Here is a 57,671-nt window from a genome sequence, read left to right on the forward strand (position 1 = left end):
GCGCTCGCCTACCTCACCGCCGCGGGCCTCGCATGGCTGTGCGTGCCGGCGAAGCCCGAAGAAGGCAAGGCCTCTTGAGACCGTCGTGCAGGCCGGTGCAGTCTCCGTCTCCGCCGCACGGGCGTTCCCCGAACAGCACCTGCACGTGAGCGACGGACTGCTCGGGTAGCCGGAAGAGCAATGCGCCGGCCGAAACTCCCCGGATTCTCCCCAGGGCTGATCGTGGCCGATTCCCCGGAACGCGGGGGTCTTGGGAAGGTCATGGATTGCAAGGCCAAGGGATCGCGTAGCCTGGGGAAATGCTGACTGAGGTCACCGCCACCCGTTACCTCACACCCTTGCGGTCCGGCGGTTCCGTTCCCGGCGTGTTCGAGGCCGACGACCTGGGCACCTACGTCGTGAAGTTCACGGGGTCCGCGCAGGGGCGCAAGGCGCTGGTCGCCGAGGTGATCGTCGGGGAGCTGGCGCGGGCCCTGGGGCTGCGGTTCCCGGAGCTGGTCCTGGTGGACTTCGATCCGGCGATCGCCGCCGGCGAGCCGCATCAGGAGGTGCGGGAGCTGCACGCCGCCAGTGCCGGGACCAACCTCGGCATGGACTTTCTCCCGGGTGCGCGGGACTTCACGCCCGAGGTCGCCGAGGTCTTTCCCGTCGATCCGGTGGAGGCCGGGCGGATCGTCTGGCTCGACGCGCTCACGGTGAACGTGGACCGGACCGTCCACAGCTCCAATCTGATGGTCTGGCCGACGCTCGGCGTCGCGCCGCCCCGGCTGTGGCTCATCGACCATGGGGCGGCGCTCGTCTTCCATCACCGCTGGGACACGTCCGACCCGGCCAAGGCGTACGACTTCCGCCACCACGCCCTCGGCGGCTACGGTCCCGACGTCCGCGCCGCCGATGCCGAACTCGCGCCCAAGGTGACCGAGGAGCTGCTGCGGACCATCACCGCCGAGGTGCCCGACGCCTGGCTCGCCGGGGAGCCGGACTTCGCGACGCCCGACGCGGCCCGCGAGGCGTACGTGACGTATCTGTACGCGCGTGCGCGGGCCTCGGCCCGGTGGCTGCCGACCGACTTTCCCGACGCGGAGGAACTGGCCGCGGAGAACGCCCGCCGTGCGGCCCGCTCCCGGCAGGGGCGCCCGGCCTGGCTCAAGAACGTTCCCGATCTGCACGGCAAGCCCGCGGCGGAGCAGGACTGGTCGGTCCACCTGGGATGACCCGGGGGCGCGGGCCCGCCCCGCCGCGGCGGGCCTCCCGGGTGGCAGATGTCACCCCTTGAGCTGTTCGTAGGCCGGCAGGGTGAGGAAGTCGGCGTAGTCCTCGTCGAGGGCGACCGTCAGCAGCAGGTCGTGGGCCTGCTGCCAGTGACCCGCCGCAAAATTCTCCTCGCCCAACTCGCCGCGGATGTTCGACAGTTCCTCGGCGGCGACCCTGCGGGCCAGCTCCGCGGTGACCAACTCGCCGGTGTCGAGAACGACGCCCGCGTTGATCCACTGCCAGATCTGGGAGCGGGAGATCTCGGCGGTGGCCGCATCCTCCATCAGGTTGAAGATGGCCACCGCGCCGAGGCCGCGCAGCCACGCCTCGATGTAACGGATACCCACCTGGACCGCGTTGACCAGGCCCGCGTACGTCGGAGTGGCCTCCAGGGAATCGATCGCGATCAGGTCGGCGGCACTGACGTCGACGTCCTCGCGCAGCCGGTCCTTCTGGTTCGGCCTGTCGCCGAGCACCCGGTCGAAGGACTCCAGGGCGATCGGGACCAGGTCCGGGTGGGCGACCCAGGAGCCGTCGAAGCCGTCGTTCGCCTCACGGTCCTTGTCGGCGCGCACCTTTTCGAACGCGATCTTGTTGACCTCCGGATCCCGGCGGGACGGGATGAAGGCCGCCATGCCGCCGATCGCGTGCGCGCCCCGCTTGTGGCAGGTGTGCACGAGGAGTTCGGTGTACGCACGCATGAACGGGGCCGTCATCGTGACCGCGTTGCGGTCCGGCAGGACGAACTTCTCGCCGCCGTCACGGAAGTTCTTGACGATGGAGAACAGGTAGTCCCAGCGTCCGGCGTTCAACCCCGAGGCATGGTCGCGCAGTTCGTAGAGGATCTCCTCCATCTCGTACGCGGCCGTGATCGTCTCGATGAGGACGGTGGCGCGCACGGTGCCCTGGGGGATGCCCGCATAGTCCTGAGCGAAGACGAACACGTCGTTCCACAGGCGGGCTTCGAGGTGGGACTCCGTCTTCGGGAGGTAGAAGTACGGGCCCTTGCCGAGGTCCAGGAGACGCTGGGCGTTGTGGAAGAAGTACAGCCCGAAGTCGACCAGGGCGCCGGGTACTTGGGTGCCGTCGGCGTCGGTGAGGTGGCGCTCGTTCAGGTGCCAGCCGCGGGGGCGCGTGACGACCGTCGCCAGTTCCCCGTCCGGGCGCAGGGCGTACGACTTGCCGGACACCGGGTCGGTGAAGTCGATGGTCCGGGTGTAGGCGTTGATCAGGTTGAGCTGGCCGAGGATCACGTTCTCCCAGGTGGGCGCGGAGGCGTCCTCGAAGTCCGCGAGCCACACCTTCGCGCCCGAGTTGAGGGCGTTGATGGTCATCTTGCGGTCGGTGGGGCCGGTGATCTCGACCCGGCGGTCGTTCAGGGCCTCGGGGGCCGGGGCCACCCTCCAGGAGTCGTCCGCGCGGACGGCGGACGTCTCGGGAAGGAAGTCGAGCGTGGAGGTGCGGGCGATCTCGGCACGGCGCTCCGCGCGGCGGGCGAGGAGTTCGTCGCGCCGGGGCGTGAACCGTCGGTGCAGCTCGGTCACGAAGGCGAGGGCCGCCTCGGTGAGGACCTCCTCCTGCCGGGGGAGGGGCTCGGCGTCGACGATGGCCAGCGGGTGCGGCGCTGGTGCGGACATCAGCTGTCACTTCCTTCGGCGGGCACGGCACCGGGTGCCGGTCGACCCGGGTACGGCGGAGAGCGCCCGGGGGAGGGATGGGTCCGAGGAGCGCTCCGGGCTGTGGATAGTAGTTTCCTTATCGTGGAAGTTCAATGGTTTGTTGATGTCGGGACACCTCGGGTCGGGCAGGTGGCCCCCGCTCACCCGAGGCGGCTCAGATCCTCCTTCGTGTCGATGTCGTAGGCCTCGGCCACGTCCCCGCACTCGACGAGGAGGATGTCGTCCGCGTGTTCCTTCAGGTAGGCGCGGGCCCCCTGATCGCCGGTCGCGGCCGCGGCGACACCGGCCCAATGCGTGGACCCGAACAGGACGGGGTGACCGCGTACGCCGGCGTAGGTGGCCGAGATGAGTGGGTCCTGCATCTCCTGCACCTCCCGCGCCTCCCGCGCCTCTCGCGAGTTCCGTGTGTCCTGCGGGTGCCCCGCCTCCCGTGCCGCGTACGCGGCGAGTACCCGCGCGACCGCCTGCGCGCCGATTCCGGGCTGGTCGACCAGCAGGACCAGGGCGGCCCGCGCTTTCGTACCGGCCAGCGAGGCGAGCCCGGCCCGCAGGGACGAGCCCATGCCCTGCTCCCAGTCCGGGTTGTCGACGAGCACGCAGTCCGGCAGCTCGGCGCGCGCGCGGACGTCGTCCGCCCGCGCGCCGAGCACCACGTGCACGCGCTCGCAGCCGCCCGCGCGCAACGCCCGCACCGCGTGCTCCACCAGCGGCCGCCCCTGGTGAGTCAGCAGCGCCTTGGGCCGGCCGCCCAGTCGCCGTCCACCGCCCGCCGCGAGCAGCAGTCCCGCCACCTGTCCAGTGGCCCGTCCTGAGTCCGGGCTCGTCCGACGTGTCGTCATGCGTTCTGCATACCTCACTGCCCCACGGATCGCCGGGTGTCGGAGGAACCTGGTGGGTGGCGCGGGGGTGGCGCGGTGGGTGATGTGGCGGAGGGCGCGGAAGGGGCGGAAACGGGGCGGAAGCAGGGAGCGTGAAGGGGCGCATCCGGCCTGCGATGTCACGCTGTGGAGCAAGCCGATGACGCAGCGGACTGGCGCGGAGGGGGTGGGGTGGCGTTTACTGGCGCGCACCGGCCGACGGGGCGGCGGGGCCGGTGGGGAGGCGCACCACCGCGTGCGAGGGGGAGGACTGTGTTGCGGAGCGTAGAGCAGCGGCATGCGACCGGCAGTCGAGAGGACGATCCACGGGTGACGGAGCTGCGCTCCGCCGTGGCCCGGCTGCGTCGCCAACTGGCAGCCCATCCCGCGGAGTTCCCTGACAGGATCATCGCGGAGGACGAACTCGCCGCACTGGACGCCCACGCGGCCGGCGGCAATCCCGAGATTCCCCGGTTACGCCGTTCCCTGCTGCTGATCGCCGGCGCGATCGGCTCGGTGAGCGCACTGAGCCGGGGGCTGGGCGAAGTGCGGGGCGCGGTGGATCTGTTCGGGCCGTCACCGCGGGGTTGACGCACACCTGTGCGCACGCTTCTCGAAAGGGGGGCGTGCGCGGGCGCTGTGATCGCGGTGAGTGACCGGGTCGATTCGGATCAGGTCGTCGAGTCGGCCGGTCGTTGAGCAGGGTCGGCCGCCGGGTTCGGTCGTACCGTCGGGCCGGGTCGGACCGTCGGGCCGGGTCGGACCGTCGGACCGCTGCCCGGGGTGGTGAGCACCTCGGAGAGTTCCGTCGCCGCCTGCTGGAGCACCGGCACGATCCGCTCCGTCGCCGCCTCCGTGACCCGTCCCGCGGGACCGGAGATCGAGAGGGCGGCCGGGGTGGGGGCGTCGGGCACGGGGACGGCGAGGCACCGTACGCCGATCTCCTGCTCGTTGTCGTCGATGGCGTAGCCCTGGCGGCGCACCTCGTCGAGCGCCGCCAGGAAACCCTCCGGCGTGGTGATGGTCCTGTCCGTCGCCGCGGGCATTCCGGTACGGGCGAGCAGGGCCCGTACGTCCTGTGGCGGGAAGCCGGCCAGCAGGGCCTTGCCCACGCCGGTGGAATGCGGCAGGACACGGCGGCCGACCTCGGTGAACATCCGCATGGAGTGCTTGGACGGCACCTGTGCGACGTACACGACCTCGTCCCCGTCGAGCAGTGCCATGTTGGCCGTCTCGCCGGTCTCCTCCACCAGGCGGGCCAGATACGGGCGCGCCCAGGTACCCAGCAGTCGGGAGGAGGACTCGCCGAGCCGGATCAGGCGCGGGCCGAGCGCGTACCGGCGGTTGGGCTGCTGGCGTACGTAACCGCACGCGACCAGGGTGCGCATCAGGCGGTGGATCGTCGGCAGGGGCAGTCCGCTGCTCGCCGACAGTTCGCTGAGGCCGACCTCGCCGCCCGCGTCCGCCATCCGCTCGAGCAGGTCGAAGGCGCGCTCGAGGGACTGCACTCCGCCGCCCGGGGTGGACCGGACGGAGTCGTTGGTGCTGGCGCTGGACGTCGGCACGGCGCGTTCCTTTCGGGCTGACGGGAAGGAGGAAGCCTACCTGCCAGTCGGTCGACTGCCTGTCTGCGCATTCACTCATTCTGCTTCCCGGAATCCTAATTCCGCTTTATGGAATCGTCCAGAGAGTGGCCACCGGTGTCCGCGCGGGCAGTGTGCCCCTTGACGGCATCGGAGCGGGAGTGAAGACTCCTTCAACAGAACGTTGAAATCGGGTGAGGAGGGTGCGGGTGCCCGACGTCGAACTGGTGCTGCGCTCGACGCGCGTCATCACTCCCGAGGGGACACGTGCCGCGTCGGTCGCCGTCGCCGACGGCACGATCACGGCCGTCCTGCCGCACGAGGCGCCCGTCCCCGGGACGGCCCGCCTGACGGACCTCGGCGACGATTTCCTGCTGCCCGGCCTGGTCGACACCCACGTGCATGTCAACGACCCGGGCCGCAGCGAGTGGGAGGGCTTCTGGACCGCAACCCGCGCGGCGGCGGCCGGCGGCATCACCACGCTCGTCGACATGCCGCTCAACTCCCTCCCGCCGACCACGGCAACCGCCCATCTGCGCACCAAGCAGCGGGCCGCCGTCGGCCGGACCCATGTCGACGTCGGCTTCTGGGGCGGCGCCCTGCCCGGCAACGTCGAGGACCTGCGCCCGCTGCACGAGGCCGGCGTCTTCGGCTTCAAGGCCTTCCTGTCGCCGTCCGGCGTCGACGAGTTCCCGCACCTCGGACAGGACCGACTCGCCCGTACCCTGGAGGAGATCGCCGCCTTCGACGGGCTGCTGATCGTGCACGCAGAGGACCCGGACCACCTCGACGCCGCCCCGCAGCGCGGCGGCCCCAAGTACGCCGACTTCCTCGCCTCCCGCCCGCGCGACGCCGAGGGCACCGCCATCGCCCGGCTCCTCACGCAGGCGAAACGCCTCGACGCGCGCGTGCACATCCTGCACCTGTCCTCCAGCGACGCGCTGCCGCTGATCGCCGGGGCCAAGTCCGACGGAGTGCGCGTCACCGTCGAGACCTGCCCCCACTACCTGACCCTCACCGCCGAGGAAGTCCCGGACGGAGCCAGCGAGTTCAAGTGCTGCCCGCCCATCCGCGAAGCCGCCAACCAGGGCCCGCTCTGGCAGGCGCTGGCGGACGGCGTCATCGACTGCGTGGTCACCGACCACTCCCCGTCCACCGCCGACCTCAAGACGGCCGACTTCGCCACCGCCTGGGGCGGCATCTCCGGCCTCCAGCTCAGCCTGCCCGCCGTCTGGACCGAGGCCCGCGAACGGGGACACGGCCTGGAGGACGTCGTGCGCTGGATGTCGGCGCGGACGGCGGAACTCGTCGGCCTCGACGCCCACAAGGGTGCCATCGCGCCCGGCCGGGACGCCGACTTCGCCGTCCTGGCCCCCGACGACACCTTCACCGTCGACCCGGCGGGGCTCCAGCACCGCAACCGCGTGACGGCGTACGCGGGCAGGACCCTGTACGGCGTCGTGAAGTCCACCTGGCTGCGCGGCCGGCGCATCATGGCCGACGGCGGGTTCACCGCACCACAGGGCCGGCTGCTGACCCGCGTCTCCTGACGGGGCGGGGAGGGAGCGCGGCAGGTGTCCGGCACCCGCCGACCGCCGGCCAGGACCTCGTCCACCGCCCATCGACCAGTACCCATCGACCAGCGCCCACCGTCCACCGACGAGCGCCCACCGACCACCGAAAGGCAGGACCGGACCACCGTGACCGCGCAGCACGCATACCCGGCGTCCCGCTTCACCGGCGACGCGCGTCCCTACGGCGGCGGCGACCCGTACGCGGACTACCGCACCGCCGACTTCCCCTTCACCCGGCTCACCGACCTCGCCGACCGCCGGCTCGGCGCCGGTGTCGTCGCCGCCAACGACGAGTTCTTCGCCGAGCGCGAGAACCTGCTGCTGCCCGGTCGTGCCGTGTTCGACTCCGAGCACTTCGGCCACAAGGGCAAGATCATGGACGGCTGGGAGACCCGGCGCCGCCGCGGCTCCTCCGCCGAACACCCCTGGCCGACGGCGGAGGACCACGACTGGGCACTGATCCGCCTCGGCGCGCCCGGAGTCGTCCACGGCATCGTCGTCGACACCGCCCACTTCCGCGGCAACCACCCCCAGGCCGTGTCGGTCGAGGGTGCCTCGGTGCCCGGCTCCCCGGGACCGGAGGAACTGCTGTCGGGCGAGGTGACGTGGACGACGCTGCTCCCGCGCACCCCGGTGGGCGGCCACGCAGCCAACGGCTTCGCCGTAACGGCCGACCGGCGCTTCACCCACCTGCGCCTGTCCCAGCACCCCGACGGGGGCATCGCGCGCCTGCGGGTGTACGGCGAGGTCGTACCGGACCCGGTGTGGCTGGAGGTCCTGGGCACCTTCGACGTCGTCGCCCTGGAGAACGGCGGCCGGGTCGAGGACGCGTCCGACCGTTTCTACTCACCGCCCGCGAACACCATCCGGCCCGGCCGCTCCCGCCGGATGGACGACGGCTGGGAGACCCGCCGCCGCCGTGACCAGGGGCACGACTGGATCCGCTACCGGCTCGCGGGCCAGGCGGAGATCCGCGCCCTCGAGATCGACACGGCATACCTGAAGGGCAACAGCGCCGGCTGGGCCTCGGTGTCGGTACGGGACAGCGAGGACGGCGAGGACGGCGCAGCCAACGGGCAAGGAGGGGGCGGCAGGGACGGCGGCGGGGGCGGCAGGGAAAGCGGCTGGCGGGAGATCCTGCCCCGGACCCGTCTCCAGCCCGACACCAACCACCGCTTCGTCCTCCCCGTCCCGGCGATCGGCACGCACGCGCGCGTGGACATCTTCCCGGACGGCGGCATCTCCCGGCTACGCCTGTTCGGTTCACTGACCGAGCAGGGCTCGGCCGCTCTGACCGCACGTCACCGGGAACTGGGCGGCTGACCCACCGGGGTCCCCGCGCGGCGCACCGGCCGCACAGCACCGGCGCGCCGCGCGGGTCCTCGGCGTCCTACGGCGCGATCACGCCGCGTGGCCCCTTCCGGCACACCGACGGCCAGGTCACGGCCGCGGGCGTCTCCAGCCAGACCTACGACCTCGCGGGGCGCCCCGAGTACGGCTCGTACGAGCTTCCGGAGAACGCCTGACAACGAACGGCACCGGGGCCGGAAGCCGGAGGTCCGGTCGATGATCAGCCGGACTTCGTGCTCTCCGCCGCGGCGAACAGGGCGACGGCCAGCGCCAGCAGGGCGAGGCCGGCGTAGATCTCGAAGCCCTCCAGGAACCCCATCCGCTGCACCAGGCCCCAGTTCCAGTCGGTGAACTGGTGCACCAGGCCCGCGAGGCCCTGGATCAGGGCGATGAATCCGAGAATCTCCAGCAGCTTCTTCATGCGGAAGACAATGGCCGCGCGCCCCCGGCGCGTACATCGGCCGCCGGGCGGTTCCCCGAAGACGAAAGTCCCGGTCTCCTCCGGGCAGGTACGCCGAAAGTCTGCGGCCCCACCACTTTGGCGGGCGATCCCGCCCGCCCCGCGGTGGGGCGGGCGGGCCCTGCGTACATTCGTCGACTGTGACGAGTGCTGACAAGGCGGCGTGGACCGCCCCGGTGTTCCTGGGCCGCAGATGGTTCTTCCCGTCCGCTCTCATCCACGAGCTCGACCCCGACGCCGCCCGGTCCGGGCGCCGGCCCCGGCGCACCGCGCGCGACTGGGTCGTCGACTTCACCTGTTTCCTGCTGGCCGTCGGCATAGGCATGCTGGGCGCCGACACGGTCACAGACAACCCCGCCGTCCCGCATTCGCTGGCCGCCCTCGACCAGGTGATCGGGGCGCTGTCCTGCGGCGCGATCTGGCTGCGCCGCCGCTGGCCGCTCGGACTGGCCGCGGTGATGCTCCCCGTCGGCTTCGTCTCGGAGACCTCCGGCGGCGTGGCCGTGATCGCCCTGTTCTCCCTCGCCGTGCACCGCCCCTTCCGGTACGTGGCCTGGGTGGGCGGCGCGCACGCGGTGCTCGTCCCGCTCTACTTCTGGTGGCGCCCCGACCCCGAACTGCCGTATCTCGCCTCGATCGTCCTCCTCACGGTGCTGCTGGCCGCGGTCGTCGGCTGGGGCATGTTCGTAAGGTCCAAGCGGCAGCTGATGCTGAGCCTGCGGGACCGGGCACGGCGGGCCGAGACGGAGGCGCGGCTGCGGGCCGAGCAGGCGCAGCGGGGCGCGCGGGAAGCCATCGCCCGGGAGATGCACGATGTGCTGGCGCACCGGCTGACGCTGCTCAGCGTGCACGCGGGCGCACTGGAGTTCCGGCCCGACGCGCCCCGCGAGGAGATCGTGCGGGCGGCCGGCGTCATCAGGGAGAGCGCGCACGAGGCGCTGCAGGACCTGCGGGAGATCATCGGCGTCCTGCGGACCGGCGAGTCCGAGGACGCGGGCCGGCCGCAGCCGACGCTCGCGGCGCTGGACACGCTGGTGACCGAGTCCCGGGCGGCCGGGATGAAGGTCACCCTCGACCACCGCGTCCCCGCCTCCGCCGCCGTCCCCGCCTCCGTCGGCCGCACCGCCTACCGGATCGTCCAGGAGGCCCTGACCAACGCCCGCAAGCACGCCCCCGGTACGGAGGTCACCGTCTCGGTCACCGGCGGCCCGGGAGAGGGCCTCACCGTGTCCGTCCACAACCCCCCACCCCAAGGAGACGTGCCCCCCGTCCCCGGCGCCGGGCAGGGTCTGATCGGCCTCACCGAACGGGCTACCCTGGCGGGCGGCACCCTGGAGCACGGCCGCACGCCCGACGGCGGGTTCGAGGTCCGGGCCCGGCTGCCGTGGGGGTGAGCGGAAGCCGACATCGCGACCGCGCAACGGAGTTGAGCCCCCGCTGGCCCCGCCCCGTCCCACCGTGATGACGTGAGGCCCATGACTGCGATCAGACTGCTTCTCGTCGACGACGATCCGCTGGTGCGGGCCGGCCTGTCCCTGATGCTGGGCGGTGCCGACGACATCGAGATCGTCGGGGAGGCCGCCGACGGCGGCGAGGTGGAGGCGCTCGTGGACCGCACCCGCCCGGACGTCGTCCTCATGGACATCCGGATGCCGTCGGTGGACGGTCTCACCGCGACCGAGTTGCTGCGCCGGCGCGCGGACGCCCCGCAGGTCGTGGTGCTCACCACCTTCCACGCCGACGAGCAGGTGCTGCGGGCGCTGCGCGCGGGAGCCGCGGGCTTCGTCCTCAAGGACACCGCGCCGGCCGAGATCGTCGACGCGGTGCGCCGGGTCGCGGCCGGCGATCCCGCGCTGTCGCCGACGGTCACCCGGCAGCTGATGGCACACGCGGCGGATACCACCGCCGACGCGCGGCGCGCGAGCGCACGCGCGCGCCTGGCCGCTCTCAACGACCGTGAACGCGAGGTCGCCGTGGCGGTCGGCCGGGGGCACGCCAACGCCGGGATCGCGGCCGAGCTCTACATGAGCGTGGCCACCGTCAAAACCCATGTCTCCCGCATCCTGGCCAAGCTGGACCTCAACAACCGCGTGCAGATCGCACTGCTCGCCCACGACGCCGGACTCCTGGACGGCACCGAGGAGCGTTAGCGTCGCCGGTGCCCCGTCCGATCCGCCGCCCGAAGGAGCCCCGTTCCCATGACCGCGTCCCCCGGACTCGACCTGGCCACGGCCCAGCAGGCGCTGGACAGCCAGCCCTTCAGCCGGCTGCTCGGCACGCGCGTGACCGCCTTCGGGGAGGGCGCGGCCACCCTCGAGATCGACGTCCGCGCGGAGCTCCACCAGCAGAACGGCTTCCTGCACGGCGGCGTCCTCTCCTACGCCGCCGACAACGCCCTCACCTTCGCGGGCGGCACCGCGCTCGGCCCGTACGTCCTCACCGGCGGCTTCTCCATCCAGTACCTCCGTCCGGCCACCGGGCGCACCCTGCGCGCCCGCGCCGAGGTCGTGCACGCCGGCCGCCGCCAGGCCGTCGTCCGCTGCGACCTGCACACCCTCGACGACGACGGCACCGCGACCCTGTGCGCGGTCGCCCAGGGCACGGTCCTGCCGGTCTCCGCACCCTGAGCACCCGTCACCCGTCGCCCGTCGCCCGAGCGCCCGGGGGCCGCCGCTCACCCGTAGGGCGCCACCGCCCCGCCCGCGATCTCCCTCAGCCGTACCGGTCTGCGCTCCCGCCGGGACAGCTCGCACGCCTCCGCGACGCGCAGCGCCTGGAGGGCCTCGCGCCCGTCGCAGGGATTGGCCCGCTCGCCCCGCACGACCTCGACGAAACCGATCAGTTCCGCCTCGTACGCGGGCCCGAAGCGCTCCAGGAAGCCCGTCCACGGCTTGTCCGCGGCCGGGGGCCCGGTCGGCTCGGTGGACGCGATCGGCGTACGGTCGTCCAGGCCGACCACGATCTGGTCCCGCTCCCCGGCGAGCTCCATCCGCACGTCGTAGCCCGCGCCGTTCATCCGGGTCGCGGTGAGGACGGCGAGCGTGCCGCCCTCGAGGGTGAGGAGCGCCGCGCCGGTGTCCACGTCGTCCGCCTCGCGGAACATCGCGGGACCCGCGTCGGACCCGGCGGCATAGACGTCCACGATCTCCCGGCCGGTCACCCAGCGCACGATGTCGAAGTCATGGATCAGCGCGTCCCGGTACAGCCCGCCGGACTGCGGCAGATACCCGGCCGGCGGCGGCTCGGGGTCACTGCTCATGGCCCGTACGGTGTGCAGCCGGCCGAGCCGGCCCGAACGCACCGCCTCACGCGCGCCGGTGTAGCCGGGGTCGAACCGGCGCTGGAAGCCCATCTGCAGGACCGTCCCGGCCGCCTCGACCTCCGAGACCGCCTGTAACGTGCCCGCGAGGTCGAGGGCGATGGGCTTCTCGCAGAACACCGGCAGCCCCGCGCGGGCTGCCCGGCCGATGAGTTCGGCGTGGGCGGACGTGGCCGTGGTGATCACCAGCGCGTCCACCCCCCAGGTGTAGATCTCGTCCACCCCGGGCGCCGCCGTCTCACCGAGCCGGTGTGCGAGGGCCTGTGCCCGAGCCGGGTCGGCGTCCGTGAGGATCAAGGATCCGACGTCGCGATGCCTGCTGAGTGTGTGGGCGTGAATGGTGCCGATACGGCCCGTACCGATGACCCCGATGCGCATGGGAACAACCTGCGGCCCGCGCCCCTCCCTGTCAATCCGTATGTCCGGACAACCGAACTACGCCACTTCCCGTCCACCACGCACGGGGCTACGCTCGGGCCGTGCCCAAACCAGGAGTGGACCCGACCGTGCAGCTGGAGCTGAGCGTGGACCGCGGCTCCCCCGTACCGCTGTACTTCCAGCTGTCCCAGCAGTTGGAGGCCGCCATCGAGCACGGCAGGCTGACCCCCGGGAGCCTGCTGGGCAACGAGATCGAGCTGGCCGGGCGCCTCGGCCTGTCCCGGCCGACCGTCCGCCAGGCCATCCAGTCCCTCGTCGACAAGGGCCTGCTCGTGCGGCGGCGCGGGGTCGGCACCCAGGTGGTGCACAGTCAGGTCAAACGGCCCCTGGAGCTCAGCAGCCTCTACGACGACCTGGAGTCCGCAGGTCATCGCCCCACCACGAAAGTCCTGGTCAACACGGTCGTCCCCGCGTCCCCCGAGGTCGCCGCCGCCCTCGGGGTGGCCGAGGCGGGCGAGGTGCACCGCATCGAGCGGCTGCGGCTCGCGCACGGGGAGCCGATGGCGTACATGATCAACTACCTGCCCCTCGGGCTGCTCGACCTGGACACCCGCCAACTGGAGGCCACCGGCCTGTACCGGCTGATGCGGACGGCCGGGATCACCCTGCACAGCGCCCGCCAGACCATCGGCGCCCGCGCCGCCGGGGCCGCCGAGGCCGAGCGGCTCGGCGAGGAGCGGGGCGCCCCGCTGCTCACCATGCAGCGCGTGACCTTCGACGACACCGGCCGCACCGTGGAGTTCGGCACCCACACCTACCGGCCCGACCGCTACTCGTTCGAGTTCCAGCTGCTCGTGCGGTCGTGACGCCCCTGGGCGGATACTGAAGTCGCGGTGAACTCCAGGTGACTCGGGGGAGTTGGGGTGATCTTCGTCGCATTGTCCGGACAATGTGACCAGATCATGGGGCGAGGTGGTGAAACGCGAGAGTTGTCCCGGCGGGCGGAGCTCTCGGAACGCACCGGGAAGGCGTTCGAGGGCCACGGGGAAGCGGCCGGAAGCGCCCCGGAGGCGGCGCGCGTCACGCGATCCCTTTGCTCCCGAGTACGCCACCCAGGGTCACCGTGAGGCAGAATCGGCGACGATGAGCACCTACCGCGACCTCACACTCCCCAGGGCACTGAGTTCCGCCCGGGCGGGCGCCGCCCCCATCGGCTCCCGCCGTGCTCCCGTGCTCCGCACGGTCGGCACCCGGGAACGCCGCTCGCACCTGACGGCACCGCGCGTGCCGACCGTCGGCATCGACATCGGCGGCACGAAGGTGATGGCGGGCGTTGTCGACGCCGACGGCAACATCCTGGAGCGGCTCCGCACGGAGACCCCGGACAAGTCCAAGAGCCCGAAAGTCGTCGAGGACACCATCGTCGAACTGGTGCTTGACCTGTCCGACCGGCACGACGTGCACGCGGTCGGCATCGGCGCGGCCGGCTGGGTCGACGCCGACCGCAGCCGCGTGCTGTTCGCCCCCCACCTTTCATGGCGCAACGAGCCGCTGCGCGACCGCCTCGCCGGCCGCCTCGCCGTTCCCGTCCTGGTCGACAACGACGCCAACTCCGCCGCCTGGGCCGAGTGGCGCTTCGGTGCGGGACGCGGCGAGGACCACCTCGTCATGATCACGCTGGGCACCGGCATCGGCGGCGCGATCCTCGAGGACGGCCAGGTCAAGCGCGGCAAGTACGGCGTCGCCGGCGAGTTCGGCCACATGCAGGTCGTCCCCGGCGGCCACCGCTGCCCCTGCGGCAACCGTGGCTGCTGGGAGCAGTACAGCTCCGGCAACGCACTGGTCCGCGAGGCGCGCGAACTGGCCGCCGCCGACTCGCCGGTCGCCTACGGGATCATCGAGCACGTCAAAGGGAACATCGCCGAGATCAGCGGCCCGATGATCACCGAGCTGGCCCGCGAGGGCGACGCCATGTGCATCGAGCTCCTCCAGGACATCGGCCAGTGGCTCGGCGTCGGCATCGCCAACCTCGCCGCCGCTCTCGACCCCTCCTGCTTCGTCATCGGCGGCGGGGTGTCGGCCGCCGACGACCTGCTGATCGGCCCCGCGCGGGACGCGTTCAAACGACACCTCACCGGCCGCGGCTACCGCCCCGAGGCCCACATCGTCCGCGCCCAGCTCGGCCCCGAGGCCGGCATGGTAGGCGCCGCCGACCTCGCCCGCCTGGTCGCCCGCCGCTTCCGCCGCGCCAAGCGCCGCCGGGTCGAGCGCTACGAGCGGTATGCGGAGGCCGGCCGAGCCACCCAGGAGACGCCGTGACGGGCGACGTTCCCCACCAGGCCGGCCGTCCCGGCGGGCCCCGGCCGCCCGAGGGCCGCGGGCACATGATCCGCCGCAGGGCTCTCACCCTGCTGATCATCGTGCTGCTCATCGGTGTCCCGGCCGGATATCTGATGATCTCCGCGAACCAGAGCCGGGCCAGCGGCAAGGACAAGGAGGCCAGGTACTCGGCGAACAGTCTGACCCAGGGCTGGCCGTCGAAGGTGCAGCGCCGCCTCTACCAGGTGCCGGTCCCGCACCCCGCCTGGTGGGTGGCCACCTACGAGACGAACAACTGGAAGACCAGCCGCCTGTACGTCGAGTTCGAGACCACCGATGTCGGCCTGAGCGCCTTTCTCACCAGCATGGGCGTGCAGCAGGACGACCTGAAGCGGGACAGCATCACCATCAGCGACCGCGACCGGGAAATCACCGGCTGGAAGTTCGACCGCCCCGGCATCTGGTCCGGTCTCGTCAACGAACGGAAGAACCCCGCGCCCACGCACGATGTCGTCGTCAACGAGGGCAAGCCGGGCTTCCCCAGGGTGTACGTCGTCTCCCGGACGGTTCCCTGATCCGCACCGCCGCTCCCGACCCGTGACCAAGTGTGACCGGATGTGCCCGGGTGTGCCCGGTCCGCCCGGGCCCGGCCGCGGGACCGATTGTCAGTGCCCGCCCGTAGAGTCGAAGGCGAAGGGGCCGACGACACGGGTGGGCATGGGCGGGGACGGGGACGGGGAGGGGCGGGAGGTGACAGGGCGCATGAGCGAGGGAACCGTGGCGGCCGAACGGCACACGGCCAAGGCGGGCACAGCGGAGGCCGGCCCGGCGCGTGCGGCGATCGCGGACGCCGCTGCCGCGGAGATCCCCGCCGGTCTCGCCGCCGTCTTCCTGCCGTCGGCCCTGCCGCGCGACGGACGCATCGCCTTCTACGACCCCGGGAGCGGCCCCGCCGAAGCCGCGCCGGAACCTGCCGGGCCCGGCGGCCCTGGGGTTCTGGAAATCGGACCGGTCGTGGGCGGCTCCGGTGGTCCGCGGACCGCCGACTCGGTACCCGCACCGGAGCACGCCCCGTGTACGCGGCTCACCGTCACCCGCCCGCACGGCGACGGGGTCCGGCGGCGTACGGTCACCGCGCTCTCCCTCCCTCTCGACGAGGCCCTGCCCCTGCTGGTCCGCGCCCGGCATGACCCCGCGGCGCACCCCGCCACCGCCTGCTGGGGTGCCGCCGCCCTGCACGCCCTGCGACTCACGGCGCGCGGCCGGCTGCTGCCCGGCCTGACGGCCACCGGTCATGACGCCTGGCGGGCAGGACCTCTCGACCCGGACGACGTGGCACACCTGCGCGCAGTGGCCGCGGCCCTGCCGTTCGAGGGCCACGCCGTCCCGCTGCCCGGCCCCGGCCCGCTCCGGCTGCCGCAGCCGGAGGCCCTGGTCCGCGCCTTCCTGGACGCGGTCGCGGACACCCTGCCCCGCACCCCGGCCGCGCCGTACGCCTCGGGGCTGCCGTTCGCCGCCCGCAAGGCCCAGCGGTTGCCCGGTGCCCAGGACTGGGCCGCCGAGGTCGCCGCCGGCATGGACGCCGGCGTGCGCGTCTCGCTCCGCCTCGACCTCTCCGCGCACGACCTGTTCGACGGCGCGGACGAGGGTGCGGGGGGCACCGGCGCGCGCGGTGCGGGCGCGGCGGTCGTCCAGGTGCACAGCCTCGCCGACCCCACCCTCGTCGCCGACGCGGCAGCCCTGTGGGCGGGGACGGCGGACAACGCGTTCGGCCCCCGCGCGCGTGTGGACGCCGCCCTCGCCGTCCGCCGGGCCGCCCGCGTCTGGCCCCCGCTGGAGCGGCTCTCCGACCAGGACGTACCCGACGTACTGGCCCTGTCCGAGGACGAGCTGAACGACCTGCTCGGCGTCGCCGCCATCCGCCTCGCCGCGGCCGGTGTCGCCGTGCACTGGCCCCGGGACCTGGCCCAGGATCTGACCGCGACGGCGGTGGTCCGGTCGGCCCCCGGATCGGCGACCGACGGGAGCGGCTTCTTCGAGAGCGAGGACCTGCTGCGCTTCGGCTGGCAGATCGCGCTCGGCGGCGACCCGCTCACCGAGGCCGAGATGGACGCCCTGGCCGAGGCCCACCGCCCCGTCGTCCGGCTGCGCGACCAATGGGTGCTGGTCGATCCGGCCCTCGTCCGCAAGGCCCGCAAACGGGAGCTGGGCCTGCTCGATCCCGTCGACGCGCTGTCCGTCGCCCTCACCGGTACCGCGGAGGCCGACGGCGAGACCGTCGAGGCGGTCCCCGTCGGTGCCCTCGCCGTCCTCCGGGACCGCCTCACCACGGGCGTCCAGCCCGCCGACCCACCCCCCGGACTCGACGCCACCCTGCGCGACTACCAACTGCGGGGCCTGGCCTGGCTCGACCTCATGACCTCCCTCGGCCTCGGCGGCTGCCTCGCCGACGACATGGGCCTCGGCAAGACGATCACCCTCATCGCGCTGCATCTGAAACGGGACCGCACCGAGCCGACCCTGGTCGTCTGCCCCGCCTCGCTGCTCGGCAACTGGCAGCGGGAGATCACCCGGTTCGCCCCCGGTGTCCCCGTGCGCCGCTTCCACGGTCCGGACCGGACCCTGGACGACCTGACCGGCGGCTTCGTCCTCACCACCTACGGCACCATGCGCTCGGCCGCCCCGACACTGGCCGCACAGCGATGGGGCATGGTCGTCGCTGACGAGGCGCAGCACGTCAAGAACCCGCACTCGGCCACGGCGAAGGCACTGCGCACCATCCCGACCCCCGCGCGCGTGGCCCTCACCGGCACCCCCGTCGAGAACAACCTCTCCGAGCTGTGGGCCCTCCTCGACTGGACGACCCCCGGACTCCTCGGCCCCCTCACGTCCTTCCGCGCCCGGCACGCCCGCGCGGTGGAGGCCGGCGAGGACGACGAGGCCGTCGAGCGACTCTCCCGCCTGGTGCGGCCCTTCCTCCTGCGGCGCAAGAAGTCCGACCCGGGCATCGTCCCCGAACTGCCGCCCAAGACCGAGACGGACCACCCCGTCCCGCTCACCCGCGAACAGGCCGCGCTCTACGAGGCGGTGGTGCGCGAGTCGATGCTCGCCATCGAGACCGCCCAGGGCATGGGCCGCCGGGGCCTGGTGCTGAAGCTGCTGACCGCGCTCAAACAGATCTGCGACCACCCGGCGCTCTACCTCAAGGACGAGCACGCACGGGCCGGCGGCGACCGCCTCGCGGCCCGCTCCGGCAAACTCGCCCTGCTGGACGAACTGCTGGACACCCTCCTCGCCGAGGACGGATCGGCCCTGGTCTTCACACAGTACGTCGGCATGGCCCGGCTGATCACCGCACATCTGACCGAGCGCGCGGTGCCGGTCGACTTCCTCCACGGCGGTACGCCGGTACCGGAGCGGGAGCACATGGTGGACCGCTTCCAGAGCGGCGCGACCCCCGTCCTGGTCCTGTCCCTGAAGGCGGCGGGCACCGGCCTGAACCTCACCCGCGCGGGCCATGTCGTCCACTTCGACCGCTGGTGGAACCCGGCGGTCGAGGAGCAGGCCACCGACCGCGCCTACCGCATCGGCCAGACCCAGCCGGTCCAGGTCCACCGCCTGATCGCCGAGGGCACGATCGAGGACCGCATCGCCGAGATGCTCGAGGCCAAGCGGGCCCTCGCCGACGCGATCCTCGGCTCCGGCGAGTCGGCCCTCACGGAACTGACCGACCGCGAGCTGTCCGACCTGGTCTCCCTGCGGAGGACGTCATGACCCCTCGCCCGTCCGACGAGGCCCGGGAGGCCCTGCGGGCGGCCCGCAGGCGGGCGAGCGCCGATCCGGCGCCGGACGCGGGGGAGTACGGGAAACCCGCGGGCGCCCAGGAACAACGCCCCGGTGACGTGGCCCGCGATGCCCTGCGCAGGGCGGTACGGGCCCGGCGCGCGACGGACACGGGGAGTCCCGGGACGGCGGACGGAGACGGGGGCGGGTCCAGGGCCGGGGACGTGAAGGTCGACTCGGGCCCGGAGACGGAGGGGGAGACAGCGACGGGTTACGAGGGGCCGACGGCCGGTGACGCAAGTGCTGACACCGGCGTACGGGCGGAGCGGCGCGCAGGGGAGACGGACGGCGCCGCCCTGCCGCCCGCTGCCGACAGCCTCCGGAGCCGCCCGGTCCGTCCGGGCCACTCGGACAGTCCGGACCGTCCGGACCGCTCGGACCCGGAGCCTCGGCCCGCCCGGCGCCCCGGAGACATCGCGCGGGAGGCCCTTCGCTCGGCCCGTCAGGAAGCGCTGCGCGCGCGAACGGAAACCGACGACCGGTCCTCCGACGACCGGGCAACCGGCGACTGGAGGAGCGAGGACCGGGAGACCACCATCGGCCCACGCACCAGCGGTATCCCGTCGGGCACCGCCCCCCGGGTTCCTCGCGTCCCCCGCACCACCCGAGGCGACCGAGCCGCTGGTGTCCGGTCGGGCGAGGCGCAGGCCGAAGAGACGGGAGCATTCGCGGTACGGGACCTGCTCACCGGCGCCGTCCCCTCACTCCCGCCCTCACTCCCGTCCCCGCCCGCGCCCTCCGACGCGGCCGAACCGCCCCCGAAGCCCGACGGCCGCCCCCACAAACCGCCGACCGCCCACGGACTTCCGGCACCCTCGGCACCCTCGGCACCTCAGGAACCCCTGGCCCCCAAGGCACCCCTGGCCACCCCCCAAACGCCCCGCTCCATGGCAGCCCCCACCCGGGACGGCGAGCTGCGCCGTACCTTCCCCGCGTTCCCGCCCCGCACTCCGGACGGCACGGGGTTCGCCGACACCTGGTGGGGCGACGCATGGGTCACGGCGCTGGAGGAGGGTGCGCTGGACACCGCGCGGCTCGCGCGCGGACGCGGGTACGCGGAGCGGGGGCACGTCGACGCCCTCACCGTCACCCCCGGGCTCGTCCTCGCCTACGTCAAGGGGAGCCGACCCCGCCCGTACCGCGTGCAGGTACGGCTGCGTACCTTCGCGGACGCCGAGTGGGAGCGGTTCCTGGACGTGGCCGCCGACCGGCCCGGCCACATCGCGGCCCTGCTGGACAAGGAGATACCCCAGTCCCTCGCCGACTGCGGGGCCCCGCTGCTGCCCCGCCCCGGCGACCTCGACCCGCGGTGCAGCTGCCTCGATTCCGGCCATCCCTGCAAGCACGCCGCCGCCCTCTGCTACCAGACCGCCCGGCTGCTCGACGCCGACCCGTTCGTGCTGCTCCTGCTACGCGGCCGGGGCGAGCGCGACGTGATCGACGCCCTGTCCCGGCTCAGCGCCGCCCGCACGGCCCGTGCCGCCCGGGACAGGGAACCGGAGCCCCTTCCCGGGATGCGGGCCGGTGAGGCCGTCGCCCCGCGCGCTCTCCCGCCGCTTCCACCGCCGCTGCCCCCGCCCCCGCACCCGGAGCAGCCGCCGGCGTACCCGGCGGCCCCGGGTGGCCCGGACCCGTTCGCGCTCGACCAGCTCGCCACCGACGCCGCAGCCCGCGCGCACGCCCTGCTCACCACCGGCCGCGACCCCGTCGGCCGGCTCACGCTGTGGCAGGACGCGGTGCGGCTCGCCGCCGCCCGCCCCGGCTCCGGACTCACCGCCGCCACCCGCGCGCTGTACTCCTCCCTCGCCCGCGCGGCCGGGCGCACCCCCGCCGAGCTGGCCCGCGCGGTCGCCGCCTGGCGCCAGGGCGGCCCGGCCGGGCTCGAAGTCCTGGAGGACCCCTGGGACCCGCCGGCCGGCCGTTTCGACCGCGCCCGCCCCCTCCTCCTCGCCGCGGACCTGCCCGCCTTCCGCCCCTGGCACAACCACCTCACTCACCCCCGGGGACACGTCCAGCTCCGCCTCGGCCGCGACCACCTCTGGTACGCGTACGAGTCCGAGCCCGGCCACGACGACTGGTGGCCCCGCGGCACCCCTGACCCGGACCCCGTCGGAGCCCTCACCGGCCTGGACACCCCGGGCGCTCTGTGATGCGCCAGGTGTCCGGGGTGGGCCCGTAGGCGGCCGTCAGGCGCGCCGGCCGCGGCCGGCGGCACGAGAGTGCCCACGCCGATCACCACCGGCCGTCACCGTAGGCCATCGTGCTGTCACCCGAGCGGTACGCGCCAATGCCCCGGGTGCGGCAGTGCGGCCGCTCCGTCCCGCCCGTCGCCCCGGTCGCTCCACCGGGACCGCCCGTGTGGTGCGGTGATGTCGCCGACCGGCGGGCGTCGCGATGTGCGCACAACTCCTTCACGGCAGGTGCGTTTTCGGTCGGTGGGCGGGTGGGCGGCCGCGCGCGGGGGAGACAGTTGCCGGGATGCCTGCTTAGCCTCCCGGGTGATGAGATCACCACTGAGACGCCTCGGTCTCGCCACCGTTCTCGCCTTCGTCCTCGCCCTGTTCGGCATGGCCCCCAGGTCACCGCGGCCGAACCCGCGCCCGCCGAGCTGACGTTCGCCACCGACACCGCCACCACCACGCCCGGCGGCACGGTCCAGCTGTCGATGCCCCTCACCAGCAACAGGACGTACGACATCTGGTTCGTGTACCAGACGATCGACCCCACGTGGCTCACCACCCAGCGCCCCGACCTGAAGACAGCTTCACCGGCTGCGTCCTGGCCACCGCGGCCGGCAGCACCCCCTGCGTGGGGACCGGGCCCGCAGACCTCGGCGCCAACTACGGCACCACCGTCCCGCCCGGGCAGAGCCGGACCGTCACGCTGACCCTGCGGGTCGCACCCGACTCCGGCTGCAACGGCAACATCGGCTTCTGCTCGTACTGCTGCGCCGAGTTCAGCGACACCGAGAACGCCGGTGGCGGTCCGGTGTACACGCCCGAGACTCGGGTGCTCTGCGCCTGACGGGCCTGCCGGGTCCGCCAGGCCTCTGACGGTCTGCCGGTCCCCCACGCCGTTGACCGAATCCGGTGCGGCGCCGCACCGGCCAAGAGGTCCAGGCCTCCGGTAGTCGCACCGGCGGGCCCCCCGGCCCACCGGTGGTCCGTGCACGTCTCCGACCTGCTCCGGTGTTCCACGCGCCCCCTCCGGCCTCCCGTGTCCCGAGGCGCCGCACCGGTCGCTTCCGGACTCCTGGGGCCCTGATGGTCACCCGCACTTTTCCGTCAGGTTTCGCAACTCACCCACAAGAAGCACACAAAGACATCATTATGTGACGCGACGGATGCGTCGACGACTGGCTTCTGAGGGGGACGCCGGCGTCACGCGAGGGGGTGCGTCGGCTCCGGCGGAGCGGTGTCCACCCCTGCCCGTGGGAGGGGACTGCACCGCATGAAGCGGATCACACGCACCGCCGTGCTCACGGTGGGCGTACTCATCGCCGCCCTCGGCCTGCCGAGTGCGGCCGCACACGCCGCCGACGACTTACCCCGTGTCGACCTGCGCGTCCTGGTCGTCAGCGACGGAGGCCCGGCCGTGGACGCGATCGCAGCCGAACTCGAGGCCGCCGGCACGCCGTACACCGAAGTGGACCTCGCCCGGTCCGACCGCCCCGCCCTCGACGCCGGCTTCCTCGCCGACACCGTGGGCGGGCGGCCACGCGCCAAGTATCAGGCGGTGGTCCTGCCCAACGACAACCCGTTCCCGGTGAACTCGCCCGAGATGACGGCGCTCGCCGCCTACGAGCGGACCTACGACATCCCGCAGGTCGACGCCTACACCTACGCGCGTCCGGAGGCGGGCCTGCGGTACCCGGTCGACGGTGGCTACGCCGGCAGCATCGACGGGGTGCGGGCCGAGGTGACCGCCGCGGGCCGGGCGGGCCCCTTCGGTTACCTGGACGGCCAGGTCCCCTTCGAGGACAACTCGCCTACCGTGGGCGAGAGTTACGCCTATCTGTCGACACCCGTGGCCGGCGCGGACTTCACCCCGTACGTCGAGGCCACGATCCCGGGCCTGACCGGACAGGGCTCGCTGGTGGGGGAGTACCGGCACGACGGGCGGCGGGAACTCGTCGTCACGTTCGTCTACAACCAGTACCAGCAGCAGTTCAGACTGCTGGCCCGCGGCATCGTGGACTGGATGACCGGCGGCGTGCACCTGGGCGCCTCCAGGAACTACTTCGCCGTGCACGTCGACGACGTCCTCGCCGCCGACGACCGCTGGGACACGGAGCTGAACTGCACCCCCGGCGACGTCGACTGCCCCGGGGGCGAGGGCACACCCGACCCGATCCGCATGCTCCCCGCCGACGTCGACCACGCCACTTCCTGGCAGAGCGAGCAGGATTTCACCCTCGACTTCGCCTACAACGGCGCCGGGAGCGTCGATCACCGCGAGGGCAACGACGGAGCCGACGCCCTGGCGGACAAACTGATCGCCGAGCGCGACCGGTTCCGCTGGATCAACCACACCTACACGCATGCCTTCCTCGGCTGCGAACAGGACACCACAGTGGTTCCCTGGCGGTGCGCCACCAACGCCGACGGCAGCACCAAGTGGGTCGGCCGCACCGCCATCTCCGACGAGATCGCCACCAACCGCGTCTGGGGACGGACCGCCGGACTGCCTTTGCACGACGACGAGTTGGTGACCGGCGAGCACTCCGGACTCAAGGTGCTGCCGCAGCAGCCCGACGACAACCCGAACCTGGCCCCCGCTCTCGCCGACAACGACATCACCTGGCTCGCCTCGGACAACTCCCGTGATCCCGTGCAACGTCGGGTCGGCCCGGCCACGACCGTGTCCCGTTACCCGATGAACGTCTTCTACAACGCCGGGAGGGCAGCCGAGCAGGTCGACGAGTACAACTGGATCTACACCGGCCGCGCCCAGGGCGGAAGCGGAATCTGCGAGGACAACCCGGCCACCACGACGTGCCTGCCGGCTCCGCTGGACACCGCGACGGGGTACACCGAGCACATCGTCCCCCTCGAGACCCGGATCGCGCTCGGCCACATCCTCGCCAACGATCCCAAGCCGCACTTCATCCACCAGTCCAACCTGGCCGAGGACCGCATCGCCTACCCGGTCCTGGACGGCGTACTCGACGGCTACGAGGCCCTGTTCGCCGACAACACCCCTGTGGTGAACCTGCGGATGAGGGACATCGGCGCCGAACTCCAGCGCCGCGCCGCCTGGGCCGACGCCCTGCGGGACGGCCAGGTCACCGCCTACCGCACCGGCGGCACGGTGACCGTCGAGGCACCCGACGGCACGACCGTCACCGTCACCGTGCCCACCGGAACCACCCTCGCGGGCGATGCGTTCGGCGAGGCGTACGCGGGCCGGGCGTCCGGCTGGACGCCGAAGGAGGGCCAGGCCCTGGCCTTCACCCTGCCGGCGTCCGCCACGACCGGTGCCGGCACCGACACCACCGACGATGGACGGGCTCCGGACACGAGGGCCCCGGGGACAAAGGCGCCGGACGCGAACGCCCCGGCCGTGACGGCCCCTGTCGCCGAGCCGGCCCCGGACACCCGGGTCCCCGCCGGCGTGAGCGACCACGTCCCGTACACCGTGCGGAGCTGAACGGCGCACCGACCCGAGGCCCCGGCCCCCGACGCGTGACCGGGGGCCGGGACCCGGCCCTGCACGACCCTCCCACACCCCGCACCCGGCCGTGGAGCCCACCGATGCACGTTCACCACGGCGCGTCACGCCCCCGCGCGACGCGCGTCACCCTGCTCACCGAAGGCACCTATCCGCACAGTCACGGCGGGGTGAGCGTCTGGTGCGACCAACTCGTCCGTGGCATGCCCGACATCGACTTCGACGTCCTCGCCGTCACCGGCACCGGCCGCGAACCCGTCGTGTGGGACCTGCCCGCGCATGTCTCGAACGTCCTGACCGTCCCGATGTGGGGAACCCCGCCGGAGGGCCGCCCGCCCAGGCGGCGTCCGCGCGAAGTCCTGGCCGGTGCCTACGAGCAGTTCCTGACGGCGCTGCTCGACCCGTGCGCGGAGAGCGGATTCGCCCCGGCCTTGTACACCATGGCGCGGGCCGCCGCCGGCGGAACCCTCAGCCCGTTCCTGCGCGGCGACCGGGCGATCGCCGTGCTGACCGCCGTGTGGAACCGCCGGGGCCTGGTCGTGCGTGAGGCCCGCCCCACGCTGCACGACGCGGTCACCGCCACGGGACTGCTCGAGCACGTCCTGCGCCCGCTGGCCGCGCCCCTGCCGAAGGACGGGGTCGCCCACGCGGTCAGCGGAGGTGTCGCCGTCCTGCCCGGACTGGCCGCCCTGGAACGGCACGGTGTTCCCCTGCTCCTCACCGAGCACGGCGTCTACCTCCGCGAGCGTTACCTCGGCTACCGCACCGGCCCCTACCGCTGGCCGGTCAAGGCGCTCGTCCTGGGCTTCTTCCGGCTGCTGGCCGAGGAGAGCTACCGCAGGGCCGCCCTGATTACGCCGGGCAACCGCTACAACCGGCTGTGGGAGGAGGAGGGCGGGGCCGACCCGGCGTCGATCCGCACGGTCTACAACGGGGTGGACCCGGACGCCTTCCCGCCGGCCGGACCCGAACCGGACGTGCCGACCCTCAGCTGGGCCGGCCGCGTCGACCCGATCAAGGACCTGGAGACCCTCATCCGGGCCGTCGCCCTGGTCAGGGCGGAACGTCCCGGAGTCCGGCTGCGGCTGTTCGGCGGGACACCCCGGGGCGGGGAGGCCTACCGGGAACGGTGCGAGGCCCTCGCCGCCGAACTCGGTCACGGGGACGCCGTCACCTTCGAGGGCCGCGTCGACGACATCAAGGACGCGTACGCCGCCGGCAACGTCGTGATGCTTTCCAGCATCAGCGAGGGCTTTCCCTTCACACTGATCGAGGCCATGTCCTGCGGGCGGGCGACGGTGTCCACCGATGTCGGCGGAGTCCGCGAAGCGGTGGGGGACACGGGTCTCGTCGTCCCGCCACGGGACCCGGCCGCGATGGCCGCCGCCGCGCTGGAACTGCTCGGCGATCCCGCGCGGCGCGCGGCCATGGGGGAGGCGGCCCGGCTCCGGGTGATCGAGCAGTTCACCCTGCGCCGGACCGTCGACACCTTCCGCGCCATCTACCTGGAGTTGTCCGGCACCCGGCGGCAGCCGGCCGAGGCGGGAACACGGGACGGTACGGGGACGTACGCACAGCGGTCGGCCGGCCCTGCCGCACCGTTCCCGGACGAGCGCACACAGGTTCCGTCACCCATGGCGACAAGGAGCGTGGCCATATGAGCGGCCCCATGGCACTGGAGCCGGGCGGAGCCGAACAGGACACCCTCGCCCTACGGCTGCCGCGGACCTTCCCGGCCGACGACCCCACCCTCGTCGTGCGATTACCGCGGCCCGTCCCGGGCCAGGAGGAGGTGGACCGGCTGGCCGCCGGCCTGGCCGACCGCATCGGCCCCGCCGTCCACCCCTACGAGGTGGCCGCGCTGCTGGAGGCGGAAGGGCTGTCCGCGGACGCCGTCCGGCAGCGGTACGGCCATCCGAACCTGTTCTCCCTGGCTTCCGCCCTGTACGAACGCGTCCCCAGGACGTTTCCCGAGCTCGCGCCCGCCCCCGACCCCTGGCGTCCCGACACCGCGCGCTGCCTGCTGCGCGGCGTGCTGTTCGCCCTGCCGGGCCTCGCCTACCTGCTCGCCGCACCGCTGTGGCAGGCCGTGCGGTACGCCCCCGCCCTCATCGCGGCCGGTGTCGTCTCCTGGGCCTGGGGCCAGGCACTGGGGCACCGCGCCCACCTGCGCCTGGCGACGGGGCGCCACGAGGCGGGCCGCACCCTGCTGACCGGGGCCGCCCTCGGCGCGGCCCTGGCCACGGCGACCGCGGCCGTGGTGGCCGGCGGCGGACCGGTCACCCTGGCCGCCGCCGCACAGTCGCTGTACCTGGCCGCCGCCTCGGCGCTGCTGGTCCTCGCCCGGGAACGGCTGCTGCTGGCAGCCCTGACACCGCTGATCGCCGGCGCCGTGCTGCTGCCGTGGGGGGAGCCCGGCCCCGTGCTGAGGCTCGGTCTGCCCCTGCTGGCGCTGGGGGCCACGCTCGCCGCCGCCGGCTGGTCGCTTCGGGACGTGCTCGGCACCCCGCCCGCCCCCGGCGCGCACCGACCACCGCTGCCGGTCTCCCTGCCCTACGGACTGTTCGGCCTCGCCGCGGCGTCACTGGTCCTGCTGGAGGGCCGACAGCACCCGTACGCCGTGATCGTGCTGACCGTGAGCATGGGACCGGCCGAGTGGCTGCTGTACCGCTACCGCGGCTGGTCGGTCGCGGCGCTGCGGGCGACCGCGACGCCCACCGGTTTCCTCCTGAGGTCGGCCGGCCTCCTCGGTCTCTGCCTGCTCGCCTATCTCCTGCCGTTGACGCCCGCGGCACTCCTCACCGGAGCCGACCCGGCCGCGCTGCTGCTCCTCGCCGCGACGCTGTGGACGGCCCTGCTGCTCCAGGCGTTCGGCGTCGCCTGGCCCTCCGCCCTGATCTGCCTGACCGCCGCGGGCTGCGTTGCCCTGGTCACCCTGCTGCGCCTGCCACCGGGGCCGGCCGTTCTGCCGTTGTGCTGCGGCGCCGCGGCCCTGTGCCTGTCGGCGTGCGTGCTGAGGCTGCTCGGCCGGCCGGCGGTGCATGCCTGACCGCCCGCGCGTATCACCCGCACCCCGGTGCCATCGGGCAGACGGGCAGCCCCTCGCACCACGACCTGACACCGCGCACCACTCGGCACCGCTGCACATCACCCGTTCAAATAACCGGAAGGACACTCGAGTTGACCTCCGCACCGCTCGCCGCCGTCACCGGGGCCGAAGGCTTCATCGGCTCACACCTCACCGAAGCGCTCGTCGCCTCAGGGCACCGCGTCCGGGCCATGGCCCAGTACAACTCCTTCTCCTCCTACGGATGGCTGGAGACCCTGTCCCCGGACGTCCTGGACCAGGTGGACATCGTCCTCGGCGACGTCCGGGACCCCGGATCGGTACGCGGCCTGCTCGAAGGGGCCGACTGCGCCTACCACCTGGCCGCGCTCATCGCGATCCCGTACTCCTACCGGGCGCCGCACAGTTACGTGGACACCAACGTCACCGGCACCCTCAACGTGCTCGAAACGGTACGCCAGTTGAGCACGCCGAGGCTGGTGCACACCTCCACGAGCGAGACCTACGGCACCGCGCGAACCGTGCCGATCACCGAGGACCACCCCATCAACACCCAGTCCCCGTACGCCGCTTCGAAGGCGGGCGGAGACCGGCTGGCCGACAGCTACCACGCGAGCTTCGACACCCCGGTGGTGACGCTGCGGCCGTTCAACACCTTCGGGCCGCGCCAGTCGATGCGCGCGGTGATCCCCACCGTCATCGGCCAGGTCGCGGCGGGGGAGCGGACCATCACCCTCGGCGACCTGCGGCCCACGCGGGACTTCACCTACGTCGAGGACACGGCGCGGGCCTTCCTCGCCGTCGGCACCGCACCCGCCGAGCAGGTCGTGGGCCACACCTTCAACGCCGGCACCGGCGGGGAGATCTCGGTCGGCGACCTCGTCGCGCTGATCGGCAAGGTCATGGACACCGCCCTCGACGTGCGGGAGGACACGGCCCGGCTGCGGCCCGCCAACTCCGAGGTGATGCGGCTGGTCGCCGACGCCACCCGGCTCGCCGCCGCCACCGGCTGGAAACCCGCCCACACGCTGGAGCAAGGACTCGCCCGGACCGTGGAGTTCTTCCGCGACCCGGCCAACCTGGCCCGCTACAAGGCCGGCATCTACAACATCTGACCCGCCCCATCCGACCCGTACCACCCGATCCGCGTCCGGCACGTCCCTGGGGAACACGAAGGATCCGAAGGAGAAGCCCCATGCACGCAGTGATACTGGCAGGAGGCAAGGGCGTCCGGCTGCGGCCCTACACCACAGCCCTTCCCAAGCCGCTCGTCCCCATCGGCGACCAGCACGCCATCCTGGAGATCGTGCTGCGCCAGCTCGCCACGTCCGGCTTCACCCACTGCACCATCGCCATCGGCCACCTCGGCGAGATCATCCGCGCCTATGTCGGCGACGGCTCCCAGTGGGGCATGGACATCGACTACGCCACCGAGGAGAACCCCCTGGGCACCATGGGCCCCCTGCTCACGCTGCGTGAGCGGCTGCCCGAGACCTTCCTGGTGATGAACGGCGACGTCCTGACCGACCTCGACTACGCCGACGTCCTGAACCGGCACCGGGAGTCCGGTGCCCCGCTGACCATCGCGACCTACGCCCGCGAGGTCCACATCGACTTCGGCGTGCTGACCACGCAGGCGAGCAGGGTCGTTGCCTTCACCGAGAAACCCAGCATGGACTACCACGTCTCCATGGGTGTCTACGGGCTGTCCCGCTCGACGCTCGAGGGCTACACGCCCGGCCTCCCGCTGGGCTTCGACGAACTCGTCCTGGACCTCCTCGCCGCCCAGCGCCCGCCGCACGCCTACGAGTTCGACGGGTACTGGCTGGACATCGGGCGTCCGGACGACTACGACCGGGCCAACGCGGAGTTCAGCACCCGCAAGTCCATGCTGCTCAAGGGAGCCTGAGCGCCCATGCGCATTCTCGTCCTGGGCCGCACCGGTTACCTGGGCCGTCATGTCTTCGCACACCTGCGCGGTCTGCCGGACACGCACCTGCCCGAGGCCGGCCGCTCATCCACGGGGGCCGGCGGCGCAGGTCTGCGCATCGACCTGGCCGCCGACTCCCCGGACCGGCTGGCCAAGACCCTGGCGGAGGCAGCGCCGGACGCCGTGATCAACTGTGCGGGCGCGACCGGCGGGGACGCGGTCACCCTGGCCGAGGTCAACGCCCGTGGCCCCGCCGTCCTGTGCGCCGCACTGCGGCAGGCCGCACCCCGGGCACGTCTGGTACATCTGGGGTCGGCCGCCGAGTACGGCCCGGGGGAACCCGGCACCAAGGTGACAGAGACGGCGGCGACCCGCCCGCTCGGAGCGTACGGCGCGACCAAACTCGCGGGCACGGTGGCGGTGACGGCCTCCGGCCTGGACGCGGTGGTGCTGCGCGTGGGCAACCCGGTGGGACCGGGTGCGCCGCCCACCGGCCTGCCCGGCCGGGTCGCCGCCCTGCTGCGCGAGGCCGGCGCGGCGACAGGGGCAGGGACGATGCTGCGGCTCGGTGACCTGTCCGCGTACCGCGACTTCGTCGACGTACGCGACGTCGCGCGCGCGGCGGTGCTCGCCGTCACGGCGGCCGGGCTGCTCCCGCCCGTCCTCAACATCGGCGGCGGCGAGGCGGTCCGCGTGCGCGACCTGGTGCACATGCTGGCCCATCGGGCCGGTTTCGGGGGACGGATCGAGGAGGACACGGGGCCCACGGGAGGCTCGGGCCGCTCGGCGGCGGTGTCGTGGCAGTGCTCCGACATCACGGCGGCGGACGAGGCACTCGGCTGGCGTCCCTCGTACACCCTCGAGGAGTCACTGGCCGCGCTGTGGGCGGACGGCGGCACGGGCGCGGGCGGCACGGACACCACTGGGAAGGACACCACCGGGAAGGGCACCACCGGCACGGAAGGCGACCGCTCGCCGTGAGTCTGCTGATCCCCCTGTACGTCCATCCGGCCGAGGACCCGGGCGCCTGGCACCGGCTCGTCACGGCCGCCGACCGTACCTACGCCGTCGTGCTCAACCCCGCGAACGGCCCCGGGACCGGCCCGGACCAGGCCTTCGCGGCGGTCGCGGACGCGTTGCGGGCGGCGGGCGCCCGGCTGCTCGGCTACGTCGACACCGACTACGGCGCGCGGGACCCGTCCGCGGTCATCGCCGACGCGCGCCGGCACCGGGAGTGGTACACGGTCGACGGCTGCTTCCTGGACCGGGTGACCGCAGGGCCGGACGGCCTGCCGGGCTGCCGCAGGCTGGTCCGGTCCCTGCGCCGGACCGGCGCGCGAACCGTCGTGCTCAACCCCGGCGTGGACCCGGCGCCCGGCTACGTCCGCCTCGCCGACCTGACCGTCACCTTCGAGGGTCACTGGTCCACCTACGTCGCCGCGTTCAGCCGCTCCGCCCGGGCGAAGCCGCCCCCACCGGAACGGCTTTGCCACCTTGTCTACGGTGTGCCCGAAGCGCTCGTGCCCCTGGCCGTACGCACCGCGCAGGACCGCGGCGCGGGGGTCTGCGGCCCCGTGACAGGTGAACTTCCCAATCCCTGGGCAGAGTTGACACCTGCCCTGACCGTGACCGAAGACGAGGGACGGACATGAGCAGAAAACCTCCACCATACGCGCCCGCGATGGCGGTGCTGGCCGCGCTGGTCGTGCTGGCCACCACGGCCCTGACCGGGTGCTCCGGCCCGGACGGCGCCAGGAACACGGACGCCGCCCGGTCCGCACCGCCCCGCACCTCACCGGCCCCGACCGGGACCTCCCCCACTCCCGGCAAGACACCCTGGCGCCCGCGCCCCGGGCTCGACTGGCAGTGGCAGCTCGACGGCCGGGCCGACCTGTCGGCCGAGGTGCCCGTCTACGACATCGACGGCTTCGAGAACACCGCCGCCGACGTGGCCCGCCTCCACCGCGACGGCCGCAAGGTGATCTGCTACGTCAATGTCGGCGCCTGGGAGGACTTCCGGCCCGACCAGGACGCGTTCCCGCGCTCCGTTCTCGGCAGGACCAACGGCTGGCAGGGTGAGCGCTGGCTGGACATCCGCCGGATCGCCGTGCTGAAGCCGATCATGGAGCGGCGGTTCGACATGTGCCGGGACAAGGGCTTCGACGCGGTGGAGCCGGACCTGGTGGAGGGCTACGACCACGACACCGGGTTCCCGCTCACCGCCGCCGACCAGATCCGCTACAACCGCATGATCGCGGACATCGCACACGAACGCGGTCTGTCGGTGGGCCTCAAGAACGACCTGCCGCAGATCCCGCACCTCGTGGACGACTTCGACTTCGCCGTCAACGAGGAGTGCGCGCAGTACGGCGAGTGCGCCGAGCTCACTCCGTTCATCGAGGCGGGCAAGGCGGTCTTCCACGTGGAGTACGCGGAGTCGACCGGAGAGTTCTGTGCCGAGTCCCGCGAGCTGAGGCTTTCGTCCATGCGGAAGAAGCTGGAACTGGGGGTGTGGCGGGACCCGTGCTGAACCGGGGGATCCGGCCGTTCTCCCCTTCCGGAGCATGACACCCGGGCCCTACGGCGGCCGGCGGTGGAGAGAGGGGGAGAAGACGCAGCCCCGCCGGCATGCCCCGGCGGGGCTGCGCCGCGCAGCGGGCTACGACGTCGTGCGGCTTTGGGCGCGGGCCCGGACGATGACATCGCCGACCAGTTCCTGGCCCGGTACGGACGCCGGCTCACCGTTCCCGAGTTGCGAGCCCACACCCGCATGGGTCCCGTTCGCGCGTGTGCGAACGGGACCCATGCGGGTGTGGGCCGCCGGGGCGGACGGTGGTTACTTGAGGTACACGAGGCCGTCGGTGGTGACCGCGGGGCGGCCGCCGGTGCCGGCGACGACGATCTTGACGGTGTGTTTGGCGCTCGTGCTCCAGGTCTTGGTCCAGATGGCGTCGCGGTACTTGGTGGTGGACGACTTCAGGTCCACGGTGGCGGTCTTTGCGCCGTCGACGTAGATGTGGGCCTGGCCGGAGGTGGTGGCGCGGGAGGCGACCCAGGCGACGGACCGGCCGGTGAAGGTCCAGGTCAGGGAGGCGTTCTTGGCGGAGCTGGTGTACGACTTGCCGGCGAGGTAGTTGGAGGAGGACTTGGTGCTCCAGGTGCCGGACTTGGTGGCGGAGGTCTCCTGGAGGATGACCGGGGTGCCGGTGACCGAGGCGGTGGCGGTGTTGCCGGCCTGGTCGTAGGCCTTCAGCGACCAGGCGGTGGCCGTGGCGGACTTGGCGGTGTGGTGGGCGCTGGTGAGGGTGGGGCCGTAGGTCTTCGCGGTCGGGGCGGTGAGCCGGACCTCCTTCAGCGCGGCACCGTCGGTGGCCTTCCACTTCAGGGTCAGCGGGACGGCGGTGGTGTTGACGGTGCCGGTGCGCAGGGCCAGATTCGGCTTGGTGGTGAAGGTGGGGGCGGTGGTCTCGGCGAGGACGGTCGCGGCGGCCGTCGTGGTTGCCTTGCCGGACTGGTGGACGGCGCGGACGGCCACCTTGTGGGTGCCGGCGGTCAGGGTGGCCTTGGCGGAGGTGGCGGTGCCGGCGGTGGTGGCGGCGACCTTGCCGTCCACCAGCAGTTCGTACTTCGCGATGAGGGCGGACGGGGTGGTGGCCGACCAGTTCACGGTCACCGAGCTCTTGGTGTAGGTCGTCGAGCCGGACGCCCCGGCGCCGGTGACCGACTTCAGGGTGAGGCCGGAGACCGCGCCGCCCGCCCAGGCCCGGACGGTGGCGAGCTTGTCGTAGAAGGCGTCGCCGGGGCACTGGGTGTTGTAGCCGTCGCGGTGGCCGTGGATGGCGGGCAGGGACAGTTGGGCGCCCTTGGCCCAGGTTTTCCCGAAGTAGCTGCGTCCGCTGTCGCCCGCGGTGAGGGTGGCGGCGGCGGTGGGGTCGACGCCGTACTGGCCGAGCTTCCAGGCGGCGATGCGGGCGACGGAGGTCATGGCCGCGGTGGAGGGCGCGGTGGAGGTGTAGGTGCCCAGGACGGAGATGCCGGTGGTCTCGGCGTTGAAGCCGTAGGCGTGGGCGCCCATCACCGGCCGGTCCGTCCCGCCCTTGCGGCCCTCGTAGACCGTGCCGCACTTGTCGACCAGGAAGTTGTAGCCCACGTCTTTCCAGCCGAGCTGTTTGACGTGGTACGCGTAGATGCCGCGGACCACGGCCGGGCCCTGGGCGCAGGTGTAGTCGTTGGACTCGGCGGTGTGGTGCACCACGACCGCCTTGATCCGGCCGCCGGGCAGATAGCCGGGTTCCTCCGGACTGATCGACTCGTCCGCGCCCCAGGCGGCGCGGGTGGTGATCGGCGGGCTCGGCGCGGTGGACGGCGGCGCGGGCGGAACGCTCACCGAGGGGCTGGGCGAGGCGGTGGGTGAGGAGGAGGCGGACGGCTCGGACTCCGAGGATTCTGGCACGGAGGGCTCGGGGGAGGACGGCGCGGGCACCGCCGGCTCCGAGGAGGGAGTCCCGGACACGGTCCCGTCCGGCTGCGGAGCGGTGCCTGGGTCCGTGCTCGCGTCCGTGCCCGGCTCGGTGTCCGGGGCCGGGTCCGGGTCCGGCTCGGAGACCGAGGGGTCGGGTGTCTCGTCCTCGTCGAGCGAGTACGCCGCCGGATCCAGCGCCGTGACCTCGCCGCTGCCGGGGTCGACCAGGTCCAGCCGCAGCCCCTTCGGCAGCCGCGTGGTGCCCTCGCCGTCGACGCGTACCTCGACGCCGTCGGACGGGCCCACCCAGGCCGGTTCGGTTCCGCCGCGCAGCGCGCCGCTCTCCCCCTGGCCGCTGTCGCCGTCCAGACTCAGCCACGACGACCAGCTCTGCGTACCGGCCTGCCGGGTGCGGACCTCGACCGTGCCGGCGACACGGGCGGACGGGGCGGACCAGGTCACGCCGAGCATGCTGAACGGTCCGGTGTCCCGCTTGCCCAGCGACGCGGAGGTACCGTCCCCGGACATCCCCAGCGCGGTCGTCTCCGCCTTGCTGGTGACGGGCCCCGGTGCGCCGTTGGAGGGGGCGCTGCCGGTCTGCTGACCCGTCATGCTCTGCAGGACAAGGGCCCCGGACAGCCCGGCCGCGACAATGGCGGCCGTCTTCCAGAAGTGACGTGGAGTGCGCATGACAGTCGAAAGTTCCTTGTTCGTCAGGGAGAAACAGGGCGGCGGCCGGCTATCGGAACGGATGGCCGCACGGGAGACTCCCACGACCCGGTGAAGGTTGTACGACCGGGTTGACGCATCAGGCACAGGAAGATCGAAAACCGGCCATGTGCCGCACGGCGACCAGACCGGTCCGAGTGAGGGAGATCACCGCAATCTGTGGGAGGGTCTGATCAACGGCGGATCTGCTGATCAAGGAGAGACGCCAGATGAGCGAGACCGTTGTCGGGACCGAGAGGGTGCGAGGTCGGCGGATCCGCCGGGAGCCGGCCTCCGAGACAGGCCGGGCGGTGGCGGGCCCGGGCGTCGCGCTGACCGGCCGCAGCTTGCCGTGTCGGCGGCGAGCCTCCCCGTAACGTGGCCTGTATGGCGGATGACGCGGGCGGACCGGACGGTGCCGGGGACCCGGTGTCCCGTCCGCCGGCGGTACGGGCCCTGCGTCCTGGGTGGTGGCTGGTGTCGGCCGTCATCGTGTCGGCGGCTGCGGTCGTCGCTGTGAACCGGCGCCACGACCTGGTCCTGGCCCTGCGTCTGATGGGGGCGGTCCCGCCGGGGCGGCTGGGACTGGCCGCCCTTCTCGAGGCGCTGTCCCTGGTCTGTACGGCGGCGATGCAATGGTGGCTGCTGAGGGCGGGTGGCGCCCGCCTGAGGTTCGGCCGTGTGGCTGCGATGGTCATGGCGGCCAACGCGGTGGCCGGGGCGCTCCCCGCCGGCGCGGCGTTCGCCGCTGCCTGGCTGTTCCGGCAGTTGCGGCGCCGCCGTGTGTCGCCGGTGCTCGCGGGGGCCGTCCTCGCGGTATCCGGTGTGATGTCCGGTCTCGCCCTGTTCTCCCTGCTGGTGGCCGGTGTTCTGGCCGGTGGAGGAGCAGGGTCTGCTGCCGGCCTGCGCGCTGCGGTGCTCTGGCTGACGGCGGCCCTCGTTTCCGTCACCGCCGGGACGGTCGCCTTGGCGCATTTCCCACCCGTGCGGCGCCGGGCCTGGCGCGCGTGGCGGCGGATCGGGGTCCGCTCCCCCCGCATGTGGAGCGTCGAGGACGGGCTGTCCCACCTCGTCCGACACGTGAGAGCGAAGCAGCCCGGCGTACGCCCATGGCTGATGCCGTTCGCCCTAGCCGTGTCCAACTGGGTTCTCGACGTAGCCTGCCTCGGCGCCTGCGCATGGGGACTGGGTATCGCGCTGCCCTGGCCGGGGACGATGGTCGCCTACGTTCTCACCCAGTTGGCGGGAGCCCTGCGGCTCACGCCCGGCGGCCTCGGAATCGTGGAAACCGGCCTTGCCGCGCTCCTGGTGTTCTACGGGCTGCGCGTCGATCAGGCCATCGCACTGACACTTTTGTACCGGATCGCGAGTTACTGGGCCCCACAGCCGATCGGCTGGGCGAGCTGGCTCGGCCTCACGGTCGCCTCACACCGGCGGGCCCGCACCGAACGCAGAGAACCGGAGACATGACGCGTGCTGTCGCCGTAGTCCTTCCCGGTCGACGCCTTCCGACCGTGGGGTGAGAATGAATGGGGCAGGTTCTCCGCTACGCCGAGAGGTGGGCCGGTGGGCCAGGCAGCGATCAGTGTCACCGGTCTCAGCAAGCGGTTCGGGACGGTGATGGCACTGGACTCAGTGGACTTCGAAGTCCCGCCCGGTACCGTCCTCGGCCTGCTGGGGCCCAACGGTGCGGGCAAAACCACGGCGATTCGGATTCTGACGACGATCGTGCGCCCGAGCGCGGGCCACGCCGAAGTCCTCGGGCACGACGTGGTCCGCGAAGCGGCGACCGTCCGGGTCCTGATCGGGCTGGCCGGGCAGTACGCGGCGGTGGACAGCAACCTCACCGGCCGGGAGAACCTGCGCATGATCGGACGGCTCACCCACGTGCGGCGCTCCAGGATCCGGGCCCGCGCGGCCGAACTGCTGGAACAGTTCGACCTCACCACCGCGGGCGAGCGGCCCGTGCGGACTTACTCCGGCGGCATGCGGAGACGCCTGGACGTCGCCGCCGCGCTCGTTCCTGACGCACCGGTCCTCTTTCTCGACGAGCCCACCACGGGCCTCGACCCGCACAGCCGCAACGCGCTCTGGGACATGATCCGACACCTCGTCGATGGCGGTACAACCGTGCTGCTGACCACTCAGTACCTGGAAGAGGCCGACCAACTCGCGCATCGGGTGGTCGTCATCGACCGGGGACGGGTGATCGCCGACGACACTCCGGCTCGCCTCAAAGCGCACCTGGGCAGCGCCGTCATCGAGTTCGACATGGGAAAAGCCGAGCGGGCCCTGTGGGCGGCCGAACTGCTGCGGGGACACTTCGCGGAGTCGCCCCGCACCGACGCATCCCGAGTTCGCCTGGCCTCACGCGACGGATCACGCCAGTTGCTGGACGTGCTCCGACTGCTGGACGCGCACGGCCTGGTGCCCATTACCGTCGCCGTACGGGAAGCCAGCCTGGACGACGTGTTCCTGCAGTTGACCGGGGACCGGTCATGACCCGTGCCGCCACCGAATCCGCTCAGCGCCCCGGACTGCTCGCCCAGCCTGGAGTGCGACTTGTACGGACCGCCGGGGACGGTCTGACCGTCGCATGGCGAAATCTGATCGCCTTGCGACGAATACCGCGACTGCTGGTGTTTTCGACCATCCAGCCACTGGTCTTTGTGCTGATGTTCCGGTACGTCTTCGGGGGTGTCGTCGCGCCGGCCCTCCATGGAGTCAGCTACGTCGACTTCCTGATTCCAGGCATTTTCGTGCAAACAGCGGTCTTCGGGGCCATGAACACGGCGATCGGCCTGGCCACCGACATGCAGACCGGCCTGATGGAGCGATTCCGGTCGCTGCCGATGGCCAGATCCGCGGTGCTGGTGGGGCGGACCATAGCGGATCTCGGGCGCAACGTCTTCGTGGTGGCGCTGATGACGGGGGTGGGGTTCGCCATCGGCTTCCGCATTCACGCTGGTGTGTGGGCGCTGCTCGGCGGGATTCTGCTGGTGCTGTCCTTCGGATTCGCGATGTCCTGGATCTTCGCGGTGGTCGGCATGGCGGTCGGCGACCCGGAGACCGCTCAGGCTGCGGCATTTCCCGTCCTGGCCCCTCTGGTCTTCGCGTCCGCGGCGTTCGTCCCCGTCAACACCATGCCCGGATGGCTGCAGGCGTTCGCACAGCACCAGCCGGTGTCTATGACCGCCGAAGCGGTCCGTGCCCTGGTCCTCGGGGGGCCGACCGCACAGGACGTATGGCAGGCGCTCGCCTGGAACGCGGGCATTGTGCTGGTGTTCGCACCACTGGGCGTATGGCTCTATCGCAAGGCGGTGTGAGCCCCTGCCGGACTCTGCTGCACACTTCCTCGGGGCCGCAGGACCGCACTCCGCGACCTGCGGCGACGCGGCCATGCCCGGCGCTCCGAGCGGCTGTTCCTACGGGGCCGGCGAATTGCGCAGCAGAGTCCTGCCAGACCTCAAAACCGCAGGATCGACGATCACTGCGGCCGTACCTGCGCCGGGTACGGCGAGGACGGCCTCGCCGCCGTCGATCACCTGAGGAAGCCGCCCGAGCCGGCTCTGTCCGGCGTCGTCCACGCCGGAGTCGTCGGTTTCGTCTCCTTCCTCATCGCACACGGCGCCGGTGTTCCGGCCGTGTCGTGTCCGGCGGCATTCCGCTGAGGGGATGCGGACGCGGAAGGGACATCGACCCCCAGCAGCAGGCGGGCCGGTTCCAGGCGGCTTTCGTGGACGGCCTGGCCGCCCGTCGCCGCGGACGTGCAGTCGCCCGAGCCATGGGCCGAACGAACCCGGCGCCAGCGTTCCGACTCGGTGCGTGAGGAGAGGGAAAAAGCCGCTAGGGCCGTCCCGGCCATGTGAGACCTCGTGATACATGAGAGGGGCAGACGGGTGAGCGAGGCACCACCGAACACCCTGCAATACCGCTTTGACGGGCCGGAAGACGCGCCCGTGCTGATCCTGGGCCCCTCACTGGGTACCACATGGCACAGGCCGTCCCGAGCGTCCAAGGGCGTCCGGCCGATCCAGGACAGGTGCTTGATGCCAGGTCAGGGCCTCATGGGCCGGGGGAGTCCGCACAGTCGGTGAGACCTGTGTGAGAGCGTGTGGGACGACGAAATCCCGCCGGACCACTTCGGATCCAGTGGTCGTTGCGACACCCCGGCTCAAGAGGTGGGACGGACTTCGCGATCCGCAAGGAGCGGGAGCCACAGAGGCCCGGGAAGTTCCGGGCCGAGCGGTAGGAATGCTTCCGGCTCGTGCGGATGGGGCTGACCGGTCCGAGGGGCGAAACGGTCGGATCGTTGCTGCTATGGCTGGATCGCATAGCTGAAAGCCGCAGGTGTGGCTGCAGGCGCTATGGCGGCCGGCCGCGAGGTCTGTGAGCCCGGGCGTGTGCCTTTCCGCTGGGCCTGGTCGCGAGCCACACTCTGCCCCGCCGGAAGGTGTCGGAAGCAGCCATACCGGTCGGCTGTCGTGCGTCCTTAGGGTCGTCTCGTCGTTGAAAAGGTCATGGCGCACAGGTCGGACGATGTGCGCGCCTGGGCCGTTCGGGGCGTACGCGCCCCTTGGCGTAGAGGGGCAGTATGGGGCTGGACAAGACGGTCGACAGCATGGACGAGGCGGTGGCGGACATCCCCGAGGGGGCGTCACTGGCCGTCGGTGGGTTCGGGTTGTGCGGCATACCGAGTGCGTTGATCGCCGCGCTGCTGGAGCGGGGTGCGGGTGGTTTCAAGGTCGTCTCCAACAACTGCGGAGTGGACGACTGGGGGCTGGGGCTTCTGCTGCGGGCCGGCCGGATCGCGCGCATGACCAGTTCGTACGTGGGGGAGAACAAGGAGTTCGCCCGCCAGTACCTGAGCGGCGAGCTGGAGGTGGAGTTGGTGCCGCAGGGGACGCTGGCGGAACGGCTGCGCGCCGGTGGGGCGGGCATCCCGGCGTTCTACACGCCGGCCGGGGCCGGGACGCAGATCGGACATGGTGGGCTGCCCTGGCGATATGGCGCGGACGGGCAGGTCGCGGTGGCGTCGCCGCCGAAGGAGACGCGGGTCTTCGACGATCGTGAGTACCTGCTGGAGGAGGGCATCAGGACCGATTTCGCCCTGGTGCGGGCGACCATCGGGGACCGTCACGGCAACCTGGTGTTCCGTTCCTCGGCCCGCAACTTCAACCCACTGGTCGCGATGGCCGGGCGCGTCACCGTCGCCGAGGTCGAGCATCTGGTGGAGCCGGGTGAACTGGATCCGGACGAGGTGCACCTGCCGGGGGTGTTCGTGCAGCGCGTGGTCCGGGTCTTTCCCGATGACCCGGCCGCCACCCGGCGGATCGAACGACGGTGCGTGCGGACCGAGCAGGAAGGCGGTGCCTGACATGGCGCTCACTCGCGAGCAGATGGCGGCCCGGGCCGCCTGCGAACTGGTGGACGGCACATACGTCAACCTCGGCATCGGCCTGCCCACGCTGATCCCGAACCACCTCCCGCCGGGCGTCGAGGTGGTGCTGCAGTCCGAGAACGGCATCCTCGGCGTCGGCCCGTACCCGCTCGAGGAAGAGATCGACTCGGACCTGATCAACGCGGGCAAGGAGACGGTGACCACCCTGCCCGGGGCGTCGTTCTTCGACTCCGCGCTGTCCTTCGGCATGATCCGCGGCGGGCACATCGATGCCGCCGTGCTGGGCGCCATGCAGGTGTCGTCCTCCGGGGACCTGGCGAACTGGATGATCCCGGGGAAGATGGTCAAGGGCATGGGCGGTGCCATGGACCTGGTGCACGGGGCACGCCGGGTCATCGTGTTGATGGAGCACACCGCCAAGGACGGCAGTCCCAAGCTCGTCGCGGAGTGCGATCTGCCGCTGACCGGAACCGGCGTCGTCCAGCGCGTCATCACCGATCTCGCCGTCATCGACATCACGCCGGACGGTTTCTCGCTGGCCGAACTCGCTCCCGGAGTCGGCCTCGACGACGTACGTGCCGCGACAGGGGCCGACCTGCGCGTTCCCTCGCATCTGGAGACGGTGGCCAGTGTCTGAGTAGTAGCAGGTGCCGCCCGGCGGCACAACCGGTTTGGGTCCACATCGTGGCAAGCAGGCTGTGGTGCTCCCTGCCATACCGTTGCTCGTTGAACGACCCCTACGGTGCCGGGCACCGGGCCGCTCCGACCGACCCACGCCCCAAGGAGCGGTCCGGTTCCCCCACTGCACCGAGGAGCCGCCATGCAACCACCGCCTTTCCGGGGAACCACCGCCCGGCCGTCCCGTATCCCGTCCGCACCGCCCGCCGATCCCTTGCCGCGCCCGGCGGGGGGTTTGTGGCGCGGACTGCTGTCCCGTCTCGTGGGCGTCGTGGCACTCGTCCTCGCGGCGGCCCTGGCCGGTCCGGCGCCGACGGCCCACGCCGCGGTCGGCCTGACCAAGGTCACCGGCTTCGGCAGCAATCCGGGCCAGTTGAACATGTACGTCTACCGGCCCACGTCCCTGTCCGCCAAGCCGGCGGTGGTGTTCGCCCTGCACGGCTGCACCCAGAACGCCCAGACGTACGCCGACAACTCCGGCCTGCCCGAAATCGCCGACCGGTACGGATTCCTCGTGGTGTTCGCCGAGACCACGGGTTCGAACAACCTGAACAAGTGCTTCAACTGGTTCCAGACCTCCGACAACCGCCGAGGCCAGGGCGAAGCCGCGTCGATCCGGCAGATGGCCGCGCACACCGTCTCCGCCTACGGCGTCGACGCCGGGCGGACCTACGTCACCGGCCTGTCCGCCGGCGGTGCCATGACGTCGGTGATGCTCGCGACGTACCCGGACGTCTTCCAGGCCGGCGCGGTCGTCGCGGGGCTGCCCTACGGCTGTGCCGACGACGTCAGCGCCGCCTTCCCCTGCATGAGCCCCGGAGTCGACCGGACCCCGGCCCAGTGGGCCCAGAAGGTCCGGGACGCCCACCCCTCGTGGTCGGGTCCGTGGCCGCGCGTGGCCGTCTGGCACGGCGACAAGGACACCACGGTCGTACCGCGCAACGCCGACGAACTGCGCGACCAGTGGACGGCGCTGCACGGCCTGTCCCAGACACCGACCCGCACGTCCGCCATCGGCCCGAACTCCACCCGGCACGAGGAGCACGCGGCAGCGGACGGCTCGGTGGCCGTCGAGGTGAACAGGGTTCCGGGCATCGGCCACGGCACGCCGGTCGATCCGGGCAGCGGGGCCCAGCAGTGCGGCAGCACCGGCACCACCCACTTCCCGGACTCGATCTGCTCCAGCTACTGGATCGCCCAGTTCTTCGGCCTGGACGGCTCCGACCCCGAGCCCGAAGGACTGCCCGTTCCCACCGGCCTGGCCCTGACCGGCGTCACGGACACCACCGTCGGCCTGAGCTGGAATTCCGTCGACGGCGCCGCCGGCTACGCCGTCCACCGCGACGGTGCCCCGGTCGCCACGACGGACACCACGTCCTTCACCGACACCGGTCTGACCCCGGGCTCCTCCCACACCTACGTGGTCGCCGCCCGTGACGCGGCCGGCCGGACAGGGCAGCTCTCCAGCACGGTCACCGCGCGGACCACCGGCGCCACCGCCGCCTGCTGGACCGCCACCAACTACGCCCACGTCCAGGCGGGACGCGCCACGACCAGCGGCGGCTACACCTACGCCAAGGGCTCCCACCAGAACATGGGCCTGTACAACATGGCCGTCACCCACACCCTGAAGGAGTCACCCACCGGCTACTTCATCCTCGCCGACGGAACCTGCCCCTGAGGTGACCGGTCACGGCCGTAGGTGCTGTCACGGCGCCTACGGCCGTGCCCGTCATGGTGGGAGCCCATCTGATGGGGATCGCCGCCATGTTGGGCACACACATATTCCTGTGCATGCCGTGCCGCCTAGCCTCCAGCCCGTCCACACGTCGCACACTGGAGGCTCTCCGTGGCCTTGCTCATCGGCTTCACCTCGCGCCGGAGACGGCGCACCGTCATCGGCGCTGTCGCCCTGGCCGCTGCCGCGGCCCTGCTCCCCTCCTCGGCCGCGGCCCGGCCGGCTCCCGATTCCGCGGACCGTCACTGCGCCCAGCTGTCCCACCTGCGGGTGCCGGGCGCCGCTCATCAGCAGGCCGACTGCCTGAACGAGCTGACCACGGCGGGCACCGTGGCCTCCGGCCACACCGACCCGGCGGACTGGGCCGGACTCACTCCCAAGGACCTCACCGTCCCCGACGGGGTGGCCGGTATCCAGATCGACGGCTACTTCCCCGACTCCTCGACCACCAACACCAACCACGGCTGGAACCACGACGCGCAGTTCGTCATCCGGCTGCCCGACCGCTGGAACGGCGGCCTGGTGGTGGCCGGCACCCCCGGCAACCGTGAGCAGTACGCCAACGACCGGGCCATCGCCGACTGGGTGCTCGCCCGCGGCTACGCCTATGCCGCCACCGACAAGGGCAACACCGGTACCGCCTTCCACCGCGACGGCTCCCGGCCCGGTGACGCCGTCGCCGAATGGAACACCCGCGTCACCCAGCTCACCCGCGCCGCCCGCGCGGTGGTCGCCCAGCGCTACCACCGGCCGCCCGTGCGCACCCTGGCCACCGGCATGTCCAACGGCGGCTACCTCGTGCGCTGGCAGCTGGAGAACCACCCCGAGCTCTACGACGGCGGAATCGACTGGGAAGGCACCCTCTGGCGCTCGGAGGGCCCCAACCTGTTCACCTTCCTGCCGCCCACCCTGCGGCACTACCCCACCTACGCGGCGGGCGGACCCGCGGCCGACCAGGCACGCGAGGAAATGCACCGCGCCGGCTTCCCGGCCGGCTCGGAGTTCCTGTGGCCGTTCCACCACCAGGTCTACTGGGACCTGACCCAACGCATCCACCGCGAGGAGTTCGACCCCGCCTTCGACGGCCCGACAGAGGCCGGAACGCCGTACTGCGCCCCTGGGGAGGTCCCGGGCTGCGACGCCGACTACGACTACGCGACCCGCCCCGCCGGTGTCCACAAGGCCGTGGAACGCATCGAACTGACAGGCCGCATCGGCAAGCCGCTGATCACCATTCACGGCACCCTGGACGTCCTGCTGCCCATCAGTCAGGACTCGGACGTCTACGCCCGCATGATCAAGGACGCGGGCCGCAGTGGCCTGCACCGCTACTACCGCATCGAGGACGGCACGCACACCGACTCCCTCGTCGACGCGTTCCCCGGCCGGCTGCGGCCCCTCGTGCCTTGCCACCGGTCGTCCTTCACCGCCCTGGAGAAGTGGCTCACCACCGGGCATCGCCCGCCCGCGAGTCACACCGTCGCCAGGCCCGAGGCCGCCGATCCGGCGGCCCTGCTCACCGGCTGCCGCCTCGACGGATGACACACCGCGGCGCGCGTCACTTCCCACCTCGCTTATAGGTAGGGCCGCTATAGAAATATCCCTCACTGTGTTGGTCACATACGTAGGTGTGACCACCAGGCATCCGTACTGTTTCCGGCCATGACAAGCGAACTCCCTCCTCCCACCGCCCGCCCGGCGCCGCCCGGTGCCGGCGTGGACCTGACGTCCCGGGCCGCCATGGTCACCGGCGGCGGCAGCGGCATCGGCAAGGCGTGCGCCGTGGCGCTGGCCGCGGCCGGCGCCACCGTGCACGTGGTCGACCGGGACGCCGATTCGGCCAAGGAGGTCGCCGCGGAAATCGGAGGCGAGGCACACATCGTCGACCTGGCCGACCCGGCCGCGATCGACGCGCTGCCGACCGAGGTCGACATCCTGGTCAACAACGCCGGCCTGCAGCACGTGGCGCCCCTGACCGAGTTCCCGCCGGAGCGGTTCGCCCTCATCCAGCAGGTGATGGTCACCGCCCCGTTCCTGCTGATGCGCCGTAGCCTGCCGCACATGTACGCGCGGGGCTGGGGACGGTTGATCAACATCTCCAGCGTCCACGGACTGCGGGCCAGCGCCTACAAGTCCGCCTACGTCACCGCCAAGCACGCGCTGGAGGGCCTGAGCAAGGTGGCCGCGCTCGAGGGTGCCGCCCACGGCGTGACCAGCAACTGCATCAACCCCGGCTACGTCCGCACCCCCTTGGTCGAGAACCAGATCCGCGACCAGGCCGCCGCGCACGGGATCAGTCCCGGCGACGTCCTGACCGATGTGCTGCTCACCCGCTCACCCATCAAGCGCCTGCTGGAGGCGGAGGAGGTCGCCGCGGCCGCGCTGTGGCTGTGCGCCGACCACAGCAGCTACATCACCGGCACCTCACTGCCCCTCGACGGCGGCTGGACCGCCAACTGACCCGCCGCCTCTCGGGCGACGCCCATGCGTCGTTCCTGTCCCCATGACTTCCCCCCACGCCTGTCCCCGCACCCGCACCCTCATCCCAGAACCGGTGAACCCATGACCGAGACCACAACCGCCAAGCCGGGCGAGCCCCGCTCCGGCGGCATCGCCCGCATCGTCGGTGCGAGCCTGATCGGCACCACCGTCGAGTGGTACGACTTCTTCCTCTACGGCTCCGCCGCCGCGCTGGTGTTCAACACCCTCTTCTTCCCCAGCAGCGACCCGCTGGTGGGCACGCTGCTCGCCTTCATGACCTACGCGATCGGGTTCCTGGCCCGGCCGATCGGCGGCATGGTCTTCGGACACTACGGCGACAAGATCGGCCGTAAGAAGCTGCTCGTGCTCAGCCTGCTGCTGATGGGCGGCGCCACCTTCGCCATGGGCCTGCTGCCCACCTACGGCACCATCGGCGTCGGCGCCCCGATCCTGCTCACCGTCCTGCGCCTGATCCAGGGCTTCGCCCTGGGCGGCGAATGGGGCGGCGCCGTGCTGATCGTCTCCGAGCACGGGGGCGACAAGAACCGCGGCTTCTGGGCCTCCTGGCCGCAGTCCGGCGTCCCCGCCGGCAACCTGCTGGCCACCGCCGTTCTCGCGCTGCTGGCCACCATCCAGTCCGAGGAAACGTTCCTTTCCTGGGGCTGGCGCGTCCCCTTCCTGCTCTCCGGCGTCCTGGTCGCGGTCGGACTGTGGATCCGCATCTCGGTGTCCGAATCGCCGGTCTTCCTCGCTGCCAAGGCCAAGGCCGAAGCGGACGCCGCCAAGGGCATCAAGGACGAGGCGCCCGTCATCGAGGTCTTCCGCCGCAACTGGCGTGAGGTGCTCGGGGCCATCGGCGTCCGGTTCGGCGAGAACATCTCCTACTACATCGTGACCTCCTTCCTGCTGGTCTATGTCGTCACCCACCTGGAGCTGCCGAAGAGCACCGCGCTGAACGCCGTCCTGATCGCCTCCGCCGTCCACTTCCTCACCATCCCGCTGTGGGGAGCACTCTCCGACCGCATCGGCCGCAGGCCCGTGACGCTGATCGGCGCAATCGGCATGGCCGTGTGGATCTTCTTCTTCTTCTCCCTGGTCGACACGGAGTCCTTCACCGTGATCACCCTCTCGGTCACCGTGGGCCTGCTGTTCCACGGCGCCATGTACGGACCGCAGGCCGCCTTCGTCTCCGAGATGTTCGACACCAAGGTCCGCTACTCCGGGGCCTCCATAGGCTCACAGCTCGCCTCCATCGTCGCCGGCGCTCTCGCCCCCATCATCGCCGTCGAGCTCCTCAGGCGCTACGAGTCTTGGACGCCCATCGCCGTGTACGTCTGTGCCTCCGCGGTGATCACCGCCATCACCGCCGTCGTCATCAAGGAGACCCGCGGTCGCGACCTGACCGCCTCGATCACTGGTTCGACGCCGAAGGAGCAGGGGCAAGAGGCACCGGTCGCCAGTACCGACCGGGTCTAGAGGCCCAAAGGCCCAAAGGCCCAAAGGCCACCGTGCCGCGGTCCGCCCCGTGAAGGAGGGAACGGGCGGACCGCGGCATGCCCGCTCGCAGACACCGCGCCCGTCGCGCAGGCCACCACAGCCCGTCCACACACCAGCCGTGCAGCTGGAGGGAGGACTCCCCATGACCCCCGTGAGTCCCATGACTGTCGGCAGCGACCCCTCCCACACGGCGACGGCGGCACTCCGGCAGCTGCTCGACCTGCTCGCCGCCGACGCACCGGCCGAACGCCTGGCCCAGCCGGCGGCCCAGGCCCGCGCCGCCGCGGTCGACCCGAGCGAGCAGGCCGTCATCGACGAGGCCACCCGGACCGCACTGGACATCCACCGGACCCTGGCCCAGCGTCGACGCCGGGAGGCCGAGCTCGCCGCCCTCTTCGACACCGCGAGCGACCTGGCCGCGCTGCGCGACCTGGACGCCGTACTGCGGGCCATCGTGCACCGGGCCAGAACCCTGCTGGGCACCGACACCGCGTACATGACCCTGAACGACCCCACGGCCGACGACACGTTCATGCGGGTGACCGCAGGCTCGGTCTCCGCCAAGTTCCAGCAACTGCGCCTCGCCATGGGGGAAGGACTCGGTGGTCTGGTCGCGCAGACCGCCCGCCCCTACGCGAGCCCCGACTACCGCACCGACCGCCGTTTCAAGCACACCGGAGCCATCGACGAGGGAGTCGACGAAGAGGGCCTGCGCGGCATCCTCGGCGTGCCCCTGTGCGTCGGCCGACGCGTGATCGGCGTCCTGTTCGCCGGCGACCGCGCTCCGCGCGACTTCACCCCCGAGGCCATCGCCCTGCTCTCCTCCCTGGCAGACCACGCCGCCGTGGCCATCGACGGCGCGCGCCTGCTGGAAGAGGCCCGTTCCGCGCTGGTCGAACTGAACGCCGCCAACGAAACGGCCCGGGCCCACAGCGAAGACCTGCACCGCGCGGCAGACGCCCACGACCGGCTCACCGACCTGGTCCTCAGAGGCGGCGACGTCGATGACGTCACCCGCGAGATCGCCGCCCTCCTCGACGGCGGCCTGGCCGTTCACGACGCGGACGGCACCGAACTCGCCCGTCTGAGAACCGACCCGGTCCTCCCGCCAGAGCAGGGAATCGAAGCCTCCCGCAGAGGCGGACGGGCCGTCCCCGTCGACGGCAACTGGGTGTGCGCCGTCCTGGCAGGTCCGGAACTCCTCGGCAGTCTCGTGCTCACCGGCCGGGCCGATCTCACCGACGCCGACCGGCGGCTGTTCGAACGGGCCGGCATGGTCACCGCCCTCCTGCTGCTCCTGCGCCGGTCCGTGGCCGAAGCCGAGGACCGCGTGCGCGGCGAACTCCTCGACGACCTGCTCACCGCCCAACCCCCCGGAAGCCACCGCAACATCGGCAGTTTGACGCTGCGTGCCAAAAAGCTGGACATCAACCTCGCCCAGCCGCACGCGGTACTCGTCCTCAACTGCGACCCGGACCTGCGCTCACGCCTGCTGATCGAGGCCGCACGCCGTGCCCGCACGCTCGGCGGCCTGGCCGGCACCCGCAATGGGCACACCGTCCTCCTCGCACCCACCTCGACTCCAGGCCCACTCGCCCAGGAACTCGCACAAGGCCTCTCCCGGGGCATCGGCACCCCCATCACCATCGGAGCCGCGGGCCCCGGCACGGGCCCCGAGCACCTCCCCGTCACCTACGACGAGGCACGCCGCTGCCTCGAGGCCCTGGAAGCACTCGGCCGCACCGGCACCGGCGCCGGCCTGGCCGACCTCGGCTTCCTCGGAGTGCTCCTCGGCGACCGGGCGGACCTCCGCGGATACGTGGACCGCGTCCTGGGCCCCGTACTCACCTACGACGCCCAGCGCGGCACCGAACTCGCCCGCACCCTCAGCGCCTACTACGACAACGGTGCCAGCCTCGCCCGAGCCAAGGACGCCCTGCACGTCCACGTCAACACCGTGGTCCAACGCCTCGACCGTGTCGCCCAACTCCTCGGCCCCGACTGGAACACCCCCGGCAAAGCCCTCGAAATCCAAGTCGCCCTACGGCTGCACGGCCTCGCCCAACAAGGCAGGACCGGCTCTGTCCCGTAATCGGTGGTAGCGCTGTGTGGTGATCACTGGAGGAGGATGCGGTGGCGGAGCAGGGGGAACCCGGCCCGGCCGTGCATCTGCCTCATGATTCTCTCGGTTCGCGTGCCGACGCCCTCGGTGGGGTCGTTGTGGTGGGGGAGGGGGAGGCCGGCGTCGACCGCGGTGCGGTCGAGTTCGAGGCCGTTGGCGAAGGCGTGCAGGCGGGGAAGGCCTGAAGTGCGGACGGCTGTGATCCACTCGGTGAGCTTGGTGTCGTTGTCGGCGGCGGGAGTGAGGAGTTCGGCGAACTCCTGTACCAGGTAGTCGAGTTCGGTCACCTCCAGGTGGTCGGCGTCGATGGCGGTGACCGTGTCGTCGGCGGGGTTGCCCGCGGGGAACCGGCGCAATCCCGGGCGGTGGCCGAGCCCGGCGGGATGGCTGCCGATGGGGATCTGCGTGAGGCGCGCGCCGGTGTCGGCGTCGAGCACCGTCACCGTGTCCGAGCGGGCGTCCGCCGGGAACAGCCGCCGACCCCGCAGCGAGCAGACCCGGGACGGGGAACATCCCCGCGCGGTGGGCCGGACACACGAACGTGAAGACCACCAGGAGGTGGCACGTCAAGCCGGACGGGGAAGATCTTCGCGAAGCCGCCACAACGTGGGGCGGCTTGCGTGGAGCTCCGACCCCAGCATGTGAGAAAGCGTGAGATGTGAGAATGTGCGGGGCGTGAGCGAGACACCACCGAACACCTTGCTATACCGCTGTGACGGGCCGGAGGACGCCCCGGTCCTGATCCTGGGCCCCTCGCTCGGCACGACATGGCACAGGTTGTAAACACTGTCCATGGGTGTCCAGACCAGTCCAAGATGAGCGCGTAATGCCAGGTCAGGGCATTCTGACCCGGGGGCGTAGACGCAGTCGGTGATAGGCGTGTGAGAGCGGCGTTCGACGAGGAGCCCCGCAGGTGCGGCCCGTCGGGGCTTCTGAGAGTGCGGTAAGTGATGGTCTAGCTAATTTCGCACCACTTCGTCCCAGTGGGTAGCAGGCCCCTGACCTCGGCTGTCGAGCCAAACCGGGGAGCCGGAGCCGTGCGCTCGGCCAGGGCGGCGATGTTGATCATTCGACCGCCGGAATCACCCCGTTATGGCATGTCATCACATCGGTGTGAAACGGCAGGAAACATCACTTACCGCACTCTGAGTAGGTGGGTTTGAGTGTCCGCCGCGGGCACCGTCGCACTCGGGTTCTCCTCTCTCGAGTGCCCGAAGCAAGGGCGCGGCGACGACATGACCCTTACGGCCGATGCGCAGCATGCGACCCGGAACTCTTCGCGGCCAACCAGGACATATCCTTCGCTCCCGCAAAGTCCAACGCCTTTTTGAGGGCGTCTGAGGCACTACCTGTCCGTTCTAGGTGGTGCGGATCGCGGACCGCGTGTACGCGACCGCCCAGGCGCCGTTGGACCCGGCGAGCTTGTGGCCGGCTGTGGTCCGCCTGCTGCTGGTCAAGGCCAACCAGCCCGAACTGTTCGCGGCCTTGCGCTCGCTGCCGTGGAAGGAGGTGACCGCCCGCCGCTACGATCGCGAGGCCGGGCACGGTCGCCGTGAGACCCGCGCCACCCGGGTTCTGACCGTCACCGGTCCGGGCCTGGACTTTCCCTACATCGTTCAGGCCGCCCGCATCCTGCGCTACGGCGTTGGCACCGCGAGCGGAAAGTGCACTCGCGAGACCGTCTATGTGATCACCGACCTGACCTCGCCGAAGCCACCCCGCAGAGGATCGCCCAACTGGCCCGGTCCCAATGGACTATTGAAAACCGGCTCCACCATGTCCGCGATACCACCTTCGCCGAGGACGCCTCCAAGATCCGTACCGGGCACGGCCCGGCCAACATGGCCACTCTCCGCAACCTCGCGATCAACGCTCTCCGTGCCGCCGGTCACCGCAGCATCGCCGCCGGACTCCGCGAGATGTCCTACGAACCCTTCACCCGTCCGCTCGAGCTCCTGGGCATCAGCTGACCAGCGCCGCAGCGTGATCACCACGACTTTGAATCAGCCCTGCCCGAAGGCCGAGCGCGCCAAGGAGCTGACGGGCCGGCCGTGCTCGTGATCGGCAGGGCGCTTCCCGGTCTGGTTGCCAGGTGGCCGACTCACGGCGCAACCTGGAAGGGACCATGGGCCCGGGTGGCCGGGCCAGGAGGCGAGGTCCGCGATGAGCAGGATCCAGGAGCACATCGACATCAGCGCCCCGGCACAGAAGGTGTGGGACCAGCTGCACCGCATCGAGGAGTACTCGTCGTTCATGGACGGGGTGCAGCGCGCTTCTGCACGCGGCGGTGACCGCGCCCGTCTCGATGTCCGGACCGGCCGTGGTGAGCAGGCGCTCGAGGCCGTCCTCTCCGACCGCTCCGACGAACAGACCATCACCTGGCAGACGCAGGGCAGCCCGGAGCTGCAGGGCACCCTCTCGGTCAGGTCCCTGGACAGGGACCACAGCCAGGTGCAGATCCGGATGGAGTACGACCCGCAGGGCATCCAGGACACCTTCGGCGGTCCGAAGGGAATGGCCCAGGTCCACGCGGTCGAGCGGACGGTCCGGGACGACCTGGAACACTTCAGGGATCTCGTGGAGCGGCAGAAGGGTTGACTCGGAGTCGACTTCTTCCCCCGCCTTCATACGGGGGAAGGGGATGACGCGCCGCCCGGCCGGGCGCTCAGTCCCGCAGCGGCGGCAGGTCGAACCCGTCGTTCTGCATGCGCAGCAGCAGTCGGCCGGCCGCCGCGAAGCCGACCGCCGTGAGCCCCCAGCCGACCAGGTCGAGCTCGCGGACACCGGTCAGCACCGAGGCGAGGTGGACGGGCTGTGACACCCTCAGCCCGAGCGCGAGCCAGAGCGGCACCACGCGTGCCCGCCACAGGGCCGGCCCCAGCAGCACCGTGCCGAGGAGGTGGCCGATCACGAAGACGCCGGACAGCACGTCGGACCAGAATCCGGCCTGCAGGCCTTCGCCAGCTGGAACGCGGTCTCCCGGTCCAGGCCGTTCCGGGTGCCCACCGCGTGGGTGAGGATGTCCACGTAGCCGCCGGAGACGAACAGCGCCGTGTAGCCGGGGAACGCCACCAGCACGGCGGCCGTGGTGAGCACCGGTGCCCGCCGGCGGGTCACCCAGGCGACCGCGACCACGCCGCCGCACGCGAGGATCGTGCCGACCGCGCCGGTCCAGATGGCCACCGCCTGGTATCCGGTGGCGGCCACCAGCTTGTCGAACACCTGGCGCGGCTGGTCGGACAGGGTGTCGTACGGCAGCAGGTAGCGGCCGAACGTCACGATCAGCGCGACGACCGGCGCGGTGACCGCGAGCAGCACCCGCCAGACCGTACGGGCGTTCCGCTCGGGCCGCCCGTCGACCGCCGTCCGTTTCCGTTCGGGCCGCCCGTCGACCGCCGCCGCCTCCCGTCCGACCGGGGGCAGGTCGAAACCGTCGTTGCCGGTGCGCAGCAGGGCTAGGGCGGCGCCGCCGTAGCCGACGGCGGTCAGCGCCCAGGTCACGGCGCAGGCGAGTGCGCTGACGGCCCCCAGCAGGTGGGCGGGGCCGGACACCGCGAGGGTCACGCCGACCCATGCGGGTGCCGTCCCGCCCCGCCACAGCGCGAGCCCCAGCAGGAAGAGGCCGATCGCCTGCCCGAGCAGGAAGACGACCCCCAGCAGGCCCGCCGCGGGATGCGCCTGCACCGCGTCGTCCAGCGCCGTCACCAGGGCCGGGTCGAGGCCCTTCTCGGCGGCGACGAAGGCGGCCTGGCCGGAGTCGGGCGCCGCGATGCCGGCGCCGAAGGCCACCAGGGCGAGCAGCCCGCCGTACAGCGCGAGCCGCGGGGCTCCGCGACGGGCGGCCCAGGCCGTCACCATGGTCGCCGGGATGATCAGCAGCGTGAACACCAGAGACAGCCAGAGCGCGGCCCGGGCGGCGCCGAGGTGGGCCGCGCTGCCGGCGATCGCCGTGCCGATCCGGGCGTCCGGCCGGAACGGCAGGACGATCATGTACGCCGCCAGCGCGGGCAGCGGGGCGAGGACCGCCGCCGTCACCCGCCAGAAGCCGCGCAGGTCGCGGACGGGACGGCGGGTCGGCGCTCCCGGCGTTCCAGGCGTGTCCGGCGTGCCGAGGGCGGTGTCCGCCGTGGTGGAGGCCATGGTCACCCCTCCGTCACGGCGCGCGTCCGCAGTGCCGAGGCGACCAGCGCGACGCCGGCGAGGGTGACGAGGAGGGCGAACGCGCCCGCGCCGACCAGCGCTCCGGGCACGTCGTCGGCGAAGAACGCCGGGACGGCGCTGAGCCCCGACAGCAGCCGGGTGACGATCACGGCCACCGCGCCGGCGCGGCTGCCCCGCCAGGCCAGAACGGCGCCGACCAGGGTGATCAGCCCGAGTACGGCACCCACGACGGCCACCGCGACCGGAGGGTGCTCACCGTCGCCGAACGGCAGCGAGATCACGTCGATGAGGCCGAGCAGGCCGGACAAAACCAGTCCGGTGACAAGAAGGCGGGTGCGGTTCACGTGGTCCTCCTGAGTGAGGGACGAAGTACCGGTGTCGGAAGTACTGGTGTCGTGTCCGCAGTCTGGGTTCGCGGGTCGGGTCCGCGGATCGGGGCGGTCCCGGGACCGTTCTCCGTGCTGCCACGTATTCACTCCCGGTGACCGCCGCCCTACCCTGGGCGCGTGGCAACTCGGGGTCTGTTCGCTGTCGCCGCCGCGGTCCTGACGAGCGTGCTGGCAGCCGCCGGAGTGATCCTGGCGGTGCTCGGCGGTGACGGGGGCGCCACCACGGCGTTCGCGATCGGTGTGGCGTTCGGGCTGCCCTCCGTCGTGCTGGGCGTGGTGGTGGCGGTGCGCCGTCCGGACAGCGTGGTCGGGCTGGTGCTGGTCGGCGCTACGGCGGTGTGGCTCACGGTCGGCGAGCTGTGCGGGTTGCTCCTCGCACGGCGGACGGACCTGCTGTTCGCGCAGTGGTACGCGGCCCTGTCGCAGGGCGACTGGATGTTCCTGTACGTCCCGGCCGCGCTGCTCATGCTGGTCTTCCCCGACGGGAGGCTGCCGGGCCGGCGCCGGCGGTGGGCGGCGGCCGGACTGCTGGCCGTGCCGCCGCCCACCGACGACGGCGTCCGGGCGGCCCGGCGGATCCGCGACGCCCATCCGGAGCTCGGGATCGTCCTGCTCTCCCAGCACGTCGAGACCCGGCACTCCGTCGACCTGGTGTCCCGGGGGCGGTTCGGCTACCTGCTCAAGGACCGGGTGTTCGACGTCGACGACTTCCTGGACGCGCTGCGCCGGGTGGCGGCCGGAGGTTCCGCCCTCGACCCGGAGGTGGTGTCGCGTCTGATCGGGGCGCACCGGGCCGCCGATCCGCTGGCGTCCCTGACCGCCCGCGAGCGCGAGGTGCTGGCGCTGATGGCGGAGGGCCGCACCAACATCGGCATCGCCCGCCGGCTGTGGCTCACCCACCGCACGGTCGAGACCCACGTCAGCTCGATCCTCACCAAGCTCGGCCTGGCCAACTCCGCGGAGGACCACCGCCGCGTACTGGCCGTGCTCCTCTACCTCAACCGGGCCTGACACCCGGCCGGCGAGCGGAGGGAGTCCGCTCGCCGGCCGGGAAAGTGCCGTTTCCCGAAGGCACGGCAGCCTCCGGGAAGCGGCGTTCATGCCTGACGGAATGTCACGGGACGAGACGCAGAAGCTTGTTCGGCGAACCGGAGCCCGGGCTGGTGACCACGCCCGAAGTGGCGCCGTTCACCAGCGCCGCGGAAACCTGCGCCGGGGTGGCCGTGGTGTGGCCCGCGAGGTAGACCGCGGCCGCGCCCGCGACGTGCGGTGTCGCCATCGACGTGCCCGAGATGGTGTTGGTCGCGGTGTCGCTGGTGTGCCAGCCCGCCGTGATCGAGGAGCCGGGGGCGAAGAGGTCGAGGACCGAGCCGTAGTTGGAGTAGCTGGCCCTGGCGTCCGTACTGGTGGTGGCGCCGACCGTGATCGCCTCGGTGACCCGGGCGGGGGAGGAGGAGGACGCGTTGGCGTTCTCGTTGCCCGCGGCGACCGCGTAGGTGACACCGCTGGCGATCGAGTTGCGCACGGCCGTGTCCAGAGCGGCGGAGGTGCCGCCGCCCAGCGACATGTTGGCGACCGAGGGACCGGAGTGGTTCTTGGTGACCCAGTCGACGCCTGCTATGACGCCGGCCGTGGTGCCCGAGCCGCTGGCGTTGAGCACGCGGACTGCCACGATCCTGGCCTTCTTGGCGACGCCGTAGGTGGAGCCCGCGATGGTGGTGGCGACGTGGGTGCCGTGGCCGTTGCCGTCCGACGGCGTGCCGCCGCTGACGGCGTCGTAGCCGTACGAGGCCCGCCCGCTGAGCTGCGAGTGCGTGATGCGCACCCCGGTGTCGATGACGTACGCGGTCACGCCGCTGCCCGCCGAGTCCGGGTAGGTGTACGTGCCGGAGAGCGGGCGTGCCGCCTGGTCGATGCGGTCCAGGCCCCAGGGGGCATTGGTCTGCGTGGCGTCGAGGTGGACCTTCTGGTTCTGTTCCACCGTGGCGATCGCCGGGTCGGCCGCGAGTCTCCTGGCCTCGGTCGCCGAGAGGTCCGCCGTGTAGCCGTTCAGCGCGCTGCCGAACGTCTTCTTCACCGTGCCGCCGTACTTGGTGATCAGGCCCTTGCCCTTGCCCGACGCGGACTTGAAGCCCGCGGTCTTCTTGAGCGTGACGATGTAGCTGTCCTTGATCGCCGTGGGGGAGTCGGCGGCGAGTACTTTTCCTTCGGCCGTGGCGGCCTGGGCGGGAAGCGCGGTGAGTCCGCCCAAAAGGGCGGCGGTCGCAACGCCGGTGAGGGCGGCGAAGCGGATCTTCCTGCTACGCGGTTGTGCCATGTGAGGGAGTCCTCCTCAGGCAAGCGCGCCTGGGTGTGGCGCGCGATGTGGGGGTGCGCGCGGGGTCGCGCACACGGCCCTGAGCGCTGCGTTCCGCCCAAGGCCGAGTAAAGAGTGTGTTAACTAGTGTTTATAATCAAGGGAGTTGAAGACTTGACATGTAAATGTCACATTCATAGAGTGGGTGAGGTCTTCCTCGCCGCCGGTGCCGCCGTCACCGGGACGGATCGTCGCGACGCGGGCTTTTCCCTCGCAGTGACCACCGAAAAGGTCTATTTTCCGAAGAAGTTGATGTCCAGTCAGCTTCGGACCCGAGGCGGGAACGGACGAACGGCGTGGTTCGAGGAGATCGCCGCGCGACGGCCACGATCTCGGACACTTCCCACCCGCCGAGTTCGAGGCCCGTCACATAGCAATGGCCGACCCAGAGCTCACCCTGAAAACCAGCTGATTCACTGTCCACGAAACCCGGGGCTTGACACGCTGTGCCGGACGCGCTGTGCCGGGTGATGCCGACGCGCGGCCGGGTGCTCGAACAGGTGAGGGCCTGCTGGGTTCGGTGCGGATTGTTACATCCGCACCGCCACTCGACAGGCCCTCGTGTCCACCGTGACGCCTCGCTGCCCCTGCCGCACCAGCGGCGCGAACATCTCCCCGCCGAACTCCCCGACCGTCACCCCTGGCAAAGCCCTGCCGGGCCCGGGCGTTGGTACGCAGCAGGGTGGGCGCGCCTGCAGGCTGTCGGCCGGGGCCGGGGCATGTCAGCGGCGGCGCCCGGACGCAGCCCGCTGCGCCGTCTTCTTCGCGTGGGCCGCCGCGTCTGCCACCGTGCGCTCCGGGTGGTGGGCGTGCAGGGTGTCCAGGATGCGCAGCGACGTGCCCGGGTCCGCCTCGGCCAGGGCGTCGGTGAGGGCTGCAGCGCCGCCGGGCCAGGCGGCGGCCGCCGTGTCGAAGGCGGGGAGCAGGGTCGTCGGCGGGATGTCGGCCGCGGCCGGGATGCCCGTCTCGTCCGCGTCGTACCGGCGCTTCATATGGCCGAGCATGTCGTCGATCCAGCGCTGGTCCAGCTCCTCGACGAGCACCGTGGCGCGGGCGGTGAGGGGGACTGTGTCCTCGGGGACGGACTCTCCCCGGGCCAGCAGCAGCCCGCGGGCGGCGGCCCCGGTCACCGGGTCGGTGAGCGCGGCGCGCAGCACCGTGTCGGGGATCGCGGCGACATCGAGGCGGGCGAAGTACTCGGACGTGCGGGCGGCATCGGCCTCGTCGGCCTTGGCCGCGGAGACGGCGCCGAGCAGTTCGCCCCATGCCTCGTCCGTGCCACCGCGGTGCGCGGCCCACGCGGCAAGCGTGGCGGCGGCGATCCGGGTGGGCCAGTGGCGGGTGGCGGCCACGGTCTCGGCCGCGTTCCACTCCGCCACGGTTTCCTGGTCGGGGGCGGCCACATGGCCGGCGGTGAGCACGTGGCGCATGACGGCGGCGCCGAGCGGGGTGAGCCCGTAGGTGTCGCCGGTACGGAAGACGCAGCCGGTGGCGGCCAGTTGGTCCACGAGCGACGCCAGGCCGTGTGCGGGGGCGTCGAGTTCGGCGCGGTCGGCGTCCGTGACGGCAGGCGCCCCGAGGAGTTGGGACAGCTCCTCGGGCGACGGGAGCTCGTAGGCGTCGGGGGCGTTGCGCGACACGGGCGTCGGAGCGTCCTCCAGTTCGGGCGGCAGGCCGTCGGACTTCGCGTCGGCGATCTTGCGGGCGACCGAGTCGGGGGTGCTGCCGCGTTCGTACAGTGAGTAGAGGAGGTGCGCTGCGTCGAACGAGTACGCCTCCTGCGGGCCGGTGACCAGCGGCAGCCGTTCGGCCTGGGCGGTCAGGACGTCGGCGGCCAGCTCGAGCAGCTCCTGCGGGGTGCCGTCGGCCCACACGGCGGTGGCGGGGCCGGGCAGGCCGCAGCGTTCCGCGACGTCGCGCAGCTCGTCGTCGAAGGTCCCGGCCGCGAGCGCCGCGGGTAGCGGGGCGGCGTGCAGCAGGTCCCGGATCTCGTCGGGCGAAGGGACCGCCGGCGGGGGCGGCAGCGGGACGGACGAGTCGCCGTAGTAGTCGAGGTGTTCGTCGAGCATGCGGTCGGCGAGCGCGACGTGCGGCATCGTCTCCGGGGCGGGGGCGAGTGCGGCGTGCCGGGCGGCGAACGCCTCCGCAAGCCCCGCCGCGGTCCACCGGTCGGTCAACGCATCGGCGATGCGCTCCAGTTCACCGCCGAGCGCGTCGTCGGGGCGTCGGTCGTCCAGCGGCGGTGTGGGCAGCAGCGGGCCCGCCGGTGATGCCTCGCGGGTGTCGCGGGCGAACGCGGTGAGCAGCGCCTCGCCGAGACGGATCCGCACGGCGAACGTCCGTTCCGCGAGGTCGGAACGGTGCAGCGGCTCGGGCAGGGCCGGCCGGTCGGCGT

General features: G+C 72.0%; 43 protein-coding genes and 6 pseudogenes (1 of these 49 running past the window's edge). 35 read left to right on the plus strand and 14 right to left on the minus strand.

Annotation, left to right across the window (positions count from 1 at the left end; all coding sequences use genetic code 11):
- Window positions 1–299 precede the first annotated feature (299 nt).
- Entirely contained in the window at window positions 300–1,214 is a 915-nt protein-coding gene (locus tag ACFPZI_RS16150; RefSeq protein WP_381363628.1) for a HipA family kinase, read from the plus strand.
- Window positions 1,215–1,265: 51 nt separating this feature from the next.
- On the opposite strand, the gene aceB is transcribed toward ACFPZI_RS16150, so the two are convergent.
- Together aceB and ACFPZI_RS16160 are read right to left on the minus strand one after the other, a co-directional pair.
- Window positions 1,266–2,891, minus strand: coding sequence for a malate synthase A (gene aceB / locus ACFPZI_RS16155; RefSeq protein ID WP_381363629.1), 1,626 nt, complete (start codon window positions 2,889–2,891; stop codon window positions 1,266–1,268).
- A gap of 182 nt (window positions 2,892–3,073) precedes the next feature.
- Window positions 3,074–3,772 (minus strand): nucleotidyltransferase family protein, encoded by a 699-nt coding sequence (locus tag ACFPZI_RS16160; RefSeq protein WP_381363630.1) that lies wholly within the window; start codon window positions 3,770–3,772, stop codon window positions 3,074–3,076.
- 291 nt (window positions 3,773–4,063) lie between these two features.
- Between ACFPZI_RS16160 and ACFPZI_RS16165 the strand changes: the two genes are divergently transcribed.
- Window positions 4,064–4,381, plus strand: a complete 318-nt coding sequence (locus ACFPZI_RS16165; protein ID WP_381363632.1) for a DUF5955 family protein — start codon at window positions 4,064–4,066, stop codon at window positions 4,379–4,381.
- A gap of 158 nt (window positions 4,382–4,539) precedes the next feature.
- Here the strand turns inward: ACFPZI_RS16165 and ACFPZI_RS16170 are convergent.
- Window positions 4,540–5,355 (minus strand): annotated as a pseudogene (locus ACFPZI_RS16170) (IclR family transcriptional regulator); the annotation flags it as partial.
- A gap of 227 nt (window positions 5,356–5,582) precedes the next feature.
- Here ACFPZI_RS16170 and allB point away from each other — a divergent pair.
- The 3 genes and pseudogenes from allB to ACFPZI_RS16185 all read left to right on the plus strand — a co-directional run.
- A complete protein-coding gene (gene allB, locus ACFPZI_RS16175; protein WP_381363634.1) occupies window positions 5,583–6,923 on the plus strand; it encodes an allantoinase AllB in 1,341 nt (446 codons plus the stop codon).
- Window positions 6,924–7,073: 150 nt separating this feature from the next.
- A complete protein-coding gene (gene alc / locus ACFPZI_RS16180) occupies window positions 7,074–8,270 on the plus strand; it encodes an allantoicase (protein ID WP_381363636.1) in 1,197 nt (398 codons plus the stop codon).
- 95 nt (window positions 8,271–8,365) lie between these two features.
- Window positions 8,366–8,473 (plus strand): annotated as a pseudogene (locus ACFPZI_RS16185) (dihydrofolate reductase family protein); the annotation flags it as partial.
- A gap of 44 nt (window positions 8,474–8,517) precedes the next feature.
- Here the strand turns inward: ACFPZI_RS16185 and ACFPZI_RS16190 are convergent.
- Window positions 8,518–8,718, minus strand: coding sequence for a hypothetical protein (locus ACFPZI_RS16190; protein WP_381363638.1), 201 nt, complete (start codon window positions 8,716–8,718; stop codon window positions 8,518–8,520).
- A 215-nt stretch (window positions 8,719–8,933) separates the two neighbouring features.
- Between ACFPZI_RS16190 and ACFPZI_RS16195 the strand changes: the two genes are divergently transcribed.
- The 3 genes from ACFPZI_RS16195 to ACFPZI_RS16205 all read left to right on the plus strand — a co-directional run bounded on the left by ACFPZI_RS16195 (window position 8,934) and on the right by ACFPZI_RS16205 (window position 11,384).
- On the plus strand, window positions 8,934–10,151 hold the full coding sequence (locus ACFPZI_RS16195; RefSeq protein WP_381363740.1) for a sensor histidine kinase: 1,218 nt from the start codon (window positions 8,934–8,936) through the stop codon (window positions 10,149–10,151).
- Between the two features lie 81 nt (window positions 10,152–10,232).
- Window positions 10,233–10,907, plus strand: a complete 675-nt coding sequence (locus ACFPZI_RS16200; RefSeq protein ID WP_381363640.1) for a response regulator transcription factor — start codon at window positions 10,233–10,235, stop codon at window positions 10,905–10,907.
- Window positions 10,908–10,955: 48 nt separating this feature from the next.
- Window positions 10,956–11,384 (plus strand): PaaI family thioesterase, encoded by a 429-nt coding sequence (locus ACFPZI_RS16205; protein WP_381363641.1) that lies wholly within the window; start codon window positions 10,956–10,958, stop codon window positions 11,382–11,384.
- A gap of 47 nt (window positions 11,385–11,431) precedes the next feature.
- Here ACFPZI_RS16205 and ACFPZI_RS16210 read toward each other — a convergent pair whose 3' ends face one another.
- Window positions 11,432–12,454, minus strand: a complete 1,023-nt coding sequence (locus tag ACFPZI_RS16210; RefSeq protein ID WP_381363643.1) for a Gfo/Idh/MocA family protein — start codon at window positions 12,452–12,454, stop codon at window positions 11,432–11,434.
- 128 nt (window positions 12,455–12,582) lie between these two features.
- Here ACFPZI_RS16210 and ACFPZI_RS16215 point away from each other — a divergent pair, with 128 nt between their 5' ends.
- From ACFPZI_RS16215 to ACFPZI_RS16280, 14 genes and pseudogenes are all read left to right on the plus strand, one after another.
- A complete protein-coding gene (locus ACFPZI_RS16215; protein ID WP_381363742.1) occupies window positions 12,583–13,320 on the plus strand; it encodes a GntR family transcriptional regulator in 738 nt (245 codons plus the stop codon).
- 277 nt (window positions 13,321–13,597) lie between these two features.
- On the plus strand, window positions 13,598–14,773 hold the full coding sequence (locus tag ACFPZI_RS16220) for an ROK family glucokinase (RefSeq protein WP_381363645.1): 1,176 nt from the start codon (window positions 13,598–13,600) through the stop codon (window positions 14,771–14,773).
- Entirely contained in the window at window positions 14,770–15,348 is a 579-nt protein-coding gene (locus tag ACFPZI_RS16225) for a sugar kinase (RefSeq protein WP_381363647.1), read from the plus strand. The genes ACFPZI_RS16220 and ACFPZI_RS16225 overlap by 4 nt, the downstream gene beginning before the upstream one ends.
- A 187-nt stretch (window positions 15,349–15,535) precedes the next feature.
- Complete coding sequence (locus ACFPZI_RS16230; RefSeq protein ID WP_381363649.1) at window positions 15,536–18,547, plus strand: DEAD/DEAH box helicase; 3,012 nt, start codon at window positions 15,536–15,538, stop codon at window positions 18,545–18,547.
- Window positions 18,544–20,766: an SWIM zinc finger family protein gene (locus ACFPZI_RS16235; protein WP_381363650.1), complete on the plus strand. Its 2,223-nt coding sequence runs from the start codon at window positions 18,544–18,546 to the stop codon at window positions 20,764–20,766. Before ACFPZI_RS16230 ends, ACFPZI_RS16235 begins: the two co-directional genes overlap by 4 nt.
- A 351-nt stretch (window positions 20,767–21,117) precedes the next feature.
- Window positions 21,118–21,640 (plus strand): annotated as a pseudogene (locus tag ACFPZI_RS16240) (hypothetical protein).
- Between the two features lie 426 nt (window positions 21,641–22,066).
- Window positions 22,067–24,265, plus strand: a complete 2,199-nt coding sequence (locus ACFPZI_RS16245) for a hypothetical protein (RefSeq protein ID WP_381363652.1) — start codon at window positions 22,067–22,069, stop codon at window positions 24,263–24,265.
- 104 nt (window positions 24,266–24,369) lie between these two features.
- Window positions 24,370–25,947 (plus strand): GT4 family glycosyltransferase PelF, encoded by a 1,578-nt coding sequence (pelF, locus tag ACFPZI_RS16250; RefSeq protein ID WP_381363653.1) that lies wholly within the window; start codon window positions 24,370–24,372, stop codon window positions 25,945–25,947.
- Window positions 25,944–27,335: a hypothetical protein gene (locus tag ACFPZI_RS16255; protein WP_381363655.1), complete on the plus strand. Its 1,392-nt coding sequence runs from the start codon at window positions 25,944–25,946 to the stop codon at window positions 27,333–27,335. Before pelF ends, ACFPZI_RS16255 begins: the two co-directional genes overlap by 4 nt.
- A 131-nt stretch (window positions 27,336–27,466) precedes the next feature.
- Window positions 27,467–28,468 (plus strand): GDP-mannose 4,6-dehydratase, encoded by a 1,002-nt coding sequence (locus tag ACFPZI_RS16260; protein WP_381363656.1) that lies wholly within the window; start codon window positions 27,467–27,469, stop codon window positions 28,466–28,468.
- A gap of 80 nt (window positions 28,469–28,548) precedes the next feature.
- Window positions 28,549–29,262, plus strand: coding sequence for a sugar phosphate nucleotidyltransferase (locus tag ACFPZI_RS16265; RefSeq protein ID WP_381363657.1), 714 nt, complete (start codon window positions 28,549–28,551; stop codon window positions 29,260–29,262).
- Window positions 29,263–29,268: 6 nt separating this feature from the next.
- Window positions 29,269–30,264 (plus strand): NAD-dependent epimerase/dehydratase family protein, encoded by a 996-nt coding sequence (locus ACFPZI_RS16270; protein WP_381363659.1) that lies wholly within the window; start codon window positions 29,269–29,271, stop codon window positions 30,262–30,264.
- Window positions 30,261–30,935: a spherulation-specific family 4 protein gene (locus tag ACFPZI_RS16275; RefSeq protein ID WP_381363661.1), complete on the plus strand. Its 675-nt coding sequence runs from the start codon at window positions 30,261–30,263 to the stop codon at window positions 30,933–30,935. Before ACFPZI_RS16270 ends, ACFPZI_RS16275 begins: the two co-directional genes overlap by 4 nt.
- A gap of 29 nt (window positions 30,936–30,964) precedes the next feature.
- Window positions 30,965–31,813, plus strand: coding sequence for an endo alpha-1,4 polygalactosaminidase (locus ACFPZI_RS16280; RefSeq protein ID WP_381363662.1), 849 nt, complete (start codon window positions 30,965–30,967; stop codon window positions 31,811–31,813).
- A gap of 306 nt (window positions 31,814–32,119) precedes the next feature.
- Here the strand turns inward: ACFPZI_RS16280 and ACFPZI_RS16285 are convergent, their stop codons facing one another.
- Complete coding sequence (locus tag ACFPZI_RS16285; RefSeq protein WP_381363664.1) at window positions 32,120–34,435, minus strand: peptidoglycan recognition protein family protein; 2,316 nt, start codon at window positions 34,433–34,435, stop codon at window positions 32,120–32,122.
- Window positions 34,436–34,840: 405 nt separating this feature from the next.
- Here ACFPZI_RS16285 and ACFPZI_RS16290 point away from each other — a divergent pair, with 405 nt between their 5' ends.
- From ACFPZI_RS16290 to ACFPZI_RS16300, 3 genes are all read left to right on the plus strand, one after another.
- Window positions 34,841–35,923 carry a lysylphosphatidylglycerol synthase transmembrane domain-containing protein gene (locus tag ACFPZI_RS16290; protein ID WP_381363666.1) on the plus strand — a complete coding sequence of 361 codons (1,083 nt, stop codon included), beginning with the start codon at window positions 34,841–34,843 and terminating at the stop codon, window positions 35,921–35,923.
- Between the two features lie 96 nt (window positions 35,924–36,019).
- Window positions 36,020–36,955 (plus strand): ATP-binding cassette domain-containing protein, encoded by a 936-nt coding sequence (locus ACFPZI_RS16295; protein ID WP_381363668.1) that lies wholly within the window; start codon window positions 36,020–36,022, stop codon window positions 36,953–36,955.
- Window positions 36,952–37,779 (plus strand): ABC transporter permease, encoded by an 828-nt coding sequence (locus ACFPZI_RS16300; RefSeq protein ID WP_381363669.1) that lies wholly within the window; start codon window positions 36,952–36,954, stop codon window positions 37,777–37,779. The genes ACFPZI_RS16295 and ACFPZI_RS16300 overlap by 4 nt, the downstream gene beginning before the upstream one ends.
- A gap of 99 nt (window positions 37,780–37,878) precedes the next feature.
- Here the strand turns inward: ACFPZI_RS16300 and ACFPZI_RS16305 are convergent, their stop codons facing one another.
- A complete protein-coding gene (locus ACFPZI_RS16305; RefSeq protein ID WP_381363670.1) occupies window positions 37,879–38,079 on the minus strand; it encodes a hypothetical protein in 201 nt (66 codons plus the stop codon).
- A 968-nt stretch (window positions 38,080–39,047) separates the two neighbouring features.
- On the opposite strand from ACFPZI_RS16305, the gene ACFPZI_RS16310 reads away from it, so the two are divergent.
- From ACFPZI_RS16310 to ACFPZI_RS16340, 7 genes are all read left to right on the plus strand, one after another.
- Window positions 39,048–39,830 carry a CoA transferase subunit A gene (locus tag ACFPZI_RS16310; RefSeq protein ID WP_381363672.1) on the plus strand — a complete coding sequence of 261 codons (783 nt, stop codon included), beginning with the start codon at window positions 39,048–39,050 and terminating at the stop codon, window positions 39,828–39,830.
- Window position 39,831: 1 nt separating this feature from the next.
- Window positions 39,832–40,491 (plus strand): CoA transferase subunit B, encoded by a 660-nt coding sequence (locus tag ACFPZI_RS16315; RefSeq protein WP_381363674.1) that lies wholly within the window; start codon window positions 39,832–39,834, stop codon window positions 40,489–40,491.
- A gap of 183 nt (window positions 40,492–40,674) precedes the next feature.
- Entirely contained in the window at window positions 40,675–42,213 is a 1,539-nt protein-coding gene (locus ACFPZI_RS16320; RefSeq protein WP_381363675.1) for an extracellular catalytic domain type 1 short-chain-length polyhydroxyalkanoate depolymerase, read from the plus strand.
- Between the two features lie 168 nt (window positions 42,214–42,381).
- The gene (locus ACFPZI_RS16325; RefSeq protein ID WP_381363677.1) at window positions 42,382–43,812 is read left to right on the plus strand and encodes a 3-hydroxybutyrate oligomer hydrolase family protein; all 1,431 of its coding nucleotides are present in this window, start codon (window positions 42,382–42,384) and stop codon (window positions 43,810–43,812) included.
- Between the two features lie 120 nt (window positions 43,813–43,932).
- Window positions 43,933–44,730: a 3-hydroxybutyrate dehydrogenase gene (locus tag ACFPZI_RS16330; RefSeq protein ID WP_381363679.1), complete on the plus strand. Its 798-nt coding sequence runs from the start codon at window positions 43,933–43,935 to the stop codon at window positions 44,728–44,730.
- A 102-nt stretch (window positions 44,731–44,832) separates the two neighbouring features.
- Window positions 44,833–46,227, plus strand: coding sequence for an MFS transporter (locus ACFPZI_RS16335; RefSeq protein ID WP_381363681.1), 1,395 nt, complete (start codon window positions 44,833–44,835; stop codon window positions 46,225–46,227).
- 181 nt (window positions 46,228–46,408) lie between these two features.
- Window positions 46,409–48,340, plus strand: a complete 1,932-nt coding sequence (locus ACFPZI_RS16340; protein WP_461112335.1) for a helix-turn-helix domain-containing protein — start codon at window positions 46,409–46,411, stop codon at window positions 48,338–48,340.
- A 23-nt stretch (window positions 48,341–48,363) separates the two neighbouring features.
- On the opposite strand, the pseudogene ACFPZI_RS16345 reads toward ACFPZI_RS16340, so the two are convergent.
- A pseudogene (locus tag ACFPZI_RS16345) lies at window positions 48,364–48,660 on the minus strand (ISL3 family transposase); the annotation flags it as partial.
- 93 nt (window positions 48,661–48,753) lie between these two features.
- Window positions 48,754–48,858: pseudogene (locus ACFPZI_RS16350) on the minus strand (hypothetical protein); the annotation flags it as partial.
- Window positions 48,859–50,034: 1,176 nt separating this feature from the next.
- Between ACFPZI_RS16350 and ACFPZI_RS16355 the strand changes: the two are divergent.
- Together ACFPZI_RS16355 and ACFPZI_RS16360 are read left to right on the plus strand one after the other, a co-directional pair.
- Complete coding sequence (locus ACFPZI_RS16355; protein WP_381363684.1) at window positions 50,035–50,340, plus strand: hypothetical protein; 306 nt, start codon at window positions 50,035–50,037, stop codon at window positions 50,338–50,340.
- Between the two features lie 193 nt (window positions 50,341–50,533).
- Entirely contained in the window at window positions 50,534–50,968 is a 435-nt protein-coding gene (locus ACFPZI_RS16360; protein WP_381363685.1) for an SRPBCC family protein, read from the plus strand.
- A gap of 67 nt (window positions 50,969–51,035) precedes the next feature.
- On the opposite strand, the gene ACFPZI_RS16365 is transcribed toward ACFPZI_RS16360, so the two are convergent.
- The 3 genes from ACFPZI_RS16365 to ACFPZI_RS16375 are packed head-to-tail and all read right to left on the minus strand — an operon-like array spanning window position 51,036 to window position 52,875.
- Entirely contained in the window at window positions 51,036–51,299 is a 264-nt protein-coding gene (locus tag ACFPZI_RS16365) for a hypothetical protein (protein WP_381363686.1), read from the minus strand.
- Window positions 51,278–52,510: a hypothetical protein gene (locus tag ACFPZI_RS16370; protein WP_381363688.1), complete on the minus strand. Its 1,233-nt coding sequence runs from the start codon at window positions 52,508–52,510 to the stop codon at window positions 51,278–51,280. Before ACFPZI_RS16370 ends, ACFPZI_RS16365 begins: the two co-directional genes overlap by 22 nt.
- Window positions 52,511–52,512: 2 nt before the next feature.
- The gene (locus ACFPZI_RS16375; RefSeq protein WP_381363690.1) at window positions 52,513–52,875 is read right to left on the minus strand and encodes a hypothetical protein; all 363 of its coding nucleotides are present in this window, start codon (window positions 52,873–52,875) and stop codon (window positions 52,513–52,515) included.
- 582 nt (window positions 52,876–53,457) lie between these two features.
- Between ACFPZI_RS16375 and ACFPZI_RS16380 the strand changes: the two are divergent.
- Window positions 53,458–53,931: pseudogene (locus ACFPZI_RS16380) on the plus strand (LuxR C-terminal-related transcriptional regulator); the annotation flags it as partial.
- Between the two features lie 103 nt (window positions 53,932–54,034).
- Here the strand turns inward: ACFPZI_RS16380 and ACFPZI_RS16385 are convergent.
- Together ACFPZI_RS16385 and ACFPZI_RS16390 are read right to left on the minus strand one after the other, a co-directional pair.
- Window positions 54,035–55,237, minus strand: coding sequence for a S8 family peptidase (locus tag ACFPZI_RS16385; RefSeq protein ID WP_381363692.1), 1,203 nt, complete (start codon window positions 55,235–55,237; stop codon window positions 54,035–54,037).
- A 761-nt stretch (window positions 55,238–55,998) separates the two neighbouring features.
- Window positions 55,999–57,671, minus strand: partial view of a hypothetical protein gene (locus ACFPZI_RS16390; protein WP_381363694.1) — the 3' portion only. 478 nt of this gene lie beyond the right edge of the window; only the last 1,673 of its 2,151 coding nucleotides appear in the window; its start codon lies beyond the right edge, outside the window; it ends in the stop codon at window positions 55,999–56,001.

Source organism: Streptomyces chlorus (assembly GCF_042655885.1).
GTDB lineage: Bacteria > Actinomycetota > Actinomycetes > Streptomycetales > Streptomycetaceae > Streptomyces > Streptomyces chlorus.

Coding starts and splice junctions, on each gene's coding strand:
- ACFPZI_RS16150 (WP_381363628.1), top strand. CDS start 300: ATGCTGACTGAGGTCACCGCCACCCGTTACCTCACACCCTTGCGGTCC.
- aceB (WP_381363629.1), bottom strand. CDS start 2,891: ATGTCCGCACCAGCGCCGCACCCGCTGGCCATCGTCGACGCCGAGCCC.
- ACFPZI_RS16160 (WP_381363630.1), bottom strand. CDS start 3,772: ATGACGACACGTCGGACGAGCCCGGACTCAGGACGGGCCACTGGACAG.
- ACFPZI_RS16190 (WP_381363638.1), bottom strand. CDS start 8,718: ATGAAGAAGCTGCTGGAGATTCTCGGATTCATCGCCCTGATCCAGGGC.
- ACFPZI_RS16200 (WP_381363640.1), top strand. CDS start 10,233: ATGACTGCGATCAGACTGCTTCTCGTCGACGACGATCCGCTGGTGCGG.
- ACFPZI_RS16205 (WP_381363641.1), top strand. CDS start 10,956: ATGACCGCGTCCCCCGGACTCGACCTGGCCACGGCCCAGCAGGCGCTG.
- ACFPZI_RS16210 (WP_381363643.1), bottom strand. CDS start 12,454: ATGCGCATCGGGGTCATCGGTACGGGCCGTATCGGCACCATTCACGCC.
- ACFPZI_RS16220 (WP_381363645.1), top strand. CDS start 13,598: ATGAGCACCTACCGCGACCTCACACTCCCCAGGGCACTGAGTTCCGCC.
- ACFPZI_RS16230 (WP_381363649.1), top strand. CDS start 15,536: ATGAGCGAGGGAACCGTGGCGGCCGAACGGCACACGGCCAAGGCGGGC.
- ACFPZI_RS16235 (WP_381363650.1), top strand. CDS start 18,544: ATGACCCCTCGCCCGTCCGACGAGGCCCGGGAGGCCCTGCGGGCGGCC.
- ACFPZI_RS16245 (WP_381363652.1), top strand. CDS start 22,067: ATGAAGCGGATCACACGCACCGCCGTGCTCACGGTGGGCGTACTCATC.
- pelF (WP_381363653.1), top strand. CDS start 24,370: ATGCACGTTCACCACGGCGCGTCACGCCCCCGCGCGACGCGCGTCACC.
- ACFPZI_RS16255 (WP_381363655.1), top strand. CDS start 25,944: ATGAGCGGCCCCATGGCACTGGAGCCGGGCGGAGCCGAACAGGACACC.
- ACFPZI_RS16265 (WP_381363657.1), top strand. CDS start 28,549: ATGCACGCAGTGATACTGGCAGGAGGCAAGGGCGTCCGGCTGCGGCCC.
- ACFPZI_RS16270 (WP_381363659.1), top strand. CDS start 29,269: ATGCGCATTCTCGTCCTGGGCCGCACCGGTTACCTGGGCCGTCATGTC.
- ACFPZI_RS16280 (WP_381363662.1), top strand. CDS start 30,965: ATGGCGGTGCTGGCCGCGCTGGTCGTGCTGGCCACCACGGCCCTGACC.
- ACFPZI_RS16285 (WP_381363664.1), bottom strand. CDS start 34,435: ATGCGCACTCCACGTCACTTCTGGAAGACGGCCGCCATTGTCGCGGCC.
- ACFPZI_RS16290 (WP_381363666.1), top strand. CDS start 34,841: ATGGCGGATGACGCGGGCGGACCGGACGGTGCCGGGGACCCGGTGTCC.
- ACFPZI_RS16300 (WP_381363669.1), top strand. CDS start 36,952: ATGACCCGTGCCGCCACCGAATCCGCTCAGCGCCCCGGACTGCTCGCC.
- ACFPZI_RS16310 (WP_381363672.1), top strand. CDS start 39,048: ATGGGGCTGGACAAGACGGTCGACAGCATGGACGAGGCGGTGGCGGAC.
- ACFPZI_RS16315 (WP_381363674.1), top strand. CDS start 39,832: ATGGCGCTCACTCGCGAGCAGATGGCGGCCCGGGCCGCCTGCGAACTG.
- ACFPZI_RS16320 (WP_381363675.1), top strand. CDS start 40,675: ATGCAACCACCGCCTTTCCGGGGAACCACCGCCCGGCCGTCCCGTATC.
- ACFPZI_RS16330 (WP_381363679.1), top strand. CDS start 43,933: ATGACAAGCGAACTCCCTCCTCCCACCGCCCGCCCGGCGCCGCCCGGT.
- ACFPZI_RS16335 (WP_381363681.1), top strand. CDS start 44,833: ATGACCGAGACCACAACCGCCAAGCCGGGCGAGCCCCGCTCCGGCGGC.
- ACFPZI_RS16340 (WP_461112335.1), top strand. CDS start 46,409: ATGACTGTCGGCAGCGACCCCTCCCACACGGCGACGGCGGCACTCCGG.
- ACFPZI_RS16360 (WP_381363685.1), top strand. CDS start 50,534: ATGAGCAGGATCCAGGAGCACATCGACATCAGCGCCCCGGCACAGAAG.
- ACFPZI_RS16370 (WP_381363688.1), bottom strand. CDS start 52,510: ATGGCCTCCACCACGGCGGACACCGCCCTCGGCACGCCGGACACGCCT.
- ACFPZI_RS16385 (WP_381363692.1), bottom strand. CDS start 55,237: ATGGCACAACCGCGTAGCAGGAAGATCCGCTTCGCCGCCCTCACCGGC.